Source organism: Aestuariivirga litoralis (assembly GCF_015714715.1).
Taxonomy (GTDB): domain Bacteria; phylum Pseudomonadota; class Alphaproteobacteria; order Rhizobiales; family Aestuariivirgaceae; genus Aestuariivirga; species Aestuariivirga litoralis_A.
This window is the reverse complement of sequence record NZ_WAHS01000001.1, coordinates 891,524-948,375: the sequence shown is the minus strand read 5'-3', so window position 1 is coordinate 948,375 and position 56,852 is coordinate 891,524. Positions and strand designations below refer to the sequence as shown.

Sequence of the window (56,852 nt, the reverse complement as noted above, 5' to 3'; positions counted from 1 at the left end):
TTGCCGAAATCACCATCCTTCATGCCGGTGGCGCGCCAGAGGCCACGGGCGCCGGCCATGTTGCGGCCATGGGTGGAAGTGCGGGAACGGTAAGCGGGCATGTTTCAATTCCTTGGTTCAAATAGGCTTCTAACCCAATGTGAGGGGCAGGGGAAAGATTACAATTGCAGGCCGCCCTTGAAGTGGGGTCATGGCCGCACCACTTGCTCCTCACCCTAAAGAAGGAGGGGGCATCATGAATAACAGTGCTTATGCCAGTGCGGAAGATGGCGGCCGTGGTTCATCCTGGGGCGCACGCTCCGGAAAGAAGCCTTGGTCGGTCTATGAAATTGCGGCAGTCGTCGGCGGTTTTGCCGTGTTTTGGCCAATCGGGCTCGGCGCCCTGTTTCTGAGATACAAGAATGGTGAAGTCTGGAAAGGAGCCAGTGAAATGCAAGCCCCATGGTCGCAATGGAAAAGCCCGAAGGACGCCGCGGATCATTTCGCCAAAGCCACCAGCGGCTGGAAGAACCGCACATGGTCGGCCTACAGCTCCACCGGGAATGAAGCCTTTGACGAGTATCGCCGCGCCAAGCTCGAAGAGCTGGAAGCCATGAAGCGCAAGCTCGACGAAGAGCGCCAGGCTTTCGATGAATACCTGACCAAGCTGCGCAAGGCCAAGGACCGCGAAGATTTCGAACGCTTCGTCGCTGAACGCAACGTGCCCAGCACGCGCGAAGACTGATCTTCCCGCTTGATATAATCTCCACGGGCGGCTTTTATCCGCTCGTGGAGGACATCGCATCTTGACCAACCGATTCACTATCGCCGTTGCTTTTGGGGCAATTTTCGCATCTGCCCCTGTCGTGCATGCTGCTTCCCCGGAGGATGCAGCCATCAAGCAGGCGGCCACTGAAATTATCCGAGTGCTCAAAACCCAAGGCGCGCCCGGCATGCAGGCCTATGTGCAGAATTGCTACGCCCAGCAGGGCCAGAACCTGCACTGCCTCTATCTCGATGCCGGGGCCTCACAGATCAACAACTACATGGCCGGTGTGATGAATGCGCCCCGGAACCCCTATTTCTTTGGCCTGCCTTACGCGCAGCGCATCGGGCCCACGATGAAAGCGGCAGGCATTGTCCCTGAGCAGCAAGGTGTATATCTCAAAAATCTCTATTCCGTGCAGCGGTCGGCGCTATATGCGGCCTATGTAGCAAAGTAGTCCTTAGGCACCCTGGCTCTCGATCAGGCGTTCGGCCAGCAAGGACATTTTGTCTTTATCCACATTGGCAAAGGCAAAACGCAAATAATCTTCCTGTCCTTCTCCAAACATCGCACCCGGCAGGCACAGAACGTCATGTTCCTGCGCCAGCCGCTTGGCCACCACACGAGAACCTTCGCCCTCAAACGGATGTTTGACATAGGCGAAATAGGCCCCGCTGGAGATCAGTTCATATTTCAATCCGGGTTTGGTGAAGGCTGCACGCATTGCCGCAAGGCGCTCCGCCATCAGAGCCTTCTTGCCTTGCTTCCACTCGTCCAGTTCCTTTAGCGCAAACAATACGCCGCGCTGCGAAACCTGCGGAGGGCAAATGGTCATTGTGTCGAGAACCTTGGTGGCCTGATGCATGACTTCCGCCCCAGCAACCATGGCCCCCAAGCGATATCCAGCCAGTGCATAGATCTTCGAGAAGGAAAACAGCTGGATCAGACGGTCCCGCCAGTCAGGCTCATTCAATAACGCATGGGCAGGTGTAGCGTCAGGGCGGAAATCCTTGTAGGTCTCATCGATGATAAGCGCGATGTCGGCCTCGCGCGCCACGTCGTAAAATTCCTTTAGCACCGATGCCGGATAGATCGCACCTGAAGGGTTGTTGGGGGTGCACAGCATGATGGCGCGGGTCTTCGGCGTGATTGCCGCCTTTGCATCGGCAGCCGACGGCCATGCGCCCCCCGGTGAAAAAGCAGAAATCGGGGTGATGGCCACACCCAGCATGCCCAGCCACATTTGATGATTGAAGTAATAGGGCGCTGGCATGATGATATTGTCGCCAGGCTCGGCAATCGCCATCACGGCCGCCGCAAAGGCCTGATTGCACCCGGTGGTGATGCCCACGTCCTTGCTGGCCACGCGTGCAGCATAACTCGATGCGAGATGGCTGGCGAAAGCCTCGCGGAGCTCTGTAATGCCAAGGATTTCGGTATATCCACCCATGCCCGGCAAATGTACCAGCCTCGCGAATTCATCTTGCAGCGTCTCCGCTGGCGGATAGCTGGGCACGGCCTGGCAGAGATTGAGAAGTTCCCGGTTGCTTTGCCGGCCGTTGACCCAGCTCAACGCCTCCGCGATCGGTGGAAACTCGACACTGGAGAGACGCGGCGAAACGGTAACGACCATGGATGAAGTCCTTGAAGATGATGGAACTGCTTAAGACAGAACAGACCACTCTGCATAGTTCCAAAATGACATGGAAGCCTGTAAGGCCCATCGCTTGACCACGGCGCTGCGGCATCCGATGATCTGGCACAACAAGAGGTGTGGGCATGAAGGCAATTCGGTTTGAACGGACAGGCGGTCCAGAAGTTTTACAGCTGCAGGATGTGAATTTGGAAGAGCCTGGCACAGGCGAAGTACAACTCCGCCACACGGCCATTGGCCTCAATTTCGTCGATACCTATTACCGCAGTGGCCTCTATCCCAGCCCATTGCCCTCCGGCCTTGGCAACGAGGCTGCAGGCGTGGTCACCAAGCTTGGCAAGGGTGTAAAGGCCTTGAAGGTGGGTGACAGGGTGGCTTATGGTACCGGCGCTCTGGGCGCCTATCAGGAGGCGCGCAATTTTCCCGCCAACCGGCTCGTCAAACTGCCAAAAGCGATCAGCGACGAAGTGGCCGCCGGCATGATGCTGAAGGGCATGACCACACGTTACCTGCTGCGCGCCACTTACAAGGTCAAGAAGGGCCAAACCGTGCTGTTCCACGCGGCTGCGGGCGGCGTGGGCTTGATCTTTGGCCAATGGGCCAAGGCGCTGGGCGTGAAGGCCATCGGTACGGTAGGCTCCGACGAGAAAGTCGCCATCGCCAGGAAGCATGGCTATGCCCATGTGATCAATTCCAGCACCGAAGATGTCGTGGCCCGTGTGAAGGAAATCACCAAGGGCAAGGGCGTGCCGGTTGTCTATGACGGCGTGGGGCAGGCCACATTCAATGTCTCGCTCGACTGCTTGAGCCCGCTGGGCCTGCTGGTGTCCTTCGGCAACGCTTCAGGTGCTGTATCTGCTTTCAATCTCGGCATATTGGCGGGCAAAGGTTCGCTCTATGTCACTCGGCCCACTTTGGGCACCTATGTGGCCAGCGATGCCGATTTCCAGGCCACGGCGCGTGATCTGGTCAATGTCGTCAAATCCGGCAAGGTGAAGATCCAGATCAACCAGCGCTACAAGCTTGCTGATGCGGCCAAAGCGCATGAAGACCTGGCGGCGCGGCGCACCACGGGCGCTACAGTTCTGATCCCTTAGGGTTCAGCGCGGCGTCAACCGCAGCTGTCAACCGGCTTGGCGGCGATGGCTTGCCAGTTCGAACTGCAGGAGCCTTGGCTGCAGATGAACTTGCCAATCGTATTGGCCGGAATGGCATGCGCCATGGTGATCGAATTCCCTGATTCATCCGACAGGGTTGAAACCACCATGCCGATCAATTGGCCTTGGGCGTTGAACACAGGACCGCCGCTTTCGCCGCGCTGGGTCCCCATATGCAGCACCATGGCATCGGGATAGCCGAAATTGCCATAAGCCACCGCACGGCCGAAATGCATCGCCTGCAGTGTCCCGATGCGCGCGGTATCACCCGCGCCATGCGGCTTACCCAGCGTGTAGATGGGCGAGCCTACGGCCACGCAGGCCGGCGAGGCCGGTACAACATCGCGCCCATTGAACGAACGCAGCTTCACCAGCGCCATATCATTGCCGGGATAGATGCCCACCACCGTGCCGCTATAGATGCGCCCATTGGCAGCGCGTGCTGAAATTTCATTGCCCTTGTTGACCGCCACATGCGCCGCAGTGACCACAAAGCCATCTGGCGAAACCACAAAGCCAGAGCCTGAGGTGATTGCCGTCGTGCCATCCTTGGGCGAAGGCATCGAACCGCCGTTTTGCCGCGCCACGGTCAAGGTCACATAGGTCGGGCCGGTGGCAGGAAGCATGCTGGCCACGGAAGCAGCACTCTGGACGCCGGCCGCACCCGCAGGCTCAGCATTCTGGTCAAGTGCGATCGGACGGCTTTCCATATCCACCGCCTGGTCAGCCACGCAGGCCGAAAGCAGCAGAGCAGAGAGCATAAGTGTAAGGGGAAAAAAGCGATTCAAGGTAGCACCCGGTGAGGCTCCGCTCTAGGCGATATTTGAGTCACGAACAAGGCTGCACGCTGCAAGGCAACAAAAGATGCAAGCGTTGTGGCTTTCCTGCACCGGAAAATCGAAGCTTACGCCTAAATCTCTGATTCAGGATAGGAATAACCCGCTTTCCCTAATGCCTCAAACAGCGGCCCAAGATGCTTTTCATAGTTCCGCCAGCGGCCGACGGACTTGTTGTTGATGCCCGACCGCACCTGGTCACGGCTGAAGGTGCGCACGGCATTTCCGGATTCGTGGAAACGCAGGCAAGCCGGATCCCAGTCCAAGCCGAGGAAGCCCAGCATCCGCCGAACCTGGGGTTCGGGGTCTGAGACAAGTTCTTCATAAGAAAGATCCAGAATAAGCTCGCCGAAAACAGCACGCCAATGTTTCAGAATTTTCGCACGGTGCAGGTAGAAATGCGCAAAGCTAACCTGGTTGAACGCATAGCTGAACGTATCGGTGAAGTGATTTTGATAAGTTGAAATGAACACATCGGCGGGATGGCGCATTAGGTTGATAAATTTCGCATACGGCAAACACAGATGGATATAGCCAGCCGCCAGAAATTGTGTCGGAGTCTTGTCGACAACCAGTTTTGCAGGACGTTTGGCGACCAGACTTGAAACCGTCAGGAATTCCTGCCCGCGCGCCACAAGTTTGCCCTTCAAGGCGTTCGCGAAGATTTCTCCGGGCCCGCTTGGCACACCATATTTTTTGATGAAGGGAACACCACGCACCACCATGCGGCCCAACTCGCCAACACCAACACAATCGGGATGGGCATCAAGGATCTGCTCGCAAAGTGTGGTGCCGGAGCGGGGCATGCCAAATACAAAAACGGGAGCATGCGACCGGTTGGCAAAGCCGCGTGTCTTGTCAAACAAGGGTTTGGTGTAAAGCTCCACACTTTTTGCCACGATGCTCTCGATTTCGCCGGCATCGTATGGCGCCGGATTAAGGGCACGGGCCTTCTGCCAGCTTTCCATGGCCAGGTCATGATTTTTGGACTTTTCGGCGGCGCGGCCATATCCAAGCAGAAGCGCCGTACGATCTCCCGGGGGGATCGTACCTGCCGATGTATCAATCAAATTCAAGATGTCTTGCACCACGGGGCTTTCCAGATTGGCCCGCGTCAAATCCGCTGTGGTAAAAGCATTGTAGGCCTTGTGGCCAGGTGCTGATTGTAGCTCGGCGAGCACGCTTAAAGCCTCATCTTTCCTGTTGGAGGCCCGGAGCACCTCAACCAGGCCTCGCTTCACGATCTGGCGATACCCGTTGTCGTGTGACAATCGGAGTGCGTCCCGGTAGTGGCTGATGGCGAGGTCTGATCGTCCCAGAACTGAATAGAATTCTCCGAGATTTCCGAAAACCGTGGCGGATTGAGGATGGCGCCGAATGGCTTCGCGCAACATCTTGTCAGCGTTTTCATAGAACTGGTGATCCAGATAGAGCCGCGTCAGGATATCCACATAGCCTGGTTCAAAACCGCTGCCCGTCACGGCTCTTTCATAGAATGCAATGGCCTGGAAGTTTTCACCGGCTGTCAGCAACATTTCACCAACAATAACGTTGGCCTGCACATCCTCGGGATACTTGCTCAAAAATGCCTGGGCCAGCGCCGGTTCAAGCCGCCCGCGCTTCTGGTAGGAGAGGACCTTGTCGCGATCTTCGCTGTAATTTCCTTGGAGCAGGGGGGCAGCCTTCTTGTTCATCTAATTGGCCCCGTTCGCGGCAGAATTTTCAGGATAGGAATAGCCGGCTTTGTCGAGAGCTTCAAACAACGGCCCGAGATGTTTTTCATAATTGCGCCAACGGCCGACTGACTTTGTGTTGATCGCGGAACGCACCTGATCGCGGCTGAACGTGCGCACGGTCGAAGAATGCTCGAAGAATTTGAGGCAGGCGGGGTCCCAGTCAAGCGCGAGGAAGTCCAGAATACGCCGCACCTGCAGGTCCGGCGATGCGGTGAGGGATTCATACCCTACGTCCAAAATCTTTTCCGGAAACAGGCTTCTCCAGTATTTCAGGATTTCGTGGCGTTTGAGGAAGAAATGCGCAAAGGCCTCCTGATCAAAGGCAAAACCGAATTCCTGTGAAAATCCATTTTGGTAGGTGGAAATGAAAATATCGGCCGGATGGCGCTCCATGTTGATGAACCGCGCATGCGGGAAGCACATATGGATATATCCCGCCGACTGGAATTGCAGTGGCGTTTTGTCAACGAGGCGTGCGGCAGGCTTTCCGGCAACAAGCCGGGCAAGTTTCAGAAAATCTTCGGTGCGGCTGGCGATGGCTCCGGCCTGCGCGTCTGCAAGGAGCTGTTTCAGCCCGCCCGCCACATGATATCTGCCGGTAAAAAACTTCGCCTCGACGGATAGCCGCACCAATTCTCCGGCGCTGGCCGCTTGTGGATGTGCCGCGAGAATCTGTGCCGCAAGCGTGGTTCCTGATCGTGGCATGCCCACCACAAACACCAGCGATGCATCGGCATTTGCATAGGGCAGGGTGCGTTCAAACAGGCTCTTCTGGTAGAAAGATTTGGTTTCCTTGACGGTGTACTCGTTCGCAGCTGCACTGTATGTCAGGTTTACGAGAGCACGAGACGCTTTCCAATCTTCAAAAGCCTCATCATGCCGGCCTTGCCGGGCTTTCAGGTTGCCCAGTTGGAGGTAAAGCGCTTCTCTGCTGCTGGCCGTCCGGGGATCGTCTTTGTCATCAGGCACCAAAAGTTGGGTTTCGATCTGCTCGATCAGCGAAACGGTTTCATCCGGCCTGGCAATTTGAGCAAGCTCACCCAGCGCCCAGGAGCGTGTATCTGCCGATGAAGCCTGTTTCTCAATCAGTGCTCTGGCCTCATCATTGTGGTTTGCATCTCGCAAGCATTCCAGAAGGAGGCCGAGGGTTCGATGCCTGGAGCGCACGTCAACAAATGTGTCGCAAGCCCTTTTGAGATAGGGCAGAGCCAGTTCTGCTTTGGCAATCCGGCTGTAATAGTTACCGATCGCTCGGTCCTGTTCGGCGGAACTTTTGCCGCTGGCCAAGACCTGGGGCAACAGGCGATCCACCTGCTCAAGAAAGTGAAACTTGCAATAGAGGTTGAGCAGCAGCGCCACATGGTCGGGTTCAAAGCGGCCGAGCTGTACTGCTCTCTGGGCGAATGGAATGGCGTTCAATTCGTGGCCCACGGCCATCATGGTGTCGGCCATGAGATAGTTCGCATGGATATCGTTGGGAAAGCGTCCCAGGAAGGCTTTGATCAATGTCAGTTGGGCACCCGGCTCTTTGCCCATGAGCGAGAAAAGAAGCTGCTGCCGGTCGCGGTCAGAAGGACCTGTGAATTTGGAAGCTGGAAGCAATGGCATAAGGCCATTTAGTGGCCTTGGGTTCGAAGGTAAAGATCGAAGCCGGATTTTCAACCCAGCCAATCGCAAGTCAAGGGTTATGCCGATTAAACCACTGTTTCAGTGTAAGAATAACCGGCCTTTTCGAGCGATTCAAACAACGGTGAGAGGTGCTTTTCGTAATTGCGCCACCGGGCGACGGACTTGGTGTTGATCGCAGAGCGGACCTGGTCGCGGCTGAAGGTGCGCACGGTGGAAGAACGCTCAAAGAATTTTAGGCAGGCTGGATCCCAGTCAAGCTCAAGGAAATCCAGAATGCGCCGCACTTGCTCTTCCGGGTTGCGGGTCAACGCCTCGTATGAAACGTCAAGTATGTTATCGGGGAAAAGTCTTCTCCAATGTTTCAGGATTTCATGGCGTTGCAAAAAAAAGTGGGCAAAGTCTTTCTGATCGAACGCAAATTCGAAGCTGCGCTGGAAGTTGTTTTGATAAGTTGAAATGAACACGTCAGCCGGATGACGTTCTACGTTTATAAACTTCGCATTGGGAAAAATGAGATGAATGTAGCCGGCGGAAAGAAACTGCGTTGGCGTTTTGTCGACTATCTTCGCGGCGGGCTTGCCTGCCACCAGCTTGGCGAGTTTGATGAATTCATCTGTGCGAGCGGCAATCTCCCCACTTTCGGCGTCGAGCAAGAGTTGCTTTACCCCCCCTGCCACGTGATACCTGCTCATGAATACATTGGCTTCTGCCGCCAACCGAGCCAGTTCGCCAGCGCTCGCCCCATCCGGATGAGCCGATAGAATTTGCGCAGTTAACGTTGTACCGGAACGCGGCATGCCCATGACGAACACCAGCGAAGCATCCAAACTCGCATAAGGTGCTGTTCTATCGAACAAATCTGGTTTGTAGAAAGCTTTCGTGTCCTTGATCCCGCGTTCTGTAGCTATGGCGTTATAAGTTCTGTTCACAAAACTCCGGGACGTGCGCCAGTTTTCAAAGGCAGCATCATGCTGCCCTTTTTTTTCTTTGAGATTCCCAAGCTGGAGATGAAGAATTTCGAGTCTTTGAGGTGTCAAAGATACATCTGCATCTTTTTCTTCGAGAAGTGATTCAATCTGCTCTTCAATCGCAGGAACGTCATCCGAACGGGCTATCTGAGCGAGGTCGGATAGCGCTTCCGCTCGTGTATCCTCCCCCGCCAGCAGCTCTTGAAGCAGCGCCCTGGCTTCATCATTCTGACCTGAGTCGCGCAAACAGGTGACGACCAATCCGATAGCGCCCCTTTTTGCGATCGGTTCTACATGTGTTGCGTAAGCACGTTTGAGATATGGCACAGCACTCTCTGGGCGACCGAGCTTGCTGAAGTAATTGCCTATCGCCTGATCCTGTGCAGCAGAGCTTTTTCCTGTGGCAAGAACGAGCGGCAGCAATTGATCAATTTGTTCCAGGAAAAAGAACTGGGTGTAGATGGTGATGAGTAACGCAGCATAGTCAGGATGAAACTTGCCCGTATGTACAGCCTTCTGGGCGAAGGGAATTGCCATCAATTCCTGGCCGTTTGCGGCCATGGCGTCCGCAAGCAGGTAATTTGCGTGAGCTTCATTCGGATATTTGGCGTGAAATACCTTTATTTGAGAAAGCTGAGTGACAGAGGTCGCACCCATGAGGGAATGCACCAACCGAGCGAGGTCTTGGTCATAGGAGTTGTTGGAAAGGGCGTTTTCAGCGATCAGCATACACCCATTTAGAAGACCAGAATCCAAAGGTAAAGCCGCTGAACTGGCACGGATAAAAACAAAACGGCCCGCCGAAGCGGGCCGTCCGTCAATCAGACTTTAAGTCAGATTAGAACTTGAAGGTCGTGTAGAGAGCAGCAACGTAGGTGCCGTCGAACTGGCCACCCGAAACGTAGCTGCCTTCCAGGCCAACCGTGAGCTGCTTGACCGGAGTGTAGTACAGAGCAGCGTCAAACACGGTACGATCCGTGTTGGTCTGCTGCGTGTTCCACACGTGGCCTACGCCCAATTCAATGCCGGCGCTGTCAGACAGAGCAGCCATTGCATAAGCGCTGACCTTGGTGAAGTCGTCGGTCGTTTTGAAGCCCGAGCCCATGCCGAGAGCAGCACCAACCGAGAACATGCCCAGCTTGGCGCCGATGCCACCATCGATCACCCAAGAAGCTTCAGCAGACGTGGTGTCCGTCGTGCCCCAATAGCCGCCCGACAGGTCGGCACCGAAGGTGTCGCCCTTGTAGGTGGCCTTGCCGGTTACGCCGAACGCGCTGGCGTTGACGCTGTCATTGTCGCCGTCTTCAACTGCGATGGCGATGCCCAGAGGGCCGTCGGCATAAGCAATCTGGACCTGAGCCGGATCCGAACTGCGCGAGCCCTTCGAAACAGCACCGATATAGTCGTTATAGGCGCAGGTGCACTGTGCGTCGAACGAATAGCCGTTCTTCGACAGCGAACCGAACACGCCGCCCTTGAGGGTCAGGTTCGGGGTCATTTTCCACCAGCCGTAGAAGCCGTCAGAAACGAACGCCGGGTTGCCGCCGTTATTGGTCCAGGACGAGTTGGAGCCGTTGGCGAAAATGTCAGACGAACCAGTTGCCTTCATGGCAACCGACACGCCAACTTCACCCACAGCGGTGTCGGTGGTGGCAACAACCTTCAGGCCGGCAGCTGCGCGGATGTCGGCAGCATATTCGTTACCAGCATAGTAGTTGGCGTTGGTGGAGCTACCAACCGGATGCCAGCTGCTGGCAGACATATAGTCGCCAACGTTACGGCCGGCCACGATACCAGCGCGCACCCAGCCCGACCACACGATGGTGGCAGCGGCAGGAGCATCAGCGGTCGGCATGATCGAGATAACATGTTCACCAGCTTCGTTGCGGGTGAACGACACAGCCTGGTAGCCAGCCGGAACCGAAGGAGTGGCTTCGAGCGAGGCAACGCGAGCGTTCAACGTTTCGATCTGGGCCTTGAGGGCGTTCAGATCATCAGCGCGAGCGCTGACCGACACGGCTGCCAGAGCAGCGGTACCGATGAGAGCAAGTTTCATAGCTTTCATTAGATTATTCTCCCAAAGAGATTGGAGTTTGAATGATGCCCCCCCGGTCCCCTGCAATGAGTGGGCGGACAATGCACGAGTCACCCGTGCAATGGTGTCGTTTTGGGTCATCAGGGCGTGGGGGTCAACGGCAAAGGGCCGGGCCGGGGGATAATTCCGGTGCCTGTGGCACGGGAGACACAGTGCACTGCACCGGCGCATATAGAGACTCATATCCCGGGCAGAATCTCTGCTGTCATACAAAGCAAAAATGCGGCTGAATTGAAGCGCTTGCCCCAGCCATCCGCGATTTCGCTGGAAAACCCGAGAATCACATGTTAAGAATCTATTAATATTGGGTTTTTATCGAAACGGGGGCAAGCCCGTAACACAAGGAAAAGGCAAGATGTTCTCTTGGCAGCCAGTGAAATGGGTTCAATATGCGGTGGTTGGCGTGGGCCTGCCTTATGTGGCGGCCGCCTGGTTATCCACAGATTCTCTTGTAGGCGATATTTCGCACCGCGCGGCCCTCGTGGCGGGTGATTGGGCCAAGGTGAAAGTTGAAGGCCGGGACGTAACGATCGCCGGCACCGCCCCCAGCCCGGACGCCGCAAAAGCCGCCGCCGAAGCCATTGCCACCACTTATGGTGTACGCACTGTTGACATGGCACAAGTACAGATTGCGCCGCTGGCTGCACCGACCGAAGAGCCAGCCAAAGTCGAATCGGATGCTGCTCCCGAAATCAAGGGCACTTGGCCGGAAGGAATCGCCAAGACGCTGGATGTCACCGTCAATGGCAAGACCTACAGTCTGGGCAAAGACCCGGAATTGACCTCATCGGGTGGCAACTGGGTGCTGAAACTGGGAAGCCCGCTGCCGCCCGGCTCTTATGATGTGGCCTCAAGCGTGGGTGATGGCTCGCGCACTGCAGCTGCCGAAAAGCCGGTGCAATTGGTGGTCAATGAGCCGCCAAAGCCAGTCGCTGCCCCCACGCTCAACCCCATCACACCAGAACCCGGCAAGCCGGTCATGCTCAGCGGCACATGGGCCGTCGGCACCGGCAGCACGCTTTCTGTCACTGTAAATGGCAAAACCGCGCAGCTCGGCCGGGATTTCTCGCTCCTCTCCAGCACCGATGGCAAATGGACACTCAAGCCTGCTGAAGATTTGGCACCCGGCCATTATGATGTGACGGTCACCAATACCGATGCCAAGGGCCAAGCCCAGGAAATCAAGGGCAGCTTTGAAATTGCAGCCCCTCCGCCTCCGCCTCCGCCATCGCCGCCCAAGCCGGTAACGGCCGCAACCCTTGATCCTGTTGAAACACAACCTGTCACTTTGACCGGCAAATGGCCCGCCATGAGCGGTGCCCAATTGTCGGTGACGGTGAATGGCAAGACGGCGGAACTCGGCAAAGACTTGAGCCTGCTGACTGACACCTCCGGTAAATGGAGATTAAAGGCTGGCGATGATCTGCCCCCCGGCCATTATGACGTAACAGTGACTGTAACGCCGAACGATGGCGGCACGCCGCTTGAAACCAAGGGTGGATTCGACATTGCTCCGCCTGCAGTGGCGCAACCTGTGCCGGCGCCGGTACCTGCCGCCCCGACCGTAGAAACCGCGTCTTCCACCTCCGACAAACCAGTGGTCAAGGGCACATGGCCTGAAGGCAATGGCAACAAGCTGCAGGTTGAGCTTGATGGTGTCACCCATGAACTGGGCAAGGATGCTGATCTCACCTCCGATGGCGCTGGCCACTGGACGCTGACCCCGGACAAGCCTGTGGTGAATGGCGCTTATGATGTGATTGCCAAAGTGGTCACGCCGGATGGCCAGTCCAACGTCACCGCTGGCAAGCAGGCCATAACGGTTGCGGTTGAAGCGCCAACCCCGCCGCCACCACCAGCCGTGATCAATTGTGATGAAGTGTTGGGCCGCATCGCTGCGGTTTTCCCGGTGCGTTTCGAATTCAACAAGGATGATTTAGGCGGCGCTTATCCCGAAGCCGTGAATCAATATGCCGCCTTGATGAAGGATCCGCGCTGCGGCGAGCTGAAAATCCAGGTGGCGGGCCATGCCGATTATATCGGCTCGGAATCCTACAATCAGGGCCTCAGCGAGCGCCGCGCCAAGATGGTGATCGACGCGCTGGAAAAAGCCGGCATCGATGCCTCAAGGCTCAGCTCGGTGGGCTACGGCAAAACCAAGCCGCTGGATCCCGCCCATTCCGATGGTGCACGGGCAAAGAACCGCCGTGTTGAATTCACGGTGCAGAAATAAGAGGGCGACGCATGAATGAATTTTTCAACTGGAATAACTCGCAGATACTTATCCAGCACAATTGGTACTGGTTGCTGCTGGCCTTGGCCGTGGGCTGCATCGTCGGCTTCCGCACAGCCAAGCCGCGCGCGTGAGGATAGAGCATCATGTCTCATTACCTCATTGAACTTCTGATCTGGGTCGCCATCGCCTACATCATCGGCTGCATTCTGGGCTGGCTGGCCCGCGGCCTGTTCAGTGGTGGCGCAGCTGAAACGGCCGCTGTCGTCGCATCGGCAGCGCCTGCTGTTGCCTCCGCCGCCGGCACATTGACCAAGCCGCAAGGCATCAAATCCGCACGCGGTGGCAAGGCAGATGAATTGCAGCGCCTCTCCGGCGTGGGCCCGAAGAATGAAACCATCCTCAATCAGTTGGGCTTTTTCCACTTCGACCAGATCGCCGCCTGGACGGCTGCCGAGATCGACTGGATTGATGACCATCTGAAATTCGGTGGACGCATCAAGAATGAAGAATGGGTGCGCCAGGCCAGCCTTCTGGCCCAAGGCAAGGAAGAACAATTCGCCAGCGAATTTGGCACGGGCGGTATGAAGGGCAAGGATGGCCAAAGCCATTCAGGCTCACATACGCGGAAATAATCAGCCTATTGATGAAATGAAAAAGCCCGGAGTTTTCCGGGCTTTTTTTATTTATTGAACTGCGCCTGTACTGGCCACATTAACATCATCGGCGTTACCGCGCCGCAAATCCGCCGTCATCGGGCGCACCGTTTCAGGTGCCAACCGCGAGCGATACACATGCAAGTTCTGCATCACCTTCTGTACATACTGGCGCGTTTCATTGAATGGAATGCATTCCACCCAATCCACCGCATCCACCTTGCCGCCGCGCGGATCACCGAAATAGGAAACCCAATCGGTCGCACGGCGCGGGCCAGCATTATAGGCAACGAGAGTGAGAACGTAGGAGCCATTTAGATTATCAACGAGGTCGGCCAGATGCGCTGCACCCAGCTTCACATTGTATTGTGCATCCTTCAGCTTGCCGGCGTTGTAACCAATGCCATATTGCTTGGCCACCATCTTGGCCGTGCCCGGCATCAACTGCATCAGGCCCTGCGCACCAACACTGCTGCCGGCATTCGGATCAAATTCGCTTTCCTGGCGCGACAGCGCAAACACCATCGATTTCTCAATCGGCTTGCCAACCTGCGCCCAATTGGGCAGGCCATAAATCGGATAGCCCCAGGCATCGATGTCCTTGCCCTGCATGGCCGAAGCCTTGGCAAAGCGCAGCGCGCAAGCCACGCCAACCTGGCTCTGCAGCATATTGGCCACCGCATTGAGCTGATCAGTATTTTCAAAGCGCTTGGCCAGTGGCATCAGGAAGATGCCCATCTTGTTCTGCCCGCCGGCTTGCGCCAGCAAGGAAGCGCCACGCACCAATTCATCCCTGGCCACGCTGGCCTTGGCGGCATCGCTGGAAGCTGCCGGCGTGATTTCTTCCGGCTTTTTCCCAAGCCCGATTTCTTCACGTGCCAGCTGGCCGTAATAAACTGTGGTATGCGAAGCTGCGTTCTTGAAAGCAGCCTTGGCCTGCGCCTGATTACCGAGCGCCAACTGACTGCGGCCGATCCAGTAAGCCGCCCGCGCGCCCTCGGTGCCATTGGTGGCCAGCTTCTGCAATTTCAGGAAATGGCCCATCGCCACTTGCGGCTGGTTCAAATAGCGCAGCGCCACCCAGCCGGCGAGGAACTCACTGTCAATCGCACCCTCGCCTTTGACCATGCCATGATTCTTGGCGATCAGATAAGCGGTCTTCCAATTGGCCCGCTGCATCGGGCCAACCGATCGGCGCACAGAGGTCCGGCGCTCGTCAGACCATGCATCTGCATTGCCCATCGCAACCGGATCACCCGGAATGGAAGCCAGAACACTGCGCGCGCCGCTGAAGTTTTCCTTCTTGCGATAATAGCGCGTCAGCACATAGAGCAGCGCCATCTGATTGCGCATGGCACCCGAAAGCGATCCAAATTTCTTGTCAGCACCACCTTCGCTGTTGATTAGCGCGCGGCCCACATTGGCGGCATTCACATATTCGCCACCCAGATAAGTCTTCGCCACACGAACAGCGCTCTCGCCCTTCTGGTCGAAAATCAGCTGCCACAAGCGCTTCTTGTGATCGTCCACCGAAAGCCGCGAACCGAATTCGCTGGTGATCTTTTTTTCCAGGGCAACATCCACATCAGGATCGGCCCAGGCCTTGCTTAGCCACGCCTTGCCCGAGGCACCATCACCCGATGCATAGGCCAGGCGTGCCATTACCAATGCGCCATAAGCCGTGGCGGGTTTGCGCGCGGCAAAATGCTGGGAAACAACCGCCGGAGATTCCGAATTGTCATAAAGCGCCTTTTCAGCGCGGCGCAGCAGCGTTTCGTTGAGCGGCCAATCCGGCGCGCCATTCACAAAGGCCATGACGCGGTCATAACCGGCCTCAGATCCGTGATCCTTCAGATAGAACAGCTCAACAAGCTTGATCGCAGCAGAATCGCCGGATTGCTGCGCCAGGGGCCCAGCCGATCCGAAATCACCAGCCAGAGCACGCTTTGCGGCTTCCACAGCGGTACCAGACGCGGCATGCGCCGGTTCCATCGCCAGCCGGGGTGCCAGCATGGCAATTGAAAGGACCGAAATCCCGCGGAGAAACTGGCGCCTCGAAGTGGTCTGAATCATCGAATTCAACGTCTTGCTCGCTTTCATAGTGGTGGACCGGTTAGACAGCAATTGCGTCAAGGTTGTGGAAGCCTTGGCTTGCCGTTCCGGCAGCGGCGGACTAGATAGGTTGCCTCGTTCTGGCCGCTTCTGCCCTTTTATTCAGGGATGGTTGCCAGAATCTTACTTTCAGGAGAGTTGTCGTGAAGTTCCATGGTTCCATCCCCGCATTGCTGACCCCACTGAAGTCTGGCTCGGTTGACGAGCAGGCATTCCGCAAATTTGTGGGCTGGCAAATCAAAGAGGGCAGCCATGGCCTGGTGCCCGTGGGCACGACCGGCGAAAGCCCGACGGTGACGCCGGAGGAGCACAAGGCCATCGTGCGCATCTGCGTGGAAGAAGCCAATGGCAAGGTGCCGGTGATCGCCGGTGCCGGCTCCAACAACACGGCCGAAGCCATTGAATATACCCAGCATGCCAAAAATGCCGGCGCTGATGCGGCCCTTGTGGTGGTGCCGTATTATAACAAGCCCACCCAGGACGGCATCTATGCCCATTACGCAGCGATCGCCAAGGCAGTGGACATTCCGATTTTTGTTTACAACGTGCCCGGCCGCACCGTGGCCAGCATTTCGGTTGAAACGCTTGACCGTCTGGCCAAGGACTTCAAGAACATAGTCGGTGTGAAGGACGCAACGGCAGACCTCACGCGCCCCTCACGCCAGCGTCTGATGACAGGCACCAAGTTCATCCAGCTTTCGGGTGAAGATGGCACGGCCTTGGGCTTCAACGCCCATGGTGGCACCGGCTGCATTTCGGTCACCGCCAACGTCGCGCCGCGCCTCTGTGCTGAATTGCAGGAAGCAACCTTGCGTGGCGATTATGCTGCAGCACTTAAAGTGCAAGACAAGCTGATGCCGCTGCACCATGCGATGTTCGTGGAAGCCAGCCCCGGCCCCGTTAAATATGCAGCCAGCCTTCTGGGCCTGTGCGAACCCGAGGCACGCTTGCCGCTGGTGCCGGTGGTTGAATCCACAAAGGTGATCGTGAAAGAGGCCCTGGTTCACGCAGGGCTCTTGAACTGATGTCTTCAAAAGCAGGCGGAGCAAAATCCGCACGCAAGCAGGACGGTATCAAGGTCGTATCGGACAACCGCCGCGCCCGCTTTGATTATGAGCTGTTGGAGAAATTCGAGGCCGGCATCATGCTGCAGGGCTCCGAAGTGAAATCCTTGCGCGTCGGCACCATCAATCTGGGTGAAGCCTATGCCGGCATGAAGGGCTCTGAACTTTTCCTGTTCAACTCCAATGTGCCAGAATACCGCGAGGCCAACCGCTTCAACCATGAGCCCAAGCGCCCGCGCAAATTGCTTCTGCATGCCAAGGAAATCAAGCGCCTGGCATCGGGCGTGCTGCGCGAGGGCCTGACCATCGTGGCCGTGAAGATGTTCTTCAATCCGCGCGGCAAGGTGAAGGTGGATATCGCACTGGCGCGCGGCAAGAAAGCGGCCGACAAGCGCGACACCATTAAAGAGCGTGACTGGAACCGCGAAAAGAGCAGGGCGCTCCGCGACCATTCATGATCCTGGTCGCCCTGGGCAGCAACATGACCGGGCCTTGGGGCACGCCGCACCAAACAGTGACGCGCGCGCTCGCTGAACTCAATACTTTCCCGCTACGCCTGAAGGCGGCTTCAACCTTGCTGGTCACCAAGCCTTTTGGTGTGCTCAACCAGCCGGATTTCGTCAACGCCGCAGCATGGATTGAAACCGCGTTGCCGCCGGAAACATTGCTGCGCAAATTGCACGAGATTGAAAAACGCGCCGGTAGAAAACGCCGCAGGCGCTGGGGCCCGCGCACGCTGGATCTCGATTTGCTGGACTACAATGGCCAGATCAAACGCAAGCCCAGCGACATGCCAAAAGCTCTGATCCTGCCACATCCAGGTCTCGCGGCACGGCGTTTTGTTTTAGAGCCGGTGGCTGAAATTGCACCACGCTGGAAACATCCGCAGCGCCACCTCTCACCCGCACAGCTTCTGGCGCACTTGCCGCATTAAGCGCGTTTTAAGCTCACCCGCTCAACATGCTTGCTGATTAAGTGTGTGAGTGTGCGTTGTGTCCTTCCTTAGATTGAATGCTGTCATGGCGGCCTGCCTTTTGGCACAGGTGCTGCAGGCGGAAGCCAAATCCTTCTCTATTCTCGGTGCAGAGGAAATGTCGGCGCCGCAGGACGTGGCATTCAGACCACCCATCTCATCCGCCGCTTTGGCAGGGCCTGCGGTGGCCGGTCCGGTGCGCAAGGAAATTGAATTCAACACCATACTGCCGCCGGGTTCGATCCTGGTGCGCACCAGTGAGCGCAAACTCTATTTCGTTCTGCCGGGCGGAAAGGCCATGGTCTATCAAGTGGCCGTGGGCCGCGAAGGTTTTGCCTGGTCAGGCACCAACACCATTACCCGCAAAGCCGAATGGCCCGATTGGCGCCCGCCAGCCGAAATGATTTCGCGCGAGGCAAAAGCCGGCCATGTGATCCCGGTTTTCGTCAAAGGCGGCGAGGCAAATCCACTGGGTGCACGGGCACTTTACATCGGCTCGACCGACTATCGCATCCACGGAACGGATAAGCCCAAGACCATTGGATTTGCTTCCTCTTCCGGCTGCATCCGCATGCGCAATGAGGATGTCATTGAGCTTTATGGGCTGGTGAGCACCGGCGCAAAAGTCGTCGTCGAATAAAAATCCCAAGTATTTTTACACTTAAACTCCCTTTTAACGAAAATCCTGCATTGTTGTTTAGGTTACCGGATTGTTGTCCGGCTGTTTGTAAGTGAGTTGAGTACGGAGTTCGGTTATGGGTAAGTCTGTCTCGTGTTCCTTCGAGGGCGCTGTGCGCTGGCAGCTTCTGTTGGCGAGCGCTGCTGCTGTGCTTTTGGCCGGCTGCTCCGGCTCGGTTGAGCGCTTCTCCGAAAATTACAGCAATCCTTCCGATTCAGATCCCGTTTACACGGCATCAATTCCCAAGCAGAAATTGAAATATACGGCTCCTTCCTACAAGGCGCCGAAATATTCCGAACCGCAAATCAGCGACAACAGCGATGCCATTGTCGAAAGCCCGATTGCTTCCAAGCCAATCGTGAAGGCTCCGGTCTATGATTACACCAAATCATACAGCCAGCAGGCGGCAACAAAACCTGCCTATGAGCAGCCGAAATATTCTTACAATGCGCCCGCAGCGCCTGCCTATCAGAAACCTGCTTACAAGCAGCCGCAGGTCATTGAAGATCAGCAGGCGGCCGCTGACGAGCCGGTGATTGTATCGAAGAAGAAGCCGGTTGTTGCGCCATTCAAGATGGCACCTGCTGATCAGCAGATCGCAAGCGCAAAGCCGAAGGCGCAAGTTATCGCTGATGACGCTGATATTGTGGCACCGTCCAAAACGGGTGCGGGCAAAGCTTACACGATTGCCAAAGGCGACACGCTCTTCTCGCTCGGCCGTAAATACAATATGTCGCCCTTCGCGATTGCCGATGCCAACAAGCTGCCGCATGACAAGCCGCTGGCAGTCGGCCGTCAAATCATAATCCCGACATCAGGCACGGCCACCGCCAAGCTTGATTCCAAAATCAAGCCACTCGCTGGTGATGATGCGACCGGCAAGTCGGATATGGACTCAGACCAGGAGCAAACCGCGCAGGTTCAAGCGCCGGTGCAAAAGGCGGCACCCGTCCAGGACGCAGCACCTGCGGATGGCCAGTTGGCCATGCGTTGGCCGGTGCGCGGCAAGGTGATCTCGCCCTTCGGCCCCAAGCAGAACGGCATGAAGAATGAAGGTATCAACATTTCCGTTCCGGAAGGGACGAACGTTCAGGCCGCCGAAGGCGGCGTCGTGGCCTATGCTGGCAACGAACTCAAGGGTTATGGTAACCTCGTGCTGATCCGCCACTCAGGCGGCTATGTCACGGCCTATGCGCATAACTCGCAGATCATCGTCAAAAAGGGTGAGACCGTGAAGCGCGGCGACATCATCGCCAAGTCTGGTGCCACCGGTGCCGTGCAAAGCCCGCAGCTTCACTTTGAAGTGCGCAAGGGTGCCACAGCGCTGAACCCGACAACATTCCTCAACGCGGCCACCGCGTCGAACTGAGATCGCCGCGCATTCAACAAAAGTTGAAGACTTTTGCGATAAGAATTCGCGCCCTATTTAAAAAGACAGAAGTCCCCTGCAAGGGAGCCCGGGCCCTCAAGCCTGGGCAATCTGTTTTGGGGCTTAGTGATATTTCCGCATGAGGCCCACCAGACGGCCCTGAACCTTCACCTGGTCAGGCCCGAAGATGCGCGTCTCATAGGCAGGATTGGCGGCTTCCAGCGCGATCGAAACGCCCTTGCGGCGCAGGCGCTTCAAGGTGGCTTCCTCATCATCCACCAGGGCTACTACAATGTCTCCGTTGTTGGCCGTGTCGCCCTTGCGGATCACCACCGTGTCGCCGTCGAAAATGCCGGCATCGATCATCGAGTCGCCTTTGACCTCCAGCGCGAAATGCTCGCCACCGCCCAGCATCTCGGGCGGCACCATGATGTTGGAAGAATGATCCTGGATAGCGGCGATGGGCACACCAGCAGCGATACGGCCCATCATCGGAATGGCGGTCGCGCGCGGTGCACCATCATTGGCAGCGGGCAGGGGCTTCACCTTGCCCAGCGAACCTTCAATAACATTGGGCCTGAACGCGCCCTTCTTCGAAAGGCTGGGCGAATGCGAATCCGGCAGCTTGATCACTTCAAGCGCGCGGGCCCGGTTCGGCATGCGCTTCAGAAAGCCACGCTCTTCCAGCGCCACAATCAACCGGTGCACACCTGATTTGGATTGCAGGTCGAGAGCGGCCTTCATCTCCTCAAAAGAGGGCGGAACACCTTCTTCTTTCAGCCTTTCATTGATGAAAAGCAGAAGTTCAAGTTGTTTGCGGGTGAGCATGAAGTGTCTCCGGAATCAGAACAAAAGCAAAACCTGCTTACACGTTCCGGTTAAGTTCCACAAGTGTTTCCGTTATATCCCGGCAGGAAAACGCAGGATTGGCACAAGCGCACCAGCTTCCAACGCCGGCGCGTGTGGCGGGCGCACCACCATGCAATCAGCCTCGCGCATCACGCGCTGCATCGAGGAATCCTGCTTCGTGGCGGGCGTTACCAAAAGCGTTCCGTCATCTGCATTAGATATCCGCGCGCGCATATAATCTTGCCGGTGATCATTGGCGGGCAGGTCAATCGCAAGTCGCGCTGTCCCAAAGCCGGTATCCGGCGGCAATCCATCCATCACATGCAGAAGCGGCTTCAGGAACACCAGGGAGCACATGATGGCGGAAACAGGATTGCCCGGCATGCCCAGCACGCGCAATTTGCCCTTGGTGCCAAACATGAAAGGTTTGCCAGGGCGCAATGCGATCTTCCAGAAATCAATCTTCACGCCGGCGCGCTTCAAGGCCTCCTGCACGAAATCGTGATCCCCCACCGATGCGCCGCCAGTGGTGACCAGGATGTCCGCGTTGAAAGCTTTTTTCACAGCAGCCGTGGTCGCCTTCAGATCATCGCGCACCACGCCAAAGTCGATGGCTTCCGCCCCCATGGCGGTGACCAGCGCGCTGAGCGCCTGATTGTTGGATGAAGTGATCTGGTCCCAGCGTGGCGCCGTCCCTATGGCGGCCAGCTCATCGCCGGTCGTGAGGATGGCCACACGAGGTTTCTTCCGTACACGGATCATCGCCGCGTTGCCGGCAGCGGCCAGGCCAAGATCGCGCGCGGTAAGCTTGGTGCCGGCGGGCACCAGCACTTCGGCCTTTTTAAAATCCAGCCCGCGCACGCGGATGTTGCGGCCGGGCGCTGGGGCATCCAGAACTTCCACGCCACCCTTGACGATGCGCGTCACTTCCTGAATCACGATTGTGTCCGCACCCTTCGGCATGGGCGCGCCGGTCAGAATGCGGACGGCTTGGCCTTGTTTCAGCATGCCGGTAAAACCATGCCCCGCACCCGAAGCACCGATCAGCTTGAGCGTGACAGGAACTTGGTTGAGATCTTCGTGCCGCACGGCATAGCCATCCATGGCCGAGGCATAAAAAGGTGGCTGATCACGGCGCGCTACAATATCAGCCGCCAAAATGCGCCCCAGCCCATCTTGCAACTTGATCGTTTCCGCAGGCAGCGGCTTGGCACCCTTGAGAATGCGTGTCAGCGCTTCTTCGACAGGAACCAGCGCCATCACTTGGCTCTATATGTGCCGGATTTGCCTCCGGTCTTCTCAACCAGCCGCATGTCAGTCACTGTGATGCCGCGGTCCACACCCTTCACCATGTCGTAGAGCGTGAGGCAGGCAATGGCGCAGGCAGTCATCGCCTCCATCTCAACGCCTGTCTTGCCCTCCACTTTCACGGCGGCTTCCACATCAATGTGCTTTTTGGCCAAAGTAAAATCCACCGTCACTTTCGAAATCGCCAGCGGATGACAGAGCGGAATGAGATCAGGTGTTTTCTTCGCAGCCATAATGCCGGCAATGCGTGCAGTAGCCAGCACATCGCCCTTTTTGGCGCTGCCTGCCTTGATCAGCTTGATGGTAGCAGCTTGCATTAGCACGCGTGCACGCACGACAGCAGTGCGGGTGCTGATCTCTTTGGGCGACACATCGACCATGTGTGCTTCGCCCTTGGCATTGATATGCGAAAGCTTGCTCATGCCGCGAGGATCGCGCGCGTGGCCGCGGCCACATCATTCTGCTTCATCAGACTTTCGCCGATGAGAAAAGTGGATGCGCCGACCTTGGCCAAACGCTGAAGATCAGACGGTGTGAACAGGCCGCTCTCCGCCACGATCACCCGGTCCTTGGGGATCAGCGGTGCCAATTCCTCAGTGGTTTCCAGCCGCGTCTCAAATGTATGAAGATTGCGATTGTTGATGCCCACCATCGATGAGCGCAGCTTCAGCGCACGCACCAGCTCGGCTTCATCATGAACTTCAATCAGCACATCCATGCCAAGCGATTGCGCCGCGTCTTCAAGCTCGGCTGCCAGCGCATCATCAATCATCGCCATGATCAGCAGGATGCAATCCGCACCCCAGGCGCGCGCCTCGTAGACCTGATAGGCATCCAGCATGAAATCCTTGCGCAGTGCGGGCAGGGCGCAAGCATCACGCGCTGCCACCAGAAACTCAGGCGCACCTTGAAAGGAAGGCTTGTCAGTCAAAACCGAAAGGCAAGCCGCTCCACCAACTTCATAGGCCCGCGCCAAAGCTGGTGGGTCGAAATCCTCGCGGATCAAGCCCTTGGACGGACTGGCCTTCTTGATCTCGGCAATCAGCCCGAATTTCCCCGCCGCATGCTTGGCCCGCAACGCCTTGAGAAACCCGCGCGGAGGTTCCTGCGCAGCGATCTGATCCTTCAGTGTACTGACGGATACAGCCTTCTTCGCCGCCGTCACTTCCTCGCGCTTATAGGCGGCGATCTTGTCGAGAATGGTGGCCATCAGCTGTTCGAAACCTCGATCAACCGGCTGAGCGCCTTCTTCGCAGCACCCGACATCACGGCATCGCGCGCCCGCGCCGTAGCCGTTTTGAAATCGCTTTCCTTGCCCGCCACAATCAGCGCTGCCGCCGCCGTCATTACGGCTGCATCAGCAAAGGCCGATTGGTTGCTGTCGAGCACGGCGCGCAGTGCCTCAGCGTTATGGGCAGCATCGCCACCCTTCAAATCTTCAATGCGGCTGCGCCCCAGCCCTGCGGCTTCAGGCGTAATCTCGAACGATCGGATGTTTCCATCCTTCAACTCCGAAATCCAAGTCGTGCCCGACGGCACGATCTCGTCCATCCCGCCTTCGCCAAAGCAGATCCAGGCGGACTCGGTGCCTAAATTCTTAAGAACCTGGGCAAGAGGTTCAACCCAAGTCTTTGAAAAAACGCCAGTAACCTGGCGTTTAGCTCCAGCCGGATTGGACAAAGGTCCAAGCAGGTTGAAAATCGTCCGCGTGCCCAGCTCGACGCGCGTCGGACCCACATGCTTCATCGAGGAATGATGCGCAGGCGCGAACATGAAGCCCAAACCCGCTTCATTGATGCTCTCCGAAATCTTGGCGGGCGGCACATCGATCTTGATGCCTAGCGCCATCAGCACATCAGCCGCGCCAGATTTGGACGACAGCGCGCGGTTGCCATGCTTGGCCACTTTGAGGCCCGCACCCGCCGCCACAAAGGCAGCGCAGCTGGAAATGTTGTAGGAGCCTGATGCATCGCCGCCCGTGCCGACAATGTCGATTGCATCGGCAGGGGCGTCCACACGCAGCATCTTCTCGCGCATGATCTCGACGGCACCGGTAATCTCGTCCACTGTTTCGCCACGCACACGAAGGGCCATCAGCAAGCCGGCAATCTGCGAAGGTGTCGCCTCACCAGACATCATCACATTGAACGCCTCACGCGCTTCCGCGCGGGTGAGGGCTTGCCCGGAAGCGGCCTTGCCGATGAGTGGTTTCAAATCAGCCACGGCTTTTCTCCGCTTTCGCTTTATCGAGGAAATTCTTGAGGATCAGATGGCCATGTTCCGAAGCAATGCTTTCGGGGTGGAATTGCACGCCATGCACATTCAGCGTTCTGTGCTGCAGGCCCATGATGATGCCGTCCGTCTCCGCTGTCACTTCCAGTTCCGAAGGCAAACTCTCGCGGTCGACCACCAGCGAATGATAGCGCGTGGCAGCGAAATCCTGGGGCAGGGCGGCAAACACGCCTTTGCTGTCGTGGCGCACTTGGGAAACCTTGCCATGCATCTGCGATGGTGCACGTACCACTTTGCCGCCAAAGGCTTCGCCAATGGCCTGCAGTCCGAGGCAAACACCAAAGACCGGAATTTTGCCGGAGGCTTCCTTCACCAGATCAATAATGATGCCAGCTTTGTCTGGCGTGCCGGGGCCGGGCGAAATCACGATGGCCTCCGGCTCGGCCGAGATGACCTGGCCTACCGAAATCTTGTCGTTGCGGTGAACCACGGTCTCGGCACCCAGATCACCCAGATAGTGATAAAGGTTCCAGGTGAAGCTGTCGTAATTGTCGATGAGGATGATCATTATTGTCCCCTCCCGGCGCGGCCCGCGAAACGCACGGCTTCTTCCGCCGCGCGGAACAGGGCCTTGGCCTTGTTCACGCATTCTTGCAGCTCGCTCTCAGGCACGCTGTCAGCCACGATGCCAGCACCCGCCTGCACGAACATCTTGCCGTCTTTCACGATGGCGGTGCGCAGGACGATGCAGGTGTCCATCTCGCCATTGGCACCGAAATAACCCACGCAGCCGCCATAGATGCCGCGCTTGTTAACTTCCATCTCGTCGATGATTTCCATCGCGCGCACTTTGGGGGCACCAGACACTGTGCCCGCTGGGAAGCCTGCAACCAGTGCGTCAATCAGGTCATGCTTCTTGTCGAGCTTGCCTTCGACATTGGACACGATGTGCATCACCTGGCTATAGAATTCGAGAATGAATTTATCGGTCACCTTAACTGAGCCTATCTCGGCCACACGGCCCACATCATTGCGGCCCAGATCGAGCAGCATCAGATGTTCGGCACGTTCCTTCGGGTCAGCCAAAAGCTCTTCCGCCAGCGCCTGATCCTCGGTGGGTGTTGCCCCACGGCGGCGCGTGCCGGCAATCGGACGGATCGACACCTTGCCATCGCGCACGCGCACCAGAATTTCCGGACTGGAGCCGACAACAGCGAAGGAATCGAAATCGAGGTAATAGAGGAACGGCGAGGGGTTCACCCGGCGCAGTGCACGATACAGCGAAAATGGCGGCAGCGAAAAATCACTTTCGAACCGCTGCGACAGCACCACCTGGAAAATGTCACCAGCGGCGATATACTCTTTCGCAGCCAGCACCATTTCACGGTAGCGCTCCGGCGGGGTGTTGGAGGCCGAAGGCGCAATCGGCAGCGTGTCGGCCTCGCGCAGCGCCATGTCCAGCGGCCGGTCCAACGCATCCACTACTTCCTGAATGCGCTCAGAGGCGCGGGCATAGGCGGCACGCGCTGAAACGGCAGGGTCCAAATAAACCGGTGCCGTCACCGTCACTTCATCTTTCACGCTGTCGAAAATCGCCATCACTGTCGGGCGGATCATCATGCCATCCGGCACATGCATTGTGTCTGGCTTCGGCGATGGCAGGTCTTCCATCAGCCGCACCATGTCATAGCCCAGATACCCGAACACGCCGGCCGCCATCGGCGGGGCATCATGGCCAAAATCAATCCGGCTTTCCTGCAGCAAGGCACGCAGCGAAAGCAGGGGGTGCTGGTCCAGCGGGGTGAAACCTTGCTTGTCGTCGGCCAGCGCCTTGCGGTTGATCGCAGCCTTGCCGCCTTCCACTTTCCAGATCAGATCAGGGTTCATCCCGATGATCGAATAGCGCCCGCGCACGGCACCGCCTTCCACCGATTCCAGCAGGAAGGAATAACGCGCATTGCGCGCCAGCTTCAGCATGGCCGAAACCGGGGTCTCCAGATCCGCCACCAGACGGGTGCTCAGAATCTGCGGCTGCCCCGCATCATAGGCAGTGGCAAAACTTTCATAGTCCGGGCTGAAAGCCATGCTGATTACTCGACCAGCACCGGCGGCTCACCACCCGTATTCTGCTTCCACAAAGCCTCGTTGATCTTCACACCAACATCCTTCTTGAGCGCGCCGACCAGACCCAGCTGCAGGTCATTGGCGAAGCTTGAGGAAAGCTGTTTCTTCATCTGGTCCAGCTCTGGCGAGGAAGCCATGACTGCCGGCATGCCGGTCTTGACCACCTGCATCACGCGAGCCGACTTGCCGTCACCACCGGGCGAGAAGGCAAAGGCTTGATCGGGGACCGAGAAGGCAGCCGAGAGAGCAGGGCCGTCAAAATCCGGCGTCTGCTGGTCGCGCTTCAGGGCAGTCACGGTCTTGACCGGCCCGCCCGCTTCCGTAGCCGCAGCGTCGATCACTTTGCCGCCCTTCAGGGCTTCGATGATCTTCTTGGCCTTGTCGAGAGCCGCAACGCTAATGCGTTCATTCACGATATCCTTCGTCACTTGCGCCTTGACCTGATCCAGTGGCTTCAAAGCGGATGGAATGACCGACCGCACTTCATACCACACATAGCCATCACCCTCATTCAGGGCATCATTCTCCACGCCCACATCACTGGTGAACAATGCTTTCAGCAGGTCACCTTGGGCCTGGGCGGAAAGGTCCTTGTCATCCTGGCCTTTGCCAGTGGCTGAAATCGGGCCGAGCGAGGTGAACTTCAAATTGAATTTCTGCGCAATGTCTTCGAACTTCAGGCTTTGCGCGCGGGCGTCTTCCACGTTGTTGTAGAGGTCCTGGATTTGCGCCTTGGCCTTTTCCAGCGCCAGCGTCTTGGTGAGTGGGTCCTTCACTTCATCCAGTGTGCCCTGATGCGCCGGCGTCACCTTGGCCGCCTTGAGAACGGCAGTCGCCAAGCCGCCCTGCACAGGCTCGCTGACTTCACCTTCCTTCAATGCAAAGGCCGCTTCGCCGATCTTCGGATCAAGGAAGTTTTCCTTCACCCGGTCAGTCAACGTCACGTCTGTGTCCTTGAGTTTCAACTCGCCAGCGATCTTCATGATGTCTTCGCCGGCAGCAATCCGGTCCTTGGCTTTCTTGGCGTCATCGAGCGTGGGGAAAGTGAGCTGGATGATGGTGCGCTTTTCCGGCGTGTAGAAATCCTTCTTGTGGTTTTCATAACCCGCCGCCAGTTCCTCCGGGCTCACTGTCTGGCTGGCCGAGAGGGCAGCGGCATCAATGCTCATCACGCCTGCCGTACGGTACTCCGGTGCGGTATAGGAGGCAGGATGGTCCTTGTACTGCTTGTCGAGATCAGCATCATTCGGCTGGGTCACATCAGCTTCAGTCGCGGTCACGTCGAAATATTTGAGGTCGCGGGTCTCGCCGGTGAATTGCGTCAGAGCGGCACTCAGCACCTTCGGCAGCGTGACTTCGCCGGAGGCCACATTGAGAATGGCATTCTCATTATGCATGCGCACTTGCGTGGCAAAATACTGCGCTTCCGAAAGCCCGTTATTTTCCAAAACGCGGCGGAAGGCGGTGGCGTCAAATTGCCCGCTGGTATTCTGGAAATTCCGGTCACGGGCCACTTCAGCGAGAAGCACATTCATGCCCACTGCCAGGTCAAGCTTCTTGGCCGTGGTGGCCACGGCGGCCTGCGACACCATGCTGTCCAGAACCTGAACATCAAGGCCGCTGCGATGCGCATCATCCATGGTCAAGGGCTGGCCCGTTTGCTGGGCGGCATTCTTGATCGAGCGCTGCAGGCTGCGGGTATATTCATCACCATTGATGGTGATCTGGCCCACTTGCGCCAGATCCTTCGGGCCCCAACCCCAGAACGACAAAGCGGACTCAAAGGCCGAGCCGGCAATGCCGCTCACACCCCAAACGCCGAAGGCCACCACAAGGAGGCCGAGGAGGATCTTCGCCACAATGGTCTTGGCAAGATTGCGCATGGATTCGAGCATGGATATTCCTTTGGTGGTTAAGGCGGATTCAGGTCTAGCGCTTATAGGGATGCATGTTTTCTCTCGCAAGGGCGGGATGGCTTTGGTAAGAGCCGCCCAAAGCCTGCCACAAAGATAAGATCGCAAGGAAAAACAGCAATGACCACCATCCGCCCCCTGGTTGCCGGCAACTGGAAAATGAACGGCACCACGGCTAATCTGAAGGAAGCCCGCCTGCTGGCCGCGATGCTGCGTGACGTGAAGCTGAAATGCGATGTTACCATCTGCCCGCCTGCCACGCTGATCCGCCGCGCCAAGGGCGTGATGAAAGGCTCCAAGATCAAGCTGGGCGGCCAGGATTGCCACGCCGCCGTTTCAGGGGCGCACACGGGTGATATTTCGGCCGATATGCTGAAGGATGCTGGGGCAACATCCGTGATCGTGGGCCATTCCGAGCGCCGCACCAATCACAAGGAAACGGACGCCATGGTTTCCGCCAAGGCTCAGGCCGCTCACAAGGCCGGCCTCAGGGCTATTATCTGCGTTGGTGAAACGCTGGATGAGCGCAAAGGCAACAAGGCGCTCGAAGTGCTGACCACGCAGCTCAAGGGCTCAGTGCCCGCAGGTTCAACCGCCGCCAATACTGTGATCGCCTATGAACCCGTCTGGGCCATCGGCACCGGCCTCACCGCCACAGCCAAGGAAGTCGAAGAAGCCCATGCCCATATCCGCGCCGAGCTGAGCAAGGTCATGGGCGAGGAAGGTGCTGGCGCACGCATTTTGTATGGCGGTTCAGTGAAGGGTTCCAACGCTGCCGAACTGATGGGCGTGCCCAACGTGAACGGCGCACTGGTCGGCGGCGCCAGCCTGAAAGCCGTAGACTTTATAGGAATTTTGAAGGCCTATCTCTAAACTAGGCCAGCTCTTTCGCAAACCGGTCCGCGGCTAACACCAACTGGTCGCGGATTCCCGGCTCACCTGCCGTGTGGCCAGCGCCTTCCACTACATGCAGTGACGCGGCAGGCCACGCCTTATGCAGCAGGAACGCATTGCGCAGCGGGCAGGGCATATCATAACGGCCATGGATGATGGCACCGGGAATGCCCTTTAATTTATGAGCATCACGCAGCAATTGGCCTTCTTCGAGCCAGCAATTGTGGGTGAAGTAATGGTTCTCCAAACGCGCAAAAGCCAGTGCGAAATGGCCATTGCTGAAACCGGCCGTCATCGCGGCATTGGGCAGAAGTGTAATCGTTTCACCTTCCCAGATGGTCCAGGCCTTGGCGGCCTCCAGTTTCACCGCCTCATCATCTGAAGTCAGCCGCTTGTAATACGCGGCCACCATATTGCCGCGCTCGGATTCAGGAATGGGGGCCTGGAATTTCTGCCACTTGTCAGGAAACATTTCGGAGACGCCGAATTGATAGAACCAGTCGAGCTCGGCTTTGCGCACGGTATAAATGCCGCGCAGGATCATCGCACTCACGCGCGTCGGATGCGTCTCGGCATAGGCCAGAGCAAGTGTTGATCCCCACGAACCGCCAAATACCAGCCAGCGCTCCGCCCCCATGATTTCGCGCAGGCGTTCAATGTCAGCTACCAAATGCCATGTCGTATTGTTCTCGATTGATGCATGCGGCGTGGAACGCCCGCAGCCGCGTTGGTCAAACAACAGCACGTCATATTTCGAAGGATCAAAGTAACGACGCGAATCCGGATTGCATCCCGCACCCGGTCCGCCATGCAGGAACACAGCAGGAATGCCGCCCTTCTTGCCAGAGCGCTCGTAATAGACCTGATGCCCATCACCCACATCAAGCATGCCGGTTTCATACGGGCTGATCGGCGGATAAAGCTCCCGCAGTTCAGGCATCAGTCTTCTTTATGGTCGGTGGTGGAAATGAAATTCTTGTCGACCTGCGCCAGGCGCTCGAAGGACAGGAAATCATAGTAGCCGCAATTGTCCTCGCCCGGATAATCCTTGCAGGGGAACGGCCGCGCCAGATAGATCGTGCAGCGGCGTGCTGTCGTATCAAAGAACTGGCAGATCTTGCCGAAATGCGGGTCCTTCTTGCGTTTCATCACCCGCTTGTAGCCATGGGCCGATTTGAAATACTTCTTCTCGGCCACTTCCATGGTCAGGCCGAAATGCTTGGCAATGCGCTTGGCATCCCGGTCCTTCACTTCGATCACTGGGTACGAACAGCAGTAACCGGGGCATTTCAGGCAGTCATATTTCAGTTTTTTCGGCATTCTCGAATCTCACAACGCGTTGAAACGACTCGTGGCGCGTTTTCAACTCTGCTTCAAGGCTTGTTGCCTGTAAGCCTGATATTTCTTGTTGGTATCTGCCATTTCGCTGGCCACCCACTCACGAAACGCCCGCATCGGCCCGGTTTCGCGGATGCCTTTCTTGCGCGCCAGGTAATAACCGCCGTGATCCTTCATCTCCTGGGTGAAGGGCTTCACCAGCCAACTCTCCTGAAGTGAACGGGTGAACAGGATCTGATCGACCAGCACAAAGCCTTGGCCGTTTTGCGCAGCCTCAATGGCAAGCTGGCTCTGCAGGATGGGCCCACGCAACGCGTCATGGGTTTCAACCCCCGCAAAGCTGAGCCAATCAACCCACCATTGCTTCTTGTCTTCGTGAATGAGGGGCAGCGATGGCAAGTCCTGCGGTGTCACGCCCTTGTGCTTGGCCAGATAGGAGGGCGCGCAGACCGGGAAGACCACGCATTCGGTCAGCTTCACCACATCCACATCAGTCCAGTTGCCATATCCATAGCGCAGGCCGAGATCGATATCGTCACTATAGAAATCAACAAGGTCATTCGACGAGTCGACCATCAACTCAATGTCGGGATGAAGTTCATTGAACTGGCCCAGACGAGACACCAACCAATGCGAGGCCAGATTGGGCTGCACCGAAACCTTAAGCGAGCGCGCCGTGCCTACTGCCGCTGCCTCGCGCGAGGCATTGGCAATCTGGTCAAACAGCGGCGTCAATGTAGTGCCGAACAACCGGCCCGCATCTGTGAGCTCAACACCACGCCCGGTCCGGTAAAACAGTTCTGTGCCCAAATACTCTTCCAACTCGCGAATATGCCGGCTGATCGCGGCATGGGTAACGGCAAGTTCCATTGCCGCGTCAGAGAAACTCTCGGAGCGGGCAGCGGCTTCAAAGGCCTTGAGGCCATTCAGGGAAGGGAGTCGGCGTGCCATGGATAGGCTCTATACCATGATCATGTGACTTTTTGTTATATGACATGTCACTTTTCCCCGTTTGTCTTTCAGGGCCCCTAAGCGCATATCCATACCTGTAAGGAGAACATCATGAACCGCACACTTTTCAACGTTTATTCAGACGTTTACACCGTAGCCCTGCTGCGCGATATCCGCCAGCCGAGCTTTGTGAACAAGCCTTCCGTGGCCAGCGAATCGCGCTTCGGCAAGCTGGTTAAGTGGATCGCCCGTGGCTAATCCACAGCCTCCGGGGACCGCTCAACGACTGAACGCCCACTAAGCAAGGCCCGATCCAACCGACCGGGCCTTGTTTTTTGACTCAAAAGAGAACATAGCAAGAACTTGTGGATTAGTCAGTAACAGCCCCCACATAACAAATCAAAGCGTGTAACAGCGGCAGTCAAACGGAGTTAGGCCCATGGCAGGATCAGTAAACAAGGTCATTTTGGTAGGTAATTTGGGTGCAGACCCGGTGGTGCGCCATACCCAGGACGGCAAACCCATCGTATCCTTCGGCTTGGCCACTTCGGAAACCTGGCGCGACAAGGGTTCGGGAGAGCGCAAGGAAAAGACCGAATGGCACAACGTCGTCATCTTCAATGACAACCTTGCCAAAGTGGCCGAGCAATATCTGAAAAAGGGCTCTACGGTTTATATTGAAGGTTCCTTGCAGACCCGCAAATACACCAACAAGGACGGCGTGGAAGTACGCACCACTGAAGTAGTGCTGCAGAACTTCCGTGGCGAGCTGACCATGCTGGGCGGCCGCCCCGGTGCCAGTGATGGCGCATCTTCCGGCGGTGATGATTTCGGTGCGTCGAGCCCGATGGAGCGCCCGCGCACGTCTTCGCCCAAGCAGAGCTTCGCCCGCGATCTTGACGACGAAGTTCCGTTCTAGGAAAATCGTTGAAACGGAGAAACCGACAGATGAAGATCAAGACTGTTATCCTGGCCGCAAGCATGCTTGCCATGGCCTCCGGCCTGGCCTTCGCCAAGGCACCGCTGACAATCCGCGAAGCGATGAAGGGCACGTATAAGATTATCTCCGATGGCAATTTGGTGGCCACCATCACCATCTCGCCTGGCGGCAAGGTCACGGGCGTGCAGCCCAATGGAGACAAGGATGTAGGCCGCTGGCGCATCAGCCCTAATGACCGCTATTGCGTGACTTTCACCAAATGGCTGGGCCACCAGGAACGTTGTTCCGACATCACCATCGATGGCAGCGGCATTGTTCACGGCAACGGTTTCAGCGCCCACCGCTGACAGGGCATAAACGCTGTGCAATGATGCGGCCTTCTGATGGGAGGCCTCAACCATGCGTTTCAAACTAGCCGCTGCCGCAGCAATCCTGAGCCTGTCGCCCGCGCTGGCTGCGGATCCCTATCTGGATGACCGCAGCAATCCGGAAGCCTTGGTGCGTTCGCTCTACAGTGCCATCAACCTGCAGCAATATTCCCGTGCCTATACCTACTTCAGCGACCCCCCGGCCAAAGACTATGAGACCTACGCCAAGGGCTATGAAGACACAGCCCATGTCGATCTGCTGGTAGGCGACATTACGGGCGAGGGTGCTGCGGGTCATACATTCTCCAATGTGCCCATCGCCATCCGTGCCAAGGACAAGGCAGGCAAGATCAGCACCTTTGCCGGCTGCTATGTGGTCGTGGCCACCAATGCAGACCAGGACCCGCCTTACCAGCCCCTGCGCATCCAGAGCGCCAAGCTGAAACCCATCAAAGCCGATGATTTCGACCGCGTGAGCCTGCCCAAATGCGGCGACATCCCACCTGACGAAACCACCGTTGCAATCACCGTGGATGACGCCAAGGCCAAATTTGCCAGCGAAATGAAGGGCCGCTGCGACAAGACGGGCGACACACTGGCGGGCCTCAACGAGCCCGAACACGATACCATCACTTTTAAGGCCGAAGGCGAGACTGCCGACGATGCCCCGCGTAAGGCCGAGCTCTATCTCTTCAGCTGCCAGATGGCCGCCTACAACGAAAGCTTCGTGGCTTACCTTTCGGATGATGTAGAGGGCCTGCGCCGCATCAGCTTTGCCCAGCCACATCTTAAGCTGGTCTATGAGGGCGAGGGCGACCAGAAACTGAAATCACTGGCGGTGGACGGCTATCAATCCACCGACCAGCTGACCAACGCAGAATTTGATTCTAAAACCGGTGAAATCAGCGAATTTGCCAAATGGCGGGGCATCGGCGATGCATCCTCAAGTGGCACCTGGAAGTTTGTTGACGGCCAGTTTGTGCTGAAAACCTATGATGTGGACGCCACTTACGACGAAAACGAGAACCCCGTAGAGGTCATCAAGGACGGAAAACTTATCCTCAAACCGTAATTTTGCCCCATTTACATTCTTTGTGCGCTGCAACATAACCCCCAAATCACGATATTAGGATACTGAGATGCGCACGAAATCATTTCTCGCCTTGGCCTGCCTTGGGTTGGCTCTGTCTACCACCGCTGCTTCCGCTGATACTTTGGCCGCCAAAGAACTCCGCGCGCTGGCCCCAGGCCGCTACAACGTCGATATTATGGGCGGCATGATCTCGATGATCGTCACTCTCTATCCCAATGGCCGGATTGCAGGCGTGGCCAAGGGCCAGAAGGACAGCGGCACCTGGCAGGTGCGTGGCACCCAGATGTGCATCGCCTGGTCCAAATGGCTGGGTGGCAGCAACCATTGCTCAGCCCTTGATGACCAGGGCGACAAGCTGCGCGGTTCGAGCTTTACCATCAAGCATATCTGAGGTTTTTTAAGCCTCATTTTCCCGTGGAATTATGGGCAGCTTTCGTTGCTCCACCGGGCCGAAAAGTCTAGAAAAGAACCTCATTAGATCGAGTCGTTTTGGAGCACTCCAAAACGGCTCTTTCTGCATAGGTTTTCAGACTTTCAGTGACCGATAAAAACAACGACAAAGAGGGTTTGCCGCCCGCCAATCCGCACGAAATTTCCCCGATCACCATCGAAGAGGAAATGCGGAAATCCTATCTCGATTACGCCATGAGCGTGATCGTGTCGCGCGCGCTGCCAGACGTGCGTGACGGCCTGAAACCGGTGCACCGCCGCATCCTCTATGCGATGTATGAAGGTGGCCGCACGCCGGACAAGAAATACACCAAATCCGCCACCACAGTGGGCGACGTGATGGGCCGCTATCACCCGCATGGCGATAGCGCGATCTATGACGCTTTGGTGCGCATGGCGCAGGATTTCTCCATGCGCTTGCCGCTGATCGACGGGCAGGGTAATTTCGGCTCGATGGACGGCGATCCGCCCGCCGCTATGCGCTACACCGAAAGCCGCCTCGACAAGGCCGCCATGCCGCTGCTCGACGATATCGACAGCGATACGGTGGACTTCCAGCCCAATTATGATGGCGAGCGCCAGGAACCCACCATCCTTCCGGCCAAATACCCCAATCTGCTCGTCAACGGCGCAGGCGGCATCGCCGTCGGCATGGCCACCAACATGGCGCCGCATAATCTGGGCGAAGTGATCGACGCCACACTGGCGATGATGGATGAACCCGGCATTACGCTGGAAGATCTTCTGAACATCATTCCAGGCCCAGATTTCCCGACGGGCGGCATCATCCTGGGCCGCGCCGGCATCAAGTCGGCCTTCGGCACGGGCAGGGGCTCAATCGTGCTGCGCTCCAAAGTCGATGTGCAGGAAGTGCGCAAGGACAAGATGGCGCTGATCGTCACCGAAGTTCCCTACCAGGTGAACAAGGCGACGATGGTCGAAAAGATCGCAGACCTGATCCGCGACAAGACGATTGAGGGCATCACCGACATTCGCGACGAAAGCTCGCGCGAAGGTGTGCGCGTGGTGATCGAACTGCGCCGCGACGTGGAGCCGGAAATCATCCTGAACCAGCTGTGGCGCTTCTCCAGCCTGCAGACCACTTTCAGCGTCAACAACATTGCGCTCAGCCATGGGCGCCCCGAGCAGTTGAATCTGCAGGATCTGCTGAAGCAATTCATCGCTTTCCGCGAAACCGTTATTACACGCCGCACCAAGTTCCTGCTGCGCAAAGCCCGTGACCGCGCCCATGTCTTGGTAGGCCTCGCTATTGCGGTGGCCAATATCGACGAAGTGATCAAGCTGATCCGCGCGTCCAAAGATGCTGCCGAAGCCCGCACCGCCTTGATGGCGCGCGCCTGGCCGGCCAGCATGCTGGCCCCGCTGATCGCGCTGATCGCCGACCCGCGCCATACGCTGCGGGCCGATGGCACCTATGTGCTTTCCGACGAGCAGGCGCGTGCCATTCTCGATCTGCGCCTGCAGCGCCTCACGCAGCTAGGCCTTGGCGAAATTTCCGAAGAGCTTGAAAAGCTCGCCGTTGAGATCAAGGACTATCTCGATATCCTGTCATCGCGTGCGCGCGTGCAAGCAATTATTCGCGCCGAGCTGACGGATGTTAAAACCCATTTCGCCACACCACGCCGCACCCAGATCATCGAGAATGAGGGTGAGGTTGACGATGAAGACCTGATCCAGCGTGAAGACATGGTCGTCACCGTGTCGCATGCGGGCTATGTGAAGCGCGTGCCGCTCTCGGCCTACCGCGCCCAGCGCCGCGGCGGCAAGGGCAAGACCGGTGCGCAGGTGCGCGACGAAGACTTCATTACCAAGCTGTTCGTGGCCAATACCCACACGCCCATCCTGTTCTTCTCCTCGGCGGGTTTTGTGTACAAGCTCAAGACTTGGCGTCTGCCGGTGGGTAATCCACAGGCGCGCGGCAAGGCGCTGATCAACATGCTTCCGCTGGAAGCAGGTGAGCGCATCACCACCATCATGCCCATGCCCGAGGATGAAACCACCTGGGGGCAGCTGCAAATGATGTTCGCCACCAAATCGGGTGACGTGCGCCGCAACGAACTGGCCGATTTCCAGAGCATTAACCGCAATGGCAAGATCGCCATGAAGCTGGAAGATGGCGATGCCTTGATCGGCGTGGAAACCTGTTCCGATGCCGACGATATTCTGCTCACCACGGCGCAAGGCCAGTGCATCCGCTTTGCCGCCACCGAAGTGCGCGTCTTCCAGTCGCGCGGTTCAACCGGCGTGCGCGGCATCAAGCTGGATGGCGATGACAAAGTCATTTCGCTGTCGATCCTCAATCATATGGAAGCCACTTCCGATGAGCGCTCAGCCTTCCTGAAAAAGGCCCGCGCTTTGCTGGGTGAGAATGGCGATGCCGGGCCTCCGGATGAGGAAGAAGCAATGTCGGATGCTGTCACCTTGTCAGCTGAACGCTTTGCCGAAATGCAGGCGGCGGAACAGGTGATCCTGACCGTGTCTGCCAATGGCTATGGCAAGCGCACATCCTCGTTCGAATATCGCATCACCGGTCGTGGCGGCAAAGGCATCGTCGCCATGGCAGTGAATGACCGCAATGGTCCGCTGGTGGCTTCGTTCCCGATCGTTGAGCAGGATGAAATCATGCTGGTCACTGACGGTGGTCAGGTGATCCGGTGCCCGGTGCATGACATCAGGCGAGCCGGTCGTTCAACCCAGGGCGTGATCGTTATCAATACGGCGGATGACGAGCATGTAGTCTCGGTGGAATGCATCAATGAAGATGCAGAAGCAGCCGAGGCAGCAGCCAGCGAGAGCTCCAACCCATAATCAGTCATCCCGGCGAACGCCGGGACCCAGACTTTCAACAGTCGCGTAGTTTGACAGCCTGGGTCCCGACGTTCGTCGGGATGACGATAGTTGCTTTGGCGATTCAGCTAACCGCAAATCTTCTTCAACGCCTGCCATTCTTCCGGTGTGAGTGCGGGCTTTGCAACCACGCCTTCTGGCAGCGGCTTGATCTTGGCGATGCGTTCTTCCGTGCCTGGATGGGTGGAGAAGATGCTGCCCAAGGCTTTGAGCGCCGAGAATTGCGACGAGCTGCCGCCTTCCAGCTTCAGCAGCTTTTCAAAGAAGGTCTTGAACCCCATCGGGTCAATTTGGGATTTGACCAGCATGTCGCGCGCATAGGCATCGGCCTCTTCTTCTGCCGCACGCGAATGGCGCAGCACCGTGGCAATGAAAATCGCATTGCTGGACATGTTGCCGCCATTTGTGCCGCTGAAGGTGCTCGACAGAATCTGCACGCCGGCCAAGCGCACCATCTGCGCTTCCGGATGCAGATGCGCCACATGGCCAATTTCGTGGGCCAGCACGCCGGCCAGTTCCTCCGGCCGGTCCGCCGCATCAAGCAGCTGCTTGGTCACGATGATATGCCCGCCATTGACGGCAAAGGCATTGAGCATACCGAGATCATAAACATGCACCGAGACCGGCGGCATATCCGGCACACCTTCGGCCAGATTGGCCAGAAGCTGCCCGATGGCGCGATCCCCGGCGGTCGTGCTGCAAGCCACTTTGCCGCCCGCCATGGCTTTTTCCATTTCAATGCCGGTGCTCTGTCGCCAGCTTTGCGGCATCGCACGGGCGATTGGAGCGGGCAGAACCGAAACCGCAATCCAACCGAGCAGAACGAACACCGCAATGCCGCCCAAGGTCCAGCCCAGCAGCTGTGTAATATCCTTGCGGGTGTAGCCACCATGCAAATGCCGCGAGCGCGCCGTAAGCTGCGTGATGAAATCTTGATCACGGATGATCAGCCGCGCACCGGGCGCGCCCTCATGCGTGAGCCTATAAGGCTGGCCGGGGCTGGGCGGGTCAATCGCATGCAGGCCCGCGATGGTCCAACTCACCTGCGCCACATCAGCGCCAGAGAATGTCAGCTGCTGGCCATCTTCGGAGACATGAACCTCATGGCTCTTGGCCGATTGGCCATCGAAATAGGTGGCAGAAACAGCCATCACCAGGCGCCCACGTCAAAGGCGTCAGCCAGACCCTCGCCACGCTTCGGTACGGCCAGGCTGGATTGGCGGATACGCTCGACTTCAATTGCACCTTCCAGTTTCAAACGGCTGGCCATGTATCGGAAATTGCGCTGCAGGATGAAAGGCCAGAACGTGCCCAGCGTGAAAATCAGGATAAGGAAGTTCACCACCGTCAGCCCGATCAGGCTGCCCGCCGTCGCGTTGAGTTTGAACTGCGCGCCGTCAAAGCGCGTATATTCTGCAAAAGTGCGGATCTGCTTTGCCCAATAGATCGACCAGATCGCTGGAAAAATCACCATGTAGCACAGGAAGGCCAGCGCGAAGAACACAATGCCGATGCCCAGCATGGCGAAATCTTTCTGGCTGCTGGTGCCGTCAATCGTTGAATAGATCCCGGCGAGAATGCCACCGATCACCGCAATCGAAACAAACAGGATGACGGCGAATAGGAACCAGCACAACGCATAAGCTGGATAAAGCGGTCCTGCGGGCCCCTTGAATTTGAAGGCCGCATCACCGAAGCGCATATCATTGGTGATGTGTTCCTGCAGCACGGTGTTCATCACCGGCGTGGCCCAGCCCAGGCTGGCGCCCTTGGCCACCATCGAGCCAAAATAGAGCAGGCTGTAGGTCATGGCGGAACCCGCCAGGTTGCCTCTGATTCCTCGCCATAGAGTGCGGCTCAGCTGGTAACGCCTTGCCTTGTAGATCGCAAATCCGATCATGCTGTAGACGAAAATGCCGAAAATGGCGCTGGCGGCGGCAGCGGCCGGGCTTTCATCGCCATAGGCGATATGAAGCCCTGTGGTCAGCAACAGAAAAGGCAGGATGATCAGCCCGAACACAAATAGGAAGCCCCTGAACAGCTCGGCGCCTGTGCCGGTATATTCCAGCGGTTCGCCATTGATGTGAATGCAGCTCCAGATATGGCGCCGCGCATTGGTCTTGCCCCAGAAACGGTAGATCGAAAGCGTCAGAATATTGAAAACCAGGTTGATCAGGGTGATCTTCAGGAGGCCAGGCCGGGACACATAGGAAAAGGTCAATTGCTCAGCCGGGGCCTGCGGGGGGAGGGTTTCACTGTCGCTCATGCCGCCCTTGTGCCATGAAAGGTTGCGCTGCAAAAGGCCCGATAGAGCCTAGCTGTGGCCGCCGCGCAACAGATGAACTAAATCTCATTTCCGGCGCAACGGAACCGCAATTCACCCCCGTCGCGCCCAAATTGCGCCTCAGCCTCTCATCACAATTGGGTAATGAAGTTAGTCTTTTATCCTGCCCGGACGGGGGCCTCGGGTTGAGTAAAAATTGATGGGTTGCACTTCGGGCAGACATTTGGGGGCGTATGGCAGCGCCGTTTTCGCCCTGTTGATGCTTTTCCAGTCCTGCCTTGTGACAGCGGCAAGGGCCGAAGGCGGCTTTTTTGGCAACCTCATGGGCATGTTTGGCGATACGCCTGAGATCAAACTTCCCCGCCCTGACATCCATCTTCCCCGCCTCGACATCGTGCCCTTCTGGACGGATGAGCTGAAAGCCGGCCGCGCCGCCTATGGTCGCGGCGATTATGGCCGCGCCCGCAAACTGTTTCTCAAAAGCTCCGACGATGGAAACATGGTGGCCGATTGGTATCTGGGCCACATGTACCGGCTGGGCCATGGTGTGCCAGTGGACCCGGCAGCCGCCTATTCGTACTTCTCCCGCGTGGCCGATCAGTTTTCATCCGACGAGCAAGACCCGTTCCGTCTGCGCATCGAAGTCGACGCCAAAATTCGTGCGGCGGATTACCTGCGCCTCGGCATTCCGTCCGCCAAGTTGAGGGCCAACCCGCAAGAGGCAGCGCGCACCTATCTGCAGATGGCCACCAGCTTCGGCCATCCGCGCGCCTTTTATGCACTGGGCGTCATGAGCATAGAAGGCGACGGCATGCGCCAGAACCCCACGCAAGGGTTGAAATGGTTGAATGCCGCCATCCGCAAACACTCAGCCGAAGCGGCCGCCTATATGGGCGAGTTGTGTGCGAAGGGGGGAGTGGTGCCGCAGGATGATCTGAAGGCCCTCACCTGGTACATCGTAGCCGCAGGTGCGGCCCGCCAGGACGAAGACCCCGGAATTTACGACCGTCTGAATGATTTGAAATTCGCCGCCTCGCAGGAAACGCGCCTTGAAGCCGAAGCACGTGCGCGCGTGTGGAATGAACAGAATCCCGGCAATCCCAATCAATGAAGCCTGACGCGCCAGAGTCAAAGTGCCGCTTGCAATGGCGGGGGCTGGATGCCATTTCTTTTCGATGACAAAGCCTGAAACATCCATTCCACCACGGCCAGCTACCGCCAGCATTTCACGCTTGCGCCGCTATTTCTTCACCGGCCTTGTCATCATTGCGCCCGCCGCGATCACCATTTGGGCCACGCTGTGGTTCATTGAACGCTTTGACAACATCGTTAAGCCGCTGGTTCCACAAGCGTATAATCCAGACACCTATCTGCCTTTCAAGGTGCCAGGTTTCGGCTTGGTGGTGAGTATTGCTGTCATTACGCTGGTCGGTTTTCTGGCCGCCAATCTGGTGGGCCGCACGCTGCTTCGCCTGTGGGACAAGATGCTGAACTCCACGCCGGTTGTGCGCTCGCTCTACAAGGGCTCAAAGCAGATTTTCGAAACATTGTTTTCAGATTCCGGCGCATCATTCCGTCAGGTCTGCCTGGTGGAATGGCCTCGCAAGGGTGCCTGGTCCCCCGCCTTCATCTCGCGTGAAGTCGATGGCGCAGAAGTGGGGCTGGAAGCCGGGCGGAAGATGTATGCGCTTTATGTTTCAACCACGCCGAACCCGACTTCCGGCTACGTCTTCTTTGCCGATCAGAGCGACGTGAAGATTCTCGACATGAGCGTTGAAGACGGCCTGAAGCTGGTCATTTCCATGGGCATCATTTTTCCGGATGGAAAGTCACAGGTGGCTGCGGGAGCAACACCTCCGGTGAAGCGCAAGCTTAGCCGGAAGACAAAAGCCTGATCGCTTCGTCACGCTCGAAAAGATAGAGCAGGTGACGCAGCGCTTCGCCACGAGCGGAAGAGAGCTGCGGGTCGCGCCGCAGGATCAGTGTGGCATCATCGCGTGCGGCGGCCAGCAATTCTCCGTGCACGGATAAATCAGCGATCCTGAACATTGGCACACCTGATTGCGCCGTGCCCAGCACTTCACCAGCACCCCGCAGCCGCAAATCTTCTTCGGCAATCCGGAAACCGTCTTCCGTGTCACGCATAATGGAGAGTCGCTGTTTGGCCACTTCGCCCAGGGGTTCCTGATATAGCAGGATGCAAGTGGACTTCGCTGCACCACGGCCCACCCGTCCGCGCAATTGATGGAGCTGTGCCAACCCGAAGCGCTCAGCATTCTCGATCACCATGATGGCCGCTTCCGGCACATCCACCCCCACTTCGATCACGGTGGTCGCCACCAGAACTGTAAGCGCGCCGGACTTGAAATCCGCCATCACCTTGTCTTTCTCAGGCCCTTTCAGCCGCCCATGCACCAGCCCAACTTGCCCCGGAAAGGCGGCATTCAAATCGGCAAAGCGGTTCTCTGCCGCGACCAGATCAAGCTCTTCGCTTTCCTCCACCAAAGGGCACACCCAATAGGCCCGCACGCCTTGGCCCAGGCTGCGCCGGATGCCCGCCACGATCTCTTCCATCCGCGAAAGCGGCATCACCCGCGTATCCACTGGCAAGCGGCCAGCAGGCTTCTCCGTGAGCTTGGACACATCCATGTCACCATAAAGTGTGAGCGACAGGGTACGCGGGATCGGTGTTGCGGTCATCACCAGCAGATCGGTGCCCAGATGCGATTTATCCTGCAACGCCAGGCGCTGGTGAACACCAAAGCGGTGCTGCTCATCAATCACCACCAGACCTAAATCACGATAAGTCACATCCTCCTGAAACAGCGCATGCGTGCCGATCAGAATATCAATCTGCCCCGCGGCCAGTGCGTCAAGCAATTCAGTACGGGCTTTTCCCTTTTCGCGGCCGGTCAGCACGGCGACACGCAAGCCGGTCCCCTCGGTAAGCCGCGCGAACGAAACCACATGCTGCCGCGCCAGAATTTCAGTGGGCACCATGAACGCACCTTGCGCACCCGACTCCACCGCCGCCACCAGAGCCAGCAGAGCCACGACTGTTTTGCCCGCGCCCACATCGCCCTGCAGCAAGCGGATCATCCGCTGCTCGGAAGCCATGTCTTTGAGGATTCCATCTGTCGCATGAACCTGCGAGGCTGTAAGCGCATAGGGCAGGGCCGCGATGATCTTGGCACGTAACGCACCCGCGCCTGAAAGCTGCCTCCCGCTCTCGCGCTTCATCTGGTTGCGCACCAATGACAACGCGAGCTGATTTGCCAGCAACTCGTCATAGGCGAGACGGTCACGGTTTGGATTTGCCACACCAACACTTGCAATCGCGGGCCGATGTTCGGCATCTAGAGCCGTATTGAACGCTTGCCATTTGTTTTGCGTCAGCCACGCTGCATCCTGCCATTCGGGCATGGCGGGGAGTTTCTCCAAGGCCGCACCAACCGCCTTGTGAAAAATCTTCCCCGTCAGCCCTGCCGTGAGGGGATAAACCGGTTCGATCTCCGGCATCAAAGCCAACTCATCCGGCCGAACCACATAATCTGGGTGGCTCATCTGCGCTTCAGTGCCAAACCATTTGATCTCACCCGAAATGTAACGCTCCTCACCCACAGGGAAATTGCGCGCCAGGTGATCAGCAAAGCTGGAAAAAAACACCAGGCTCATATGGCCCGTGTCATCGAAGACATCGATCTTGTACGGCAGCCTTGTGCCGCGCGGCGGCGGCTTGTGCTTGCCCACAGTCACTTTCAAAGTTGCAATACCTTGGGTGGGAAGCTGCGACACCGTGCAACGGAAGCGCCGGTCAATCACGTGTGAAGGCAGATGGAACAGCACATCGATCAGCCGTGTTGACGCATTCTCATCGCCGCGCAACAACTTCCCGAAGAGTTTTCCCAGCTTTGCACCAATGCCTTTGGCACTAGTCACATCGGCAAACAACGGGTTGAGAAGAGCAGGGCGCATGACAGCATTTTGCCCTGAAAATGTTGCGATGCAAGGACAAGGTGATTAAGAGACGCGCATGACGAAAACCGACCTTGATCTGATCCGCAAGCGCTTGCTCTGGCGTGCGATGCATCGCGGCATCAAGGAGATGGATATTCTCGTCGGCGGCTATGCCGCGCAGCATTTGCCCATCATGAATGCCGCCGATCTGCAGAAGTTCGAAGTGCTACTCGAGATTCCGGATCAGGATCTTTTAAGCTGGGCCACGAAGCAGGAAACAGTGCCGGCGGAATTCAGTTCACCCATGTTGGATGGCATCTTGTCCTTCAGGCCGGAAACCTTCTGATGCAACTGCCTGCGGGATTGAAAGAGCGGCTGGCGCGGCCCGGCAAAACCATTCTCTCGGGCCTGCTCGAAGGCCAGGACGCGATGTTGCTGCCTGCCATGGTGCAGGAGGCGGGCAACCGTGGCTTCGTCTATGTCTGTCGCGATGATGCGCATCTGGCCACGCTGGAAGAACAGCTCGGCTATTTTGCCCCCGAACTTGAGGCCCTGCGCTTCCCCGCCTGGGATTGCCTGCCTTACGACCGCGTCTCGCCCTCCGCCGATATTCTGGCGCGCAGATTGGCCACCTTGGCCACGCTCTCACACGGGCTGAAAACGCCAACGCTTCTGCTCACCACAGTGAATGCTGTGCTGCAGCGCGTGCTGCCGAAAGTACAGATGAGCAAGGCAGCCTTCCTCGCCAAGCCGGGCATGAGCATCCCGGTGGAAAAGTTACAGGTCTTCCTCAGCGACAATGGTTATTCACGCGTTGGCACGGTGGTGGAGTCAGGTGACTTCGCCGTGCGCGGCGGCCTGATCGATCTGTTCCCACCCGGCGCCGACGCACCCGTTCGCTTGGACTTCTTCGGCGACACGCTGGAGTCGATCCGCAGCTTTGATCCGCAGTCGCAACGTTCCACCCATCAGCTCAAGGAATTGAGCCTCAACCCAGCCAATGAAGTGCTGCTGACGCAAAGCGCCATCGCCGGATTCCGCAGCGCTTACTCGCAAGCTTTCGGCGGGCTTGATCTCAATGATCCGCTCTATGAAAGCATCACCAATGGCCGGCGCTATCAGGGCATGGAACATTGGCTGCCGCTGTTCCAGCCAGCACTTGTCACACTGTTTGATTATGTACCGGAAGCTGTCTGGTGTCTTTCCAACGAGGTTCCCGCCAGCATGCAGGCGCGCCATGAACAGGTGGCGGAATATTACGATGCCCGCAAGGAAGCTCTGAGCCAGCAAAGCTTCGGTGCAGCACCTTACAAGCCCTTGCCGCCGGAGCGCCTCTATCTGAGCGCCAGAGAATGGGACCAGATCACCGCTGATGTGACACTGCTTGAGCAATCGCCGTTTGAGCATCCCTCAGCACTTGCGGTTTCCTTCGCGGGCCGGCAGGGCCGCAACTTCGCTGCTGAGCGCAGCGCCGGGCAGGGCCAGGTCTATGATGCCGTTCGTCAGCATACGGAGGATCTGCGCAAGGCCGGCACCCGCACGCTTATTGCTTGCTGGTCGGAAGGTTCGGCCGACCGTCTGTCCACCATCCTGAAGGACCATGATCTCGCACCTCTGGCCGTGGTGAAATCCTGGGCCGATGCGCTCAAGATGGAAACGGCGATCTGCGGCCTCATCGTGCTGCCGCTGGAGCAGGGCTTTGAAGCGCCCGGACTCGCCATCATTTCCGAACAGGATGTGCTGGGTGACAGACTTGTGCGCCGCGCCCGCAAGGCCAAGAAGGCGGCAGATTTCCTGTCGGAGCTCGCCTCGCTGTCGCTCGGCGATCTGATGGTCCATGTCGATCACGGCATTGGCCGCTTCGAGGGCCTGAAAACCATTGAGGTGCAAGGCGCGCCGCATGATTGTCTGCTGCTCACCTATGCCGACAATGCCCGTCTGTTTCTGCCAGTGGAAAACATCGAGCTGCTGTCGCGCTATGGGTCGGAAACCGAAGGCGTGCAGCTTGACCGCCTCGGCGGCGGCGCCTGGCAGGCCAAAAAGGCCAAGCTCAAGCAACGCATCCGCGAAATCGCTGGTGACCTGATCAAGACCGCCGCCGCCCGCGAATTGAAACCGGGCGATGTGCTGGCCCCGGTTGAAGGCGCCTTCGATGAATTCTGTGCGCGCTTTCCTTACGAGGAAACCGAAGACCAGCTCACCGCGATTGAAGCCGTATTGGAAGATTTGCAGCGCGGCCGCCCGATGGACCGGTTGATTTGCGGGGACGTCGGTTTCGGCAAAACCGAAGTGGCTTTGCGCGCCGCGTTCGTTGCAGCTTATGCCGGCAAGCAAGTCGCCGTGGTGGTGCCAACGACACTTCTGGCGCGCCAGCATTTCCGCACCTTCACCGAGCGCTTCAAAGGCCTGCCGCTGCGCATAGCGCAAGCCTCGCGCCTCGTGCCGCGCAAGGAACTGGAGCAGACCAGGAAGGATCTGGCCGAGGGCAATGTGGATATCGTGGTCGGCACACATGCGATCCTCGCCGAAAGTGTGAAATTCCGTGATCTCGGCCTGATGATCATCGACGAAGAACAGCATTTCGGCGTGAAGCATAAAGAACGCCTGAAGCAGATGCGCGCCAATGTGCATGTGTTGACGCTGTCGGCAACGCCGATTCCGCGCACCTTGCAGCTCGCGCTGTCTGGCCTGCGTGAAATGTCGCTGATCACCACGCCGCCGCTCGACCGCCTGGCCGTGCGTACTTACATCGCACCCTTTGATCCGATCATCATCCGCGAGCATTTGCTGCGTGAGCATTTCCGCGGCGGCCAAAGCTTCTATGTGGTGCCGCGCATTTCTGATCTGGATGAAGTGTCAGCTTTCCTGCGCGAAGCCGTGCCGGAGGTAAAATTCCGTACCGCTCATGGCCGCATGCCGCCCACCGAACTCGAAGACATCATGACCGGATTCTATGACCGCGCTTTTGACGTGCTGCTCTCGACCACAATTGTCGAATCAGGTCTCGATATTTCGACAGCCAATACAATGGTGATTCACCGCGCGGATATGTTCGGCCTGGCGCAGCTCTACCAATTGCGTGGGCGCGTGGGCCGCTCGAAGCAGCGTGCTTACGCATTGCTGACTACTGCAGCCAAGAAGCAACTGACCGCCACGGCAGAGCGCCGCCTGAAAGTCCTGCAATCGCTTGATTCACTCGGCGCAGGCTTCAATCTGGCTTCGCATGATCTCGATATCCGTGGTGCGGGCAATCTGCTGGGCGAGGAACAACACGGCAATATCCGCGAAGTGGGCTTCGAGCTTTATCAGAACATGCTTGAGGAGGCAGTGGCCGCCATGCGCTCCGGCGCAGACGAGAGCATGGACGAGGGACAGTGGTCGCCCTCGATCAATATCGGCACATCTGTGCTGATCCCCGAAAGTTATGTCACTGACTTGCAAGTGCGCCTCGGCCTCTATCGCCGCCTCGCCGATTTCGCTGAGCAGGAAGACCTCGACGCCTTCGCTGCAGAATTGCATGACCGCTTCGGCAAAAAGCCGGACGAAGTGGACCATCTGCTGGAAATCGTCTCGATCAAATTGCTGTGCCGCAAGGCCAATGTGGAAAAGGTTGATGCCGGGCCGAAGGGCGCAACCGTCACCTTCCGCAAGGGCATCTTCGCCAATCCGTCTGCCCTGGTCACGTGGATTGCGGGGCAGGGCACGCTGGCCAAGCTACGCCCGGATATGAGCCTCGTTCTGCTCCGCGAATGGGTAAACGCTGCCCAGCGCCTGAAGGGCACGCGGCAGCTGCTGCAAAATCTGGTGAAGCTGGCGGCTTAGGCTTCGGCGGCGGCGCGGCGGATTGAATCGGCAAGCACCGCAACGTCCTGCGCGCCCGAAATTCCGTATTTCTGGTTGATGATGAAAGTCGGCACGCCTTGCACGCCGATATTATAGGCCTGCTGCACTTCCGCCATCACTTCGGCTGCATCTTTGTTGGATTTAAGCAACCGCTCCACTTCCGCGCCATCCATGCCTTGTGACTTCGCCACATCGACCAGCACGGCAACATCGCCCACATCGCGGCCGTCCCGCCAATAGGCACAGAACAGCGCCTCGACGACTTCCATCTGCTTGCCAGCCTGCTTGGCCCAGCGGATTAGGCGGTGGGCATCCATCGTGTTGGGCGTGCGGGTGATCTTGTCGAACTGATAGGGCACACCATCCTTGGCACCCGCATCTTCCAGCGGCTTGTGCATGGCCTTGAGGTCGCGGTTGCCGAACTTGTCCTTCATGTATTTTTCGCGGTCCAACCCATCGACAGGAATGGTTGGATCAAGAAAGAACGGCCGGAACGACACTTCAGTCTCGAGTTCAGGAAGGGACGCCAAGGCTTTGTCCAGCCTGCGTTTTCCTAGAAAACACCAGGGGCAGATCACATCCGAGACAACATCAATCCTGATCATTTCTGATACCATAAAGTAGTGGCCTCAAAGCCGGGCAACGGCTGTTTGTCGGGTGGGTTTGAGCCGATATATTTCCACCTTCCCACCCATTGATCAGACGTGAAGAACGGCACGATATAAAAGCCCGCCACCAGCAGCCGGTCTTCCAGGCGCACGGCAGCTTGGAAATCTTCCTGCGAAGTGGCATGCAGCATCGCGTCAATGGCATGGTCAATCGCCGGGTCAGCAATGCCTGGATAATTGCGCGTGCCCGTCGTGTCACGGCCCAGTGAGGCGAAATACAAAGTCTGCTCATTGCCGGGCGATAGTGAATTGTACCAAGTGGCGGGGATCATGTCGTAGTCATAGCTGGTCTGCAGCTGCTTGAACTGCGTATCATCCACCCGCTTCACCTCAGCCTTGATGCCGATCAACTGCAATGTCCGTTGATAATGCAAAGCCAGTTTCTCGTGGTCCGGGCTTTGCACCACGATGGTGAAGGCGAAGGGTTCGCCCTTGTCATTCACCAGCCCATTGCCGCCGATTTTCCAGCCAGCCTCGGCCAGAAGATCAACCGCTTTGCGCAGCACCTTGCGGTCATGGCCAGAACCATCAGTAACGGGCAGCTTGTAGCTGCCATCCAGCATGTCGGCGCGAAGTTTGGCCTTGCCGTCGCCCAGTATAGCCAACTCCGCCGCATCGGCGGGCTTCCCCGCCGAGGACAATTCGCTGCCGGAATAATAACCGTAAATGCGCTTATCCAGCTTGTTAAGCAGATTGGCATTGGCCCATTCGAAATCGAAGGCCATTGTCAAAGCCTCACGCACTTTCTGGTCAGCAAAAAGCGGGCGGCGCGTATTGAAAGCAAAGCCGGAGGCCGGTGCTGGCGTCTTGCCGAAATAAGTCTCGATCTTCACATCGCCATTTTGGGCAGCCGGGAAATCATAACCCGTGGCCCAGCGAATGGGATCATTCTCGATACGAATATCCGCCTCGCCCTTCTTGAAGGCTTCAAACGCGGTATTGGCATCCTTGTAATAATCAAAGCGCAGTGTATCAAAATTCCACAGGCCTTTATTGATGGCAAGGTTCTTGCCCCAATAAGCGGGATTTTTCTTGAAGGTCACACTGTCGCCGGCGCGAATGTCGCCAAACATATAGGGCCCGGACCCCACCATCGCATCAAGCGACGACACTTCGAAATCCTTGTCCTTCCACGCCGCTTTGGGCAGCACCGGCATCAGGCCGATGATCATCGGCAATTCCCGGTCGCCCTTGTCCTGGTGGAAAGTGATCGTGTGATCATCCGGCACTTCGATCTTGCTGATCTTGCCGTAATTATTCTTGAAGTTGGGCCGCCCATGATCGCGCAAAGTCTCCAGCGAGAATTGCACATCGGCGGCTGTCACCGGTGTTCCGTCGGAGAATTTGGCCTCCGGCCTGATCTTGAATGTAAATGTCTGCCGGTCATCCGACACGTCAATGCTTTCGGCGAGCAAGCCATAGAGCGAGAAAGGCTCGCCCCAATTGCGGCCCATCAGGCTTTCAAACACATAGGTTCTCGCACCTTGCGCGGCATTGCCCTTGACGATGAAGGGATTGAGGCTGTCAAACGTGCCCACCAGGGCCTGTCGCAATGTACCGCCCTGCGGCGCATCCGGATTGGCATAGGGCAGGCTCTTGAAGTCCGCCGCCAAAGCAGGCTCCCCATGCATGGCGATGCCGGTTTTGGGTTCGGCGGAACCCGCCGAAATCCAGAGCGGCAAAAATATTACAGAAAGGATAGAAAGCCGAATCTTGTTCATGTTCTATATCCTAGTGCTGCGGGGCGCCGTATTGAAGGGATCTTGCATGGCCAAGGTGACAGGACTTTCGGGCAATGAAATCTATTGCCTGGCGCTCAAGGAATTGAGCCCCGGCGAGCTTGTAGTGGGCAACAGTGTCAACTCCATGGGCTTTCTGGGTGCGCTGGGCGCAGGCGTCAGAAACATCCTGGGCGGTGAAGTGGTGGAAGTCACCCAGGCCATCCAGGAGGGCCGCACCAATTCTTTCAACCGCATGGTGGCCGAAGCCCAACGCGAGAATGCCACGGGCATTGCCGGGGTGACAGGCGAGCTGCGCAATTTCTCCGGCTCGACGGAATTCCTCTTCGTCGGCTCCTGCGTGCACGCCAAGGGCTGGCAGGGCGGCTTCTTCAGCAGCGCCGGTTCCGGCCAGGAACTCTATTGCCATATGGATGCAGGTTATCAGCCCGTGTCGCACGCTTTCGGCAATATCGCCTATTCCATGGGCATTGGCGGCGGCTTTCTCGGTGCGCTGAAAACTTTGGGAAAGGGTGAGATCAAGGAATATTCCGACGTCTTCAATCACACCCGCCACTACGCACTGGACCGGCTGGTATCTCAGGCGCGCGCTGATCGGACCAATGCCGTCGTCGGCGTGCGCACCACTATTCTGCCTTGGCGCGGCCTGCATGAAATGGTGATGACGGGCACGGCAGCGCGCAACCCGGCGCTGCCAAAAGAATATGACGCCAACCCCGTGACCAGTGATCTCACCGGTGAAGAACTCTGGGCCATGGCAAGTCTGGGCTACGCGCCGATCAAGCTGCTGATGTCCACTTCAATATATTCACTCGGCTTTGTCGGTGGCTTCCTCGCCGCGTTCAAATCTTTCTCGCGCGGCGAGGTGAACGAGCTGACGCGGCTCATCCATGACGCGCGCGAAATCGCCATTGCCCGCATCAAGGACGAAGCCGATGCGCTGAACGCTGAAGACGTGGTGGGCGTGAAAACCTACATTCAGGAAATCGGCAATGGCCTGGTGGAGTTCATGGCCATCGGCACCGCGATCCGCAAATTGCCGGGTATCAAGACGCAAAGCGCAGCTTTGCCCGTCCACGCCATGGTGAGCGAGAAGGATACCTGGATTGACGGAGATTTCGGCTTCTCGCTGGACCGCCAGAAGAAAGCCTCTTCCGGTGGTGGCGGAGACTAAGTGGAAACCAGAATATTGGTGAACTGCCACGGGTCCTTCTTGTCGGAAGGGCCGCCGAACAACCCATCATAGCTGTCAAGCGGCGTCCAGTCGGTATAGTGCCCGCGCACCTTGCCGAGATACGGCGCCTGGATTTGCAGACAGCGCTCGAAATCCACTTCGTCGGTTTCGACGATGCCTTCATTCGGGTTTTCAATCGCCCAGATGATGCCGGCCAGAACCGCTGACGTCACCTGCAGGCTGGTGGCCGACGAATAGGGCGCCAGATTGCGCGCTTCCTCGATCGAAAGCTCCGAGCCATACCAATAGGCATTCTTTTTGTGCCCATAGAGCAGCACGCCCAGCAGATCTTGCCCGCTGGAGATTTCCTCGGCTGTGAGAATATGCTGCTTGGCCGGATGCGTGCCGCCACGGCCAAACATTTCGTGCAAGCTCAACACCGCGTCATTGCACGGATGATAGGCATAATGACAGGTAGGCCGGTAAGCGACCTTGCCCGCGGTTTTCACCGTGTAATAATCTGAAATGGAAATGGCCTCATTATGGGTGACCAGAAATCCATATTGCGGGCCGATGCCCGGCACCCAACTGCGCACTTTCGTCGTGGCCCCAGGGCTCTCAAGATAAATCGCGGCCTTGCTGCCGAAGCGGTGCTTGCGCCCGATGCCCGGAATCTTCTTTTCATGGCTGCCCCAACCCAGTTCAGCCGGCTGCTTGCCTTCTGACACAAACCCTTCAACCGACCAGGTATTCACGAATGTGTCCTGATCCTTTGGCTTGACGGCAACTTGCGTGTCACGCTCGGCAATGTGGATGCCTTTCACGCCCAGCTTCTTGGCCAGCTTGGCCCACTGGATTTGCGTCTTCGGCTTTTCAAACTTGATACCAGTTTCCTTGGCCAAGTTCAGCAATGCCTGTTTCATGAACCACGAGACCATGCCCGGATTAGCGCCACAGCACGACACGGCCGTCACACCCTTGCCAAGCTTACGCTTGGTGGCCAGCATGTTTTCACGCAGCACATAGTTGGTGCGCGCCGCATTGCCGCGCTTCGAGTCGTAATAGAAACCAGTCCACGGTTCGATCACCGTATCGACATAGAGCGCGTTCAACTCACGCGCTGCCTTCATCATGTCAACGCTGCCGACATCGACGGAAAGATTGACGATCAAACCTTGTTCAGGTCCAGAGAGTAGAGCGTCCAATACCGTGCGATAATTGTCCTCAGTGAGGCCGATCTGTTTGAAATTGGTGCCATACTTGTCAGCCAGATGCTTCCAGTCAGTCAGCGGTTCAACAATGGTGATCTGTTTCGGGTCACATTGAATGTGCCGCAGGATCAATGGCAATGTGCCACGGCCAATGGAGCCCAGTCCCACCATCACGATGGGTCCCTTCCACGTCGCATAAATCGGCCATTGCGCCATTTGAGCCTCCATAAAAAAACCAAGCGCGGATCACTAACAGAATGCGGCGCGCCATCAAGAAAATTCTAAAGAATTTTCAGCATGGAGTTGAGCTTCTATTGCATGGTCGAAAATACACTCTGCTTTCCCGATGGCGAAACAAACGTCACGGTTTTGTCATCTTGAAGCACATCGTAACAAACCCATGTCTCGTTGGGCGGCCATACCGAGCAATATTTGTCGCCATCAATCTTCCATGCGCCCTGGTTCTGCGCATCTCCAACGCTGTAGAAAGTGGCACCGCTTTTCTGAAACAGCTGTGATGCCGCCTTGCCATCAACTTTCGCATAAAGCGTTTTGTCCGACAGCAATTTGACGATTTGATCGCCGTGCAGCGGCAGCAATCCTGCGCTTGCCGGAAGCGTTAACATCATCAAGAAAAACACGGCCAAACTCTTGCGCATCATGCTTCATCCTCACGTCACTGGATATTTCACACAGCAATAGCCATATTCGACCCCTGATTCGAGTTGATTTAAAAATGGCCAAGAAACCTGACGATAATCTGTTCGGCGAACTGCCTGCCGCACCGAAACCAAAAGCCTCCGCTAAATCCAAGGGCGAAGAAAGCTACACGGCTGCCGACATTGAAGTGCTGGAGGGTCTTGAGCCTGTCCGCCGTCGCCCCGGCATGTATATCGGCGGCACCGATGAAAAGGCGATGCATCACCTCTTCGCCGAAGTGCTCGACAATTCGATGGACGAAGCAGTGGCAGGCCATGCCACCTGGATTGATGTGAATTACACGGCTGATGGCTATCTTGCCGTCACTGACAATGGCCGTGGCATGCCGGTCGATCCGCATCCGAAGTTCAAGGACAAGTCGGCCCTTGAAGTGATCATGACCATTCTGCACGCCGGCGGCAAATTTGACTCTGGCGCTTATGAAACCTCAGGCGGCCTTCACGGCGTGGGTGTCTCCGTCGTCAACGCACTGTCGGAGCATGTTATCGTGGAAGTAGCGCGCGGCCAGCAGCTGTACCGGCAGGAATTTGCGCGCGGCAAACCGATGGGGCCGATCCAGAATCTCGGCAAGGTCTCAGGCCGCCGCGGCACCATGGTAAAGTTCAAGCCTGACGCGCAGATTTTCGGCAAGAACGGCACCTGGTTCAGCCCGTCGCGGCTTTATAAAATGTCGCGCTCGAAATCCTACCTCTTCGGCGGGGTGGAAATTCGCTGGCATTGTGATCCGAGCCTGATCAGGGACAAGGACATTCCGGCAGAAGCCGTGTTCCATTTCCCCGGCGGCTTGAAGGACTTTCTGGAAGAGCGCCTGGATGGCATGACCCGCGTGGTCGATGATATTTTCTCCGGCAAGGTGGAAAAAGAAGGCGGCCACGGCACGGTTGAATGGGCAGTGGCCTGGTTCGGCGGCGATGACGGCTTCATGTCGTCCTATTGCAACACTATTCCCACGCCCGATGGCGGCACCCATGAAACCGGGCTGCGCTATGCCTTGCTGCGCTCGCTGAAAGACTATGCCGATCTCGCCGGCAACAAGCGGGCAGGGGCGATCACCGCCGATGACGTGATGGTGCAATCCGGCGCCATGCTTTCCGTCTTTGTGCGCGAGCCTGAATTCCAGGGTCAGACCAAGGATAAGCTGGCCACGATTGAAGCCACTCGCATTGTCGAAACGGCGGTGCGCGACCATTTCGACCATTGGCTGACGGGCCATCCGGCCCAAGCCGACAAGCTGCTCGGCTGGATCATCGAACGTGCCGAAGAACGCCTGCGCCGCCGCCAGGAAAAGGAAGTGGGCCGCAAGACTGCGGTGCGCAAACTCCGCCTTCCCGGCAAGCTGGCCGATTGCTCCGCCACCATGCAGGAAGGCTCTGAACTGTTCATCGTCGAAGGCGACTCGGCTGGCGGTTCCGCCAAACAGGCGCGCAACCGCATCAACCAGGCCGTGCTGCCTCTGCGCGGTAAGATCCTGAACGTGGCCAGCGCCGGCAAGGACAAGCTCTCTGCCAACCAGCAGATCGGTGACCTGGTGCAGGCCATCGGTGCAGGCATGGGTACATCTTACCGCGAGGAAGACCTGCGCTACGACAAGATCATCATCATGACCGACGCCGACGTTGACGGCGCCCATATCGCCTCATTGCTGATGACCTTCTTCTACCGCCAGATGCCGGGTGTGATCGAGCAGGGTCACCTATACCTTGCCGTGCCGCCGCTCTACCGCCTCACTCAGGGCGGCAAGACGGTTTACGCTAAGGACGAAGCCCAGCGCGACGAGTTGCTCGCCAATTTCGGCGGCCGCGGCAAGGTTGAAGTGGGCCGCTTCAAAGGACTCGGCGAGATGATGGCCGCCCAACTGAAGGAAACCACCATGGACCCGGCCAAGCGCATCCTGTTGCGTGTCACCATGGAGGACGCTCAGGCGGCGCTGACAGCCAAGACGGTTGAACAATTAATGGGCAACAAGCCCGAAGAGCGCTTCAACTTCATTACCGCCAACGCCGAATTTGTGGAAGAGGCCGGGCTCGATATTTAACTCTTAATATTAAACGCGCACGAGGTCTTTGATCCCACGGGGCAAAGCCCTATATTATGGATCATGGCCAAATCTCCCTCCAGGCGCGGTGGTGATAGCGACACGCAAGTCATTACCCGCAGCAAGACCAAAACCCAGAAGCCCTCGCTCTATAAGGTGCTGCTGATGAATGACGATTACACGCCGATGGAATTCGTCGTGCATGTGCTTGAAAGCGTTTTCAACAAGACCAGCGAAGATGCCTATACAATCATGCTTCACGTTCACACCAAGGGTGTGGGCGTGTGCGGTGTCTATACATTCGAGGTGGCTGAAACCAAGCTTTCCGAAGTGATGGACATGGCCAAGCAGGACGGCCACCCCCTGCAATGTACGATGGAACCAGCCTAAATTAATTCTGTTTTGACGCTCTGTCCAAACCGCCTTTGCTCCCTATATAGTGATCTCACAACGAAGGTCTCCCGCCCGTGCCCACTTTCTCCCGCAGTCTTGAAAAAGCCCTCCACCGCGCCCTTTCGCTGGCCGCTGCGCGCCGCCAGGAACTGGCCACGCTGGAACATCTGTTGTTGTCTCTCACCGAAGATGAAGACGCCTTGGCGGTGATGAAGGCCTGCAGCGTGGATGTGACCGAGCTGCGCGAAAGCCTGGAAGACTATATCGACAATGAGCTCTCCAACTTGGTGACAGACAATGTGCTGGAAGCAAAGCCCACGGCATCGTTCCAGCGCGTCATCCAGCGCGCGGTGATCCACGTGCAATCTTCGGGCCGCGATGAAGTGACAGGGGCCAATGTGCTCGTCGCCATCTTTGCCGAGCGTGAAAGCCATGCAGCCTATTTCCTGCAGGAGCAGGACATGACGCGCTATGACGCGGTCAACTACATCTCTCATGGTATCGCGAAAAAAGCAGGCGCGTCGCAAAGCCGTGCGGTACGTGGCACCGATGAAGACCGTGAGAATAACAATGACGACCGGCAGGACCCAAACGGCAAGGGCGGCAAGCAGCGCGAAACCGCACTCGAAGCCTATTGCACCGACCTGAACAAGAAGGCTGCTGAAGGCAAGATCGATCCGCTGATCGGCCGCCATTCGGAAGTGAATCGCACGATCCAGATCCTCTGCCGCCGCACCAAGAACAATCCGTTGTTCGTGGGCGATCCGGGCGTGGGCAAAACAGCCATTGCCGAAGGCCTGGCCCGCAAGATCATCAAGGGCGAAGTGCCCGCGGTCCTGAAAGATTGCACCATCTACCAGCTCGACATGGGCACGCTTTTGGCGGGAACTCGATACCGCGGTGATTTCGAAGAACGCCTGAAGGCGGTGATGAAGGAGGTGGAGGCTAATCCCGGCGCCATTCTCTTTATCGATGAAATCCACACGGTGATCGGGGCAGGGGCCACTTCTGGCGGCTCCATGGATGCATCGAACCTGCTGAAGCCGGCCTTGGCTGCCGGCACGCTGCGTTGCATCGGCTCCACAACCTACAAGGAATACCGCCAGCATTTCGAAAAGGACCGCGCACTGGTGCGCCGCTTCCAGAAGATCGACGTCAATGAGCCTTCGATCCCCGATAGCATTGCCATCCTCAAGGGCCTGAAGCCCTATTACGAGGACTATCACAAGGTTAAGTTCACCGATGAAGCGGTAGAAAGTGCTGTCCAGCTTTCCGCCCGCTACATGGCCGACCGCAAACTGCCGGACAAGGCGATCGACGTGATCGACGAAACCGGTGCGTCGCAAATGCTGGTGCCGGAAGACAAGCGCAAGAAGCTGATCGGCGTCGAAGATATCGAAGCCACCATCGCCACCATGGCCCGCATCCCACCGAAAACCGTGTCGCGTGACGATCAGGCCGTGCTGAAGAATCTGGACTCCGAGTTGAAGCGTCTCGTCTTCGGCCAAGACAAGGCCATTGAGCAGCTCACTGCGGCGATCAAGCTGGCGCGTGCCGGCCTGCGCGAACCAGAAAAGCCCATCGGCAATTACCT

At 57.5% G+C, this 56,852-nt stretch carries 52 protein-coding genes (2 of these 52 running past the window's edge); 26 read left to right on the top strand and 26 right to left on the bottom strand.

The features are described 5' to 3' along the window. Positions 1–101 carry the start of a dihydroxy-acid dehydratase gene (gene ilvD, locus F8B91_RS05005; protein ID WP_196502600.1) on the bottom strand. Its footprint begins 1,747 nt before the window's first position, so 101 of the gene's 1,848 nt are visible here — the first part of the coding sequence; the start codon lies at positions 99–101; the stop codon falls past the left edge of the window. Positions 102–235: 134 nt separating this feature from the next. On the opposite strand from ilvD, the gene F8B91_RS05000 reads away from it, so the two are divergent. Together F8B91_RS05000 and F8B91_RS04995 are read left to right on the top strand one after the other, a co-directional pair. After that, the gene (locus F8B91_RS05000) at positions 236–724 is read left to right on the top strand and encodes a DUF2852 domain-containing protein (RefSeq protein ID WP_196502599.1); all 489 of its coding nucleotides are present in this window, start codon (positions 236–238) and stop codon (positions 722–724) included. A gap of 61 nt (positions 725–785) precedes the next feature. Next, on the top strand, positions 786–1,202 hold the full coding sequence (locus tag F8B91_RS04995) for a hypothetical protein (protein ID WP_196502598.1): 417 nt from the start codon (positions 786–788) through the stop codon (positions 1,200–1,202). Between the two features lie 3 nt (positions 1,203–1,205). On the opposite strand, the gene F8B91_RS04990 is transcribed toward F8B91_RS04995, so the two are convergent. Further along, complete coding sequence (locus F8B91_RS04990) at positions 1,206–2,378, bottom strand: aminotransferase (protein WP_196502597.1); 1,173 nt, start codon at positions 2,376–2,378, stop codon at positions 1,206–1,208. Positions 2,379–2,524: 146 nt separating this feature from the next. On the opposite strand from F8B91_RS04990, the gene F8B91_RS04985 reads away from it, so the two are divergent. Continuing rightward, the gene (locus F8B91_RS04985) at positions 2,525–3,496 is read left to right on the top strand and encodes a quinone oxidoreductase family protein (RefSeq protein WP_196502596.1); all 972 of its coding nucleotides are present in this window, start codon (positions 2,525–2,527) and stop codon (positions 3,494–3,496) included. A gap of 14 nt (positions 3,497–3,510) precedes the next feature. On the opposite strand, the gene F8B91_RS04980 is transcribed toward F8B91_RS04985, so the two are convergent. The 5 genes from F8B91_RS04980 to F8B91_RS04960 all read right to left on the bottom strand — a co-directional run bounded on the left by F8B91_RS04980 (position 3,511) and on the right by F8B91_RS04960 (position 10,790). Next, positions 3,511–4,344: a S1C family serine protease gene (locus F8B91_RS04980; protein ID WP_196502595.1), complete on the bottom strand. Its 834-nt coding sequence runs from the start codon at positions 4,342–4,344 to the stop codon at positions 3,511–3,513. A gap of 122 nt (positions 4,345–4,466) precedes the next feature. Next, on the bottom strand, positions 4,467–6,086 hold the full coding sequence (locus F8B91_RS04975; protein WP_196502594.1) for a tetratricopeptide repeat-containing sulfotransferase family protein: 1,620 nt from the start codon (positions 6,084–6,086) through the stop codon (positions 4,467–4,469). Next, positions 6,087–7,664 (bottom strand): sulfotransferase family protein, encoded by a 1,578-nt coding sequence (locus F8B91_RS04970; RefSeq protein ID WP_196502593.1) that lies wholly within the window; start codon positions 7,662–7,664, stop codon positions 6,087–6,089. A 158-nt stretch (positions 7,665–7,822) separates the two neighbouring features. Next, complete coding sequence (locus F8B91_RS04965; RefSeq protein ID WP_196502592.1) at positions 7,823–9,454, bottom strand: tetratricopeptide repeat-containing sulfotransferase family protein; 1,632 nt, start codon at positions 9,452–9,454, stop codon at positions 7,823–7,825. A gap of 109 nt (positions 9,455–9,563) precedes the next feature. Beyond that, positions 9,564–10,790, bottom strand: a complete 1,227-nt coding sequence (locus F8B91_RS04960; RefSeq protein ID WP_196502591.1) for a hypothetical protein — start codon at positions 10,788–10,790, stop codon at positions 9,564–9,566. A 385-nt stretch (positions 10,791–11,175) separates the two neighbouring features. Between F8B91_RS04960 and F8B91_RS04955 the strand changes: the two genes are divergently transcribed. Genes F8B91_RS04955 through F8B91_RS04950 form a run of 3 tightly spaced genes read left to right on the top strand, consistent with a single transcriptional unit; the run spans position 11,176 to position 13,688 of the window. Next, complete coding sequence (locus tag F8B91_RS04955) at positions 11,176–13,053, top strand: OmpA family protein (protein ID WP_196502590.1); 1,878 nt, start codon at positions 11,176–11,178, stop codon at positions 13,051–13,053. A gap of 11 nt (positions 13,054–13,064) precedes the next feature. Then, positions 13,065–13,187, top strand: coding sequence for a hypothetical protein (locus tag F8B91_RS17000; RefSeq protein WP_281432900.1), 123 nt, complete (start codon positions 13,065–13,067; stop codon positions 13,185–13,187). A gap of 12 nt (positions 13,188–13,199) precedes the next feature. Continuing rightward, the gene (locus F8B91_RS04950) at positions 13,200–13,688 is read left to right on the top strand and encodes a hypothetical protein (protein ID WP_196502589.1); all 489 of its coding nucleotides are present in this window, start codon (positions 13,200–13,202) and stop codon (positions 13,686–13,688) included. 51 nt (positions 13,689–13,739) lie between these two features. Here F8B91_RS04950 and F8B91_RS04945 read toward each other — a convergent pair whose 3' ends face one another. Then, positions 13,740–15,722 (bottom strand): lytic transglycosylase domain-containing protein, encoded by a 1,983-nt coding sequence (locus F8B91_RS04945; protein ID WP_196502588.1) that lies wholly within the window; start codon positions 15,720–15,722, stop codon positions 13,740–13,742. A 242-nt stretch (positions 15,723–15,964) separates the two neighbouring features. On the opposite strand from F8B91_RS04945, the gene dapA reads away from it, so the two are divergent. From dapA to F8B91_RS04920, 5 genes are all read left to right on the top strand, one after another. Continuing rightward, positions 15,965–16,846 carry a 4-hydroxy-tetrahydrodipicolinate synthase gene (gene dapA / locus F8B91_RS04940; protein ID WP_196502587.1) on the top strand — a complete coding sequence of 294 codons (882 nt, stop codon included), beginning with the start codon at positions 15,965–15,967 and terminating at the stop codon, positions 16,844–16,846. Further along, the gene (gene smpB / locus F8B91_RS04935) at positions 16,846–17,343 is read left to right on the top strand and encodes an SsrA-binding protein SmpB (protein WP_196502586.1); all 498 of its coding nucleotides are present in this window, start codon (positions 16,846–16,848) and stop codon (positions 17,341–17,343) included. The genes dapA and smpB overlap by 1 nt, the downstream gene beginning before the upstream one ends. Continuing rightward, complete coding sequence (folK, locus tag F8B91_RS04930) at positions 17,340–17,819, top strand: 2-amino-4-hydroxy-6-hydroxymethyldihydropteridine diphosphokinase (RefSeq protein WP_196502585.1); 480 nt, start codon at positions 17,340–17,342, stop codon at positions 17,817–17,819. The genes smpB and folK overlap by 4 nt, the downstream gene beginning before the upstream one ends. An 85-nt stretch (positions 17,820–17,904) precedes the next feature. After that, positions 17,905–18,498 (top strand): L,D-transpeptidase, encoded by a 594-nt coding sequence (locus F8B91_RS04925; protein ID WP_196502584.1) that lies wholly within the window; start codon positions 17,905–17,907, stop codon positions 18,496–18,498. Between the two features lie 115 nt (positions 18,499–18,613). Beyond that, the gene (locus tag F8B91_RS04920; RefSeq protein WP_196502583.1) at positions 18,614–19,906 is read left to right on the top strand and encodes a peptidoglycan DD-metalloendopeptidase family protein; all 1,293 of its coding nucleotides are present in this window, start codon (positions 18,614–18,616) and stop codon (positions 19,904–19,906) included. A gap of 123 nt (positions 19,907–20,029) precedes the next feature. Here the strand turns inward: F8B91_RS04920 and lexA are convergent, their stop codons facing one another. From lexA to F8B91_RS04880, 8 genes are all read right to left on the bottom strand, one after another. Continuing rightward, the gene (gene lexA / locus F8B91_RS04915; RefSeq protein ID WP_196502582.1) at positions 20,030–20,734 is read right to left on the bottom strand and encodes a transcriptional repressor LexA; all 705 of its coding nucleotides are present in this window, start codon (positions 20,732–20,734) and stop codon (positions 20,030–20,032) included. A gap of 72 nt (positions 20,735–20,806) precedes the next feature. Next, positions 20,807–22,015: a molybdopterin molybdotransferase MoeA gene (locus F8B91_RS04910; RefSeq protein ID WP_210324326.1), complete on the bottom strand. Its 1,209-nt coding sequence runs from the start codon at positions 22,013–22,015 to the stop codon at positions 20,807–20,809. Continuing rightward, the gene (moaC, locus tag F8B91_RS04905) at positions 22,015–22,485 is read right to left on the bottom strand and encodes a cyclic pyranopterin monophosphate synthase MoaC (RefSeq protein WP_196502580.1); all 471 of its coding nucleotides are present in this window, start codon (positions 22,483–22,485) and stop codon (positions 22,015–22,017) included. The genes F8B91_RS04910 and moaC overlap by 1 nt, the downstream gene beginning before the upstream one ends. Beyond that, positions 22,482–23,273 carry an indole-3-glycerol phosphate synthase TrpC gene (gene trpC / locus F8B91_RS04900; protein WP_196502579.1) on the bottom strand — a complete coding sequence of 264 codons (792 nt, stop codon included), beginning with the start codon at positions 23,271–23,273 and terminating at the stop codon, positions 22,482–22,484. The genes moaC and trpC overlap by 4 nt, the downstream gene beginning before the upstream one ends. Further along, complete coding sequence (gene trpD / locus F8B91_RS04895) at positions 23,273–24,286, bottom strand: anthranilate phosphoribosyltransferase (protein WP_196502578.1); 1,014 nt, start codon at positions 24,284–24,286, stop codon at positions 23,273–23,275. The genes trpC and trpD overlap by 1 nt, the downstream gene beginning before the upstream one ends. Beyond that, a complete protein-coding gene (locus F8B91_RS04890; protein WP_196502577.1) occupies positions 24,279–24,863 on the bottom strand; it encodes an anthranilate synthase component II in 585 nt (194 codons plus the stop codon). The genes trpD and F8B91_RS04890 overlap by 8 nt, the downstream gene beginning before the upstream one ends. Further along, positions 24,863–26,380, bottom strand: a complete 1,518-nt coding sequence (trpE, locus tag F8B91_RS04885; RefSeq protein WP_196502576.1) for an anthranilate synthase component I — start codon at positions 26,378–26,380, stop codon at positions 24,863–24,865. The genes F8B91_RS04890 and trpE overlap by 1 nt, the downstream gene beginning before the upstream one ends. Positions 26,381–26,385: 5 nt before the next feature. Then, entirely contained in the window at positions 26,386–28,314 is a 1,929-nt protein-coding gene (locus F8B91_RS04880) for a peptidylprolyl isomerase (protein ID WP_196502575.1), read from the bottom strand. 138 nt (positions 28,315–28,452) lie between these two features. On the opposite strand from F8B91_RS04880, the gene tpiA reads away from it, so the two are divergent. Next, complete coding sequence (gene tpiA, locus F8B91_RS04875; RefSeq protein ID WP_196502574.1) at positions 28,453–29,205, top strand: triose-phosphate isomerase; 753 nt, start codon at positions 28,453–28,455, stop codon at positions 29,203–29,205. A 1-nt stretch (position 29,206) separates the two neighbouring features. On the opposite strand, the gene pip is transcribed toward tpiA, so the two are convergent. The 3 genes from pip to gcvA are packed head-to-tail and all read right to left on the bottom strand — an operon-like array spanning position 29,207 to position 31,515. Then, on the bottom strand, positions 29,207–30,166 hold the full coding sequence (gene pip, locus F8B91_RS04870; protein WP_196502573.1) for a prolyl aminopeptidase: 960 nt from the start codon (positions 30,164–30,166) through the stop codon (positions 29,207–29,209). Continuing rightward, a complete protein-coding gene (locus tag F8B91_RS04865; protein WP_196502572.1) occupies positions 30,166–30,546 on the bottom strand; it encodes a YkgJ family cysteine cluster protein in 381 nt (126 codons plus the stop codon). The genes pip and F8B91_RS04865 overlap by 1 nt, the downstream gene beginning before the upstream one ends. 42 nt (positions 30,547–30,588) lie before the next feature. Next, complete coding sequence (gene gcvA / locus F8B91_RS04860) at positions 30,589–31,515, bottom strand: transcriptional regulator GcvA (protein ID WP_196502571.1); 927 nt, start codon at positions 31,513–31,515, stop codon at positions 30,589–30,591. A gap of 111 nt (positions 31,516–31,626) precedes the next feature. On the opposite strand from gcvA, the gene F8B91_RS04855 reads away from it, so the two are divergent. The 6 genes from F8B91_RS04855 to gyrA all read left to right on the top strand — a co-directional run bounded on the left by F8B91_RS04855 (position 31,627) and on the right by gyrA (position 37,195). Further along, a complete protein-coding gene (locus F8B91_RS04855) occupies positions 31,627–31,773 on the top strand; it encodes a hypothetical protein (protein ID WP_196502570.1) in 147 nt (48 codons plus the stop codon). Positions 31,774–31,954: 181 nt separating this feature from the next. Beyond that, positions 31,955–32,434, top strand: a complete 480-nt coding sequence (gene ssb, locus F8B91_RS04850; protein ID WP_196502569.1) for a single-stranded DNA-binding protein — start codon at positions 31,955–31,957, stop codon at positions 32,432–32,434. A 29-nt stretch (positions 32,435–32,463) separates the two neighbouring features. Continuing rightward, a complete protein-coding gene (locus tag F8B91_RS04845; protein ID WP_196502568.1) occupies positions 32,464–32,802 on the top strand; it encodes a hypothetical protein in 339 nt (112 codons plus the stop codon). A 52-nt stretch (positions 32,803–32,854) separates the two neighbouring features. Beyond that, on the top strand, positions 32,855–33,895 hold the full coding sequence (locus F8B91_RS04840; RefSeq protein ID WP_196502567.1) for a DUF1176 domain-containing protein: 1,041 nt from the start codon (positions 32,855–32,857) through the stop codon (positions 33,893–33,895). 67 nt (positions 33,896–33,962) lie between these two features. After that, positions 33,963–34,307, top strand: coding sequence for a hypothetical protein (locus tag F8B91_RS04835; RefSeq protein WP_196502566.1), 345 nt, complete (start codon positions 33,963–33,965; stop codon positions 34,305–34,307). 146 nt (positions 34,308–34,453) lie between these two features. Next, positions 34,454–37,195, top strand: coding sequence for a DNA gyrase subunit A (gene gyrA / locus F8B91_RS04830; RefSeq protein ID WP_196502565.1), 2,742 nt, complete (start codon positions 34,454–34,456; stop codon positions 37,193–37,195). Positions 37,196–37,302: 107 nt separating this feature from the next. On the opposite strand, the gene F8B91_RS04825 is transcribed toward gyrA, so the two are convergent. Then, the gene (locus F8B91_RS04825; RefSeq protein ID WP_196502564.1) at positions 37,303–38,385 is read right to left on the bottom strand and encodes a M48 family metallopeptidase; all 1,083 of its coding nucleotides are present in this window, start codon (positions 38,383–38,385) and stop codon (positions 37,303–37,305) included. Continuing rightward, complete coding sequence (locus F8B91_RS04820) at positions 38,385–39,500, bottom strand: YjgN family protein (protein WP_196502563.1); 1,116 nt, start codon at positions 39,498–39,500, stop codon at positions 38,385–38,387. Before F8B91_RS04820 ends, F8B91_RS04825 begins: the two co-directional genes overlap by 1 nt. 340 nt (positions 39,501–39,840) lie before the next feature. On the opposite strand from F8B91_RS04820, the gene F8B91_RS04815 reads away from it, so the two are divergent. Continuing rightward, positions 39,841–40,629 (top strand): tetratricopeptide repeat protein, encoded by a 789-nt coding sequence (locus tag F8B91_RS04815; RefSeq protein ID WP_196502562.1) that lies wholly within the window; start codon positions 39,841–39,843, stop codon positions 40,627–40,629. A gap of 64 nt (positions 40,630–40,693) precedes the next feature. Further along, complete coding sequence (locus tag F8B91_RS04810) at positions 40,694–41,413, top strand: DUF502 domain-containing protein (RefSeq protein WP_196502561.1); 720 nt, start codon at positions 40,694–40,696, stop codon at positions 41,411–41,413. On the opposite strand, the gene recG is transcribed toward F8B91_RS04810, so the two are convergent. Beyond that, positions 41,391–43,493, bottom strand: coding sequence for an ATP-dependent DNA helicase RecG (gene recG, locus F8B91_RS04805; protein ID WP_196502560.1), 2,103 nt, complete (start codon positions 43,491–43,493; stop codon positions 41,391–41,393). The genes F8B91_RS04810 and recG overlap by 23 nt on opposite strands. Before the next feature lie 58 nt (positions 43,494–43,551). Here recG and F8B91_RS04800 point away from each other — a divergent pair, with 58 nt between their 5' ends. Further along, on the top strand, positions 43,552–43,821 hold the full coding sequence (locus tag F8B91_RS04800) for a succinate dehydrogenase assembly factor 2 (RefSeq protein WP_196502559.1): 270 nt from the start codon (positions 43,552–43,554) through the stop codon (positions 43,819–43,821). Next, the gene (gene mfd / locus F8B91_RS04795; protein ID WP_196502558.1) at positions 43,821–47,297 is read left to right on the top strand and encodes a transcription-repair coupling factor; all 3,477 of its coding nucleotides are present in this window, start codon (positions 43,821–43,823) and stop codon (positions 47,295–47,297) included. Before F8B91_RS04800 ends, mfd begins: the two co-directional genes overlap by 1 nt. On the opposite strand, the gene F8B91_RS04790 is transcribed toward mfd, so the two are convergent. Then, on the bottom strand, positions 47,294–47,923 hold the full coding sequence (locus F8B91_RS04790) for a DsbA family oxidoreductase (protein ID WP_246714963.1): 630 nt from the start codon (positions 47,921–47,923) through the stop codon (positions 47,294–47,296). The two genes, mfd and F8B91_RS04790, sit on opposite strands and share 4 nt — an antisense overlap. Next, a complete protein-coding gene (locus tag F8B91_RS04785; protein ID WP_196502556.1) occupies positions 47,920–49,707 on the bottom strand; it encodes an extracellular solute-binding protein in 1,788 nt (595 codons plus the stop codon). The genes F8B91_RS04790 and F8B91_RS04785 overlap by 4 nt, the downstream gene beginning before the upstream one ends. A gap of 46 nt (positions 49,708–49,753) precedes the next feature. On the opposite strand from F8B91_RS04785, the gene F8B91_RS04780 reads away from it, so the two are divergent. Continuing rightward, positions 49,754–50,899 (top strand): heavy metal-binding domain-containing protein, encoded by a 1,146-nt coding sequence (locus F8B91_RS04780; protein ID WP_196502555.1) that lies wholly within the window; start codon positions 49,754–49,756, stop codon positions 50,897–50,899. On the opposite strand, the gene F8B91_RS04775 is transcribed toward F8B91_RS04780, so the two are convergent. Together F8B91_RS04775 and F8B91_RS04770 are read right to left on the bottom strand one after the other, a co-directional pair. Then, entirely contained in the window at positions 50,896–52,326 is a 1,431-nt protein-coding gene (locus tag F8B91_RS04775) for a homospermidine synthase (protein WP_196502554.1), read from the bottom strand. The two genes, F8B91_RS04780 and F8B91_RS04775, sit on opposite strands and share 4 nt — an antisense overlap. Before the next feature lie 95 nt (positions 52,327–52,421). Then, a complete protein-coding gene (locus F8B91_RS04770) occupies positions 52,422–52,772 on the bottom strand; it encodes a hypothetical protein (protein ID WP_196502553.1) in 351 nt (116 codons plus the stop codon). A gap of 74 nt (positions 52,773–52,846) precedes the next feature. Here F8B91_RS04770 and parE point away from each other — a divergent pair, with 74 nt between their 5' ends. The 3 genes from parE to clpA all read left to right on the top strand — a co-directional run. Further along, complete coding sequence (gene parE / locus F8B91_RS04765; RefSeq protein ID WP_196502552.1) at positions 52,847–54,865, top strand: DNA topoisomerase IV subunit B; 2,019 nt, start codon at positions 52,847–52,849, stop codon at positions 54,863–54,865. Positions 54,866–54,928: 63 nt separating this feature from the next. Then, positions 54,929–55,255: an ATP-dependent Clp protease adapter ClpS gene (clpS, locus tag F8B91_RS04760; protein WP_196502551.1), complete on the top strand. Its 327-nt coding sequence runs from the start codon at positions 54,929–54,931 to the stop codon at positions 55,253–55,255. A gap of 77 nt (positions 55,256–55,332) precedes the next feature. Further along, positions 55,333–56,852 carry the 5' portion of an ATP-dependent Clp protease ATP-binding subunit ClpA gene (gene clpA / locus F8B91_RS04755; RefSeq protein ID WP_196502550.1) on the top strand. Its footprint extends 871 nt past the window's final position, so 1,520 of the gene's 2,391 nt are visible here — the first part of the coding sequence; it begins with the start codon at positions 55,333–55,335; the stop codon falls past the right edge of the window.

What these genes read in the sequence shown, in the direction of transcription:
- F8B91_RS05000 (WP_196502599.1), top strand. Translation starts at nt 236, where the DNA reads ATGAATAACAGTGCTTATGCCAGTGCGGAAGATGGCGGCCGTGGTTCA.
- F8B91_RS04990 (WP_196502597.1), bottom strand. Translation starts at nt 2,378, where the DNA reads ATGGTCGTTACCGTTTCGCCGCGTCTCTCCAGTGTCGAGTTTCCACCG.
- F8B91_RS04985 (WP_196502596.1), top strand. Translation starts at nt 2,525, where the DNA reads ATGAAGGCAATTCGGTTTGAACGGACAGGCGGTCCAGAAGTTTTACAG.
- F8B91_RS04975 (WP_196502594.1), bottom strand. Translation starts at nt 6,086, where the DNA reads ATGAACAAGAAGGCTGCCCCCCTGCTCCAAGGAAATTACAGCGAAGAT.
- F8B91_RS04970 (WP_196502593.1), bottom strand. Translation starts at nt 7,664, where the DNA reads ATGGGCAAAGAGCCGGGTGCCCAACTGACATTGATCAAAGCCTTCCTG.
- F8B91_RS04965 (WP_196502592.1), bottom strand. Translation starts at nt 9,454, where the DNA reads ATGCTGATCGCTGAAAACGCCCTTTCCAACAACTCCTATGACCAAGAC.
- F8B91_RS04960 (WP_196502591.1), bottom strand. Translation starts at nt 10,790, where the DNA reads ATGAAAGCTATGAAACTTGCTCTCATCGGTACCGCTGCTCTGGCAGCC.
- F8B91_RS04955 (WP_196502590.1), top strand. Translation starts at nt 11,176, where the DNA reads ATGTTCTCTTGGCAGCCAGTGAAATGGGTTCAATATGCGGTGGTTGGC.
- F8B91_RS17000 (WP_281432900.1), top strand. Translation starts at nt 13,065, where the DNA reads ATGAATGAATTTTTCAACTGGAATAACTCGCAGATACTTATCCAGCAC.
- F8B91_RS04950 (WP_196502589.1), top strand. Translation starts at nt 13,200, where the DNA reads ATGTCTCATTACCTCATTGAACTTCTGATCTGGGTCGCCATCGCCTAC.
- F8B91_RS04945 (WP_196502588.1), bottom strand. Translation starts at nt 15,722, where the DNA reads ATGCTGGCACCCCGGCTGGCGATGGAACCGGCGCATGCCGCGTCTGGT.
- smpB (WP_196502586.1), top strand. Translation starts at nt 16,846, where the DNA reads ATGTCTTCAAAAGCAGGCGGAGCAAAATCCGCACGCAAGCAGGACGGT.
- folK (WP_196502585.1), top strand. Translation starts at nt 17,340, where the DNA reads ATGATCCTGGTCGCCCTGGGCAGCAACATGACCGGGCCTTGGGGCACG.
- F8B91_RS04925 (WP_196502584.1), top strand. Translation starts at nt 17,905, where the DNA reads ATGGCGGCCTGCCTTTTGGCACAGGTGCTGCAGGCGGAAGCCAAATCC.
- F8B91_RS04920 (WP_196502583.1), top strand. Translation starts at nt 18,614, where the DNA reads ATGGGTAAGTCTGTCTCGTGTTCCTTCGAGGGCGCTGTGCGCTGGCAG.
- lexA (WP_196502582.1), bottom strand. Translation starts at nt 20,734, where the DNA reads ATGCTCACCCGCAAACAACTTGAACTTCTGCTTTTCATCAATGAAAGG.
- F8B91_RS04910 (WP_210324326.1), bottom strand. Translation starts at nt 22,015, where the DNA reads ATGGCGCTGGTTCCTGTCGAAGAAGCGCTGACACGCATTCTCAAGGGT.
- moaC (WP_196502580.1), bottom strand. Translation starts at nt 22,485, where the DNA reads ATGAGCAAGCTTTCGCATATCAATGCCAAGGGCGAAGCACACATGGTC.
- trpC (WP_196502579.1), bottom strand. Translation starts at nt 23,273, where the DNA reads ATGGCCACCATTCTCGACAAGATCGCCGCCTATAAGCGCGAGGAAGTG.
- F8B91_RS04890 (WP_196502577.1), bottom strand. Translation starts at nt 24,863, where the DNA reads ATGATCATCCTCATCGACAATTACGACAGCTTCACCTGGAACCTTTAT.
- trpE (WP_196502576.1), bottom strand. Translation starts at nt 26,380, where the DNA reads ATGGCTTTCAGCCCGGACTATGAAAGTTTTGCCACTGCCTATGATGCG.
- F8B91_RS04880 (WP_196502575.1), bottom strand. Translation starts at nt 28,314, where the DNA reads ATGCTCGAATCCATGCGCAATCTTGCCAAGACCATTGTGGCGAAGATC.
- tpiA (WP_196502574.1), top strand. Translation starts at nt 28,453, where the DNA reads ATGACCACCATCCGCCCCCTGGTTGCCGGCAACTGGAAAATGAACGGC.
- pip (WP_196502573.1), bottom strand. Translation starts at nt 30,166, where the DNA reads ATGCCTGAACTGCGGGAGCTTTATCCGCCGATCAGCCCGTATGAAACC.
- F8B91_RS04865 (WP_196502572.1), bottom strand. Translation starts at nt 30,546, where the DNA reads ATGCCGAAAAAACTGAAATATGACTGCCTGAAATGCCCCGGTTACTGC.
- gcvA (WP_196502571.1), bottom strand. Translation starts at nt 31,515, where the DNA reads ATGGCACGCCGACTCCCTTCCCTGAATGGCCTCAAGGCCTTTGAAGCC.
- F8B91_RS04855 (WP_196502570.1), top strand. Translation starts at nt 31,627, where the DNA reads ATGAACCGCACACTTTTCAACGTTTATTCAGACGTTTACACCGTAGCC.
- ssb (WP_196502569.1), top strand. Translation starts at nt 31,955, where the DNA reads ATGGCAGGATCAGTAAACAAGGTCATTTTGGTAGGTAATTTGGGTGCA.
- F8B91_RS04845 (WP_196502568.1), top strand. Translation starts at nt 32,464, where the DNA reads ATGAAGATCAAGACTGTTATCCTGGCCGCAAGCATGCTTGCCATGGCC.
- F8B91_RS04840 (WP_196502567.1), top strand. Translation starts at nt 32,855, where the DNA reads ATGCGTTTCAAACTAGCCGCTGCCGCAGCAATCCTGAGCCTGTCGCCC.
- F8B91_RS04835 (WP_196502566.1), top strand. Translation starts at nt 33,963, where the DNA reads ATGCGCACGAAATCATTTCTCGCCTTGGCCTGCCTTGGGTTGGCTCTG.
- F8B91_RS04825 (WP_196502564.1), bottom strand. Translation starts at nt 38,385, where the DNA reads ATGGCTGTTTCTGCCACCTATTTCGATGGCCAATCGGCCAAGAGCCAT.
- F8B91_RS04820 (WP_196502563.1), bottom strand. Translation starts at nt 39,500, where the DNA reads ATGAGCGACAGTGAAACCCTCCCCCCGCAGGCCCCGGCTGAGCAATTG.
- F8B91_RS04815 (WP_196502562.1), top strand. Translation starts at nt 39,841, where the DNA reads ATGGGCATGTTTGGCGATACGCCTGAGATCAAACTTCCCCGCCCTGAC.
- F8B91_RS04810 (WP_196502561.1), top strand. Translation starts at nt 40,694, where the DNA reads ATGACAAAGCCTGAAACATCCATTCCACCACGGCCAGCTACCGCCAGC.
- recG (WP_196502560.1), bottom strand. Translation starts at nt 43,493, where the DNA reads ATGCGCCCTGCTCTTCTCAACCCGTTGTTTGCCGATGTGACTAGTGCC.
- F8B91_RS04800 (WP_196502559.1), top strand. Translation starts at nt 43,552, where the DNA reads ATGACGAAAACCGACCTTGATCTGATCCGCAAGCGCTTGCTCTGGCGT.
- mfd (WP_196502558.1), top strand. Translation starts at nt 43,821, where the DNA reads ATGCAACTGCCTGCGGGATTGAAAGAGCGGCTGGCGCGGCCCGGCAAA.
- F8B91_RS04790 (WP_246714963.1), bottom strand. Translation starts at nt 47,923, where the DNA reads ATGATCAGGATTGATGTTGTCTCGGATGTGATCTGCCCCTGGTGTTTT.
- F8B91_RS04785 (WP_196502556.1), bottom strand. Translation starts at nt 49,707, where the DNA reads ATGAACAAGATTCGGCTTTCTATCCTTTCTGTAATATTTTTGCCGCTC.
- F8B91_RS04780 (WP_196502555.1), top strand. Translation starts at nt 49,754, where the DNA reads ATGGCCAAGGTGACAGGACTTTCGGGCAATGAAATCTATTGCCTGGCG.
- F8B91_RS04775 (WP_196502554.1), bottom strand. Translation starts at nt 52,326, where the DNA reads ATGGCGCAATGGCCGATTTATGCGACGTGGAAGGGACCCATCGTGATG.
- F8B91_RS04770 (WP_196502553.1), bottom strand. Translation starts at nt 52,772, where the DNA reads ATGATGCGCAAGAGTTTGGCCGTGTTTTTCTTGATGATGTTAACGCTT.
- parE (WP_196502552.1), top strand. Translation starts at nt 52,847, where the DNA reads ATGGCCAAGAAACCTGACGATAATCTGTTCGGCGAACTGCCTGCCGCA.
- clpS (WP_196502551.1), top strand. Translation starts at nt 54,929, where the DNA reads ATGGCCAAATCTCCCTCCAGGCGCGGTGGTGATAGCGACACGCAAGTC.